This is a genomic window from Bacillus sp. JS (assembly GCF_000259365.1).
GTDB lineage: Bacteria > Bacillota > Bacilli > Bacillales > Bacillaceae > Bacillus > Bacillus stercoris.
Map to the genome: position 1 here is coordinate 660,001 of NC_017743.1, position 57,671 is coordinate 717,671.

Sequence of the window (57,671 nt, forward strand, 5' to 3'; positions counted from 1 at the left end):
CCCCCGCAACCAAATTATTTTGAATGAAAAAAGGAGTGCCCAAAGGGTGCAACCGAAATAATACACTATATAAATATGGTCCGGTAGTTCAGTTGGTTAGAATGCCTGCCTGTCACGCAGGAGGTCGCGGGTTCGAGTCCCGTCCGGACCGCCATTAATGTAAACGAAACGATCATGTTTTCGTTTTTTTTGTGTTTTCTTTTACTGTATCTTCTGCTTGGTGTCTTAGCCAAGCTTTCTTTATATCGGCAACTTCTTGGATATTCTAGCAAAATTCGATAAACTAGGGAGAGCACATATAGGCTTAACTAGGGTTGAAAGGAGGTTTTGCTTCATGGATGAATTTGATTTGATACATAGCATTACTCCACGGACCATTCACCATTCTTCCGTTGATGTAGGAATTGGTGATGATGCAGCGCTCTACACTGCGAAACACGGCGTTCAGGAAATTGTTTGTGTTGATACTATGGTAGAAGACGTGCACTTCAAATTACACTATTCCTCACCTGAAGATATCGGGTATAAGGCGTTAGCCGTTAATATAAGTGATATTGCCGCGATGGGCGGCATTCCTAAATATTATTTGGTATCAATTGCGGTACCTTCAAAATGGACTAAAGCTGAAATCAAGGCGATGTATGAAGGAATGAATGAACTGGGGAAACTATATCATATGGATCTGATTGGCGGTGATACAGTCTCTATCTCTGACAAATTAGTCGTAACTGTCACTGTGATCGGTGAAGTAGAAAAGGGAAGGGCCTGTTTACGCAGCTTGGCTAGACCGAATGATATAGTGTTTGTAACGGGTGAAATCGGTTCTTCTGCAGCAGGACTTTCTTTATTGCTGGAAGAGATTAATCTTCAAAACTCATCTGTGGAAGTGGAAACGGATTACTTTATCCACAGGCATAAACGGCCTCAGCCAAGAGTAAGTGTCGGCAGATTGTGCTCAAGTATGAATCGGGCGGCTTTAAATGATATTAGTGACGGATTGGCTAGTGAACTGAACGAGATTGCAGAAGCCAGCTGTGTTTCAATTGAAATTGATGAAAGCATGCTTCCAATTCATTCTGATCTGCCTAAGCTTCATCGTAATTGGAAAGAATGGGCTTTGTTTGGCGGTGAGGATTTTGAGCTGACAGGGACGGTTTCAAATGACGAGTGGGAAGTGTTGAAGCAAAAGTGTGAAACGCATCAACTGCCCATTACAAAGATTGGCCATGTCAGAGAAAAAACAGAATCCAACGTGATCCTAAAAACTGATAACGGATTAAGGATCTTAGAGAAAAAAGGATATAATCATTTTAAATAAGACAGGTGACTCGTGTGAAGCAATTAAAGTGGAGAACCGTAAATCCTGAAGAAACAAAAGCAATTGCCAAGCTGGCTGCATCGTTTGCTAAACCGGGAGACGTCCTGACATTAGAGGGCGATTTAGGTGCAGGTAAAACGACTTTTACGAAAGGTTTTGCGGAAGGGCTGGGAATTACACGTGTTGTAAACAGTCCGACTTTTACAATTATAAAAGAATATAACGATGGCTCGCTTCCTCTTTATCATATGGATGTATATAGAATGGAGGATGAAAGTGAAGATTTGGGACTCGATGAATATTTTCACGGACAAGGTGTCTGTCTCGTTGAATGGGCTCATTTAATTGAAGAACAGCTGCCGCAGGAGCGTCTGCAAATTGTCATCAAAAGAGCTGGTGATAGTGAGCGGGAAATCACCTTTACTGCTGTCGGGAATCGGTACGAAATGCTTTGTGAGGAGATAAGTAGACATGACAATATTAGCAATTGATACATCAAATTATACATTGGGCATTGCGCTGCTTCGAGGAGACACCGTTATAGCAGAATACATTACATACTTGAAAAAGAACCATTCTGTAAGAGCGATGCCTGCAGTTCATTCATTGCTGAATGATTGTGATATGGCACCGCAGGACCTTTCTAAAATTGTCGTTGCAAAAGGCCCTGGTTCATACACAGGAGTAAGAATAGGTGTGACGCTGGCCAAAACACTTGCCTGGTCTTTAGACATTCCAATTGCTGCTGTATCAAGTCTTGAGACACTTGCGGCAAATGGCCGGCATTTTGAGGGTCTGATCTGCCCAATCTTTGATGCTAGACGGGGACAGGTGTACACAGGTCTGTATGAGTACAAAAATGGGCTTTTAGAGCAAGTTGCTCCAGATCAAAATGTGATGCTGGCAGATTGGCTGAAGATGCTAAAAGAAAAGGACCGCCCAGTTTTGTTTTTAGGTCATGATACTTCTATTCACAAGCAGATGATCGAGGAAGTGCTTGGAACAAAAGGGTTCATTGGAACTGCCGCCCAGCATAACCCGCGTCCTTCAGAATTGGCATTTCTCGGGAAGGAAAAGGAAGCAGCTGATGTTCATAGGCTTGTCCCTGATTACTTGCGGCTGGCAGAAGCTGAAGCGAAATGGATTGAAAGTCAAAAGTAGGGTGATAGGATGAAAACAAAAGCAGCGGTCAGAAATATGCGGCTTGAGGATATAGATCACGTATACGAAATCGAAGCATCCTCCTTTACGTCTCCTTGGACGAAGGATTCGTTTTATCATGAGCTGCTGGAAAACCCGTATGCTCATTATCTCGTGATTGAAAAGGACGGCTATCTAGCTGGGTATTGCGGGATTTGGATTGTGATGGACGATGCCCAAATTACAAATATAGCGATAAAACCAGAGTATCGAGGCCAGTCTTTAGGAGAAACGCTTTTTCGCTCAGCTGTTGAACTGTGTAAAGAAAAAGATGCAAGGCGGCTTTCGCTTGAAGTGAGGGTTTCGAATCATCCTGCTCAAGGCTTATATAAGAAATTCGGGATGCAGCCCGGCGGAATAAGAAAGAACTATTATACTGATAACGGGGAAGATGCGTTAATTATGTGGGTGACGATAAATGAGTGAGCAAAAAGACATGTACGTATTAGGAATTGAAACAAGCTGTGACGAGACTGCGGCAGCTATTGTGAAAAATGGAAAAGAGATCATTTCAAACGTAGTAGCCTCACAAATTGAAAGCCATAAGCGCTTTGGAGGCGTCGTTCCGGAAATAGCTTCAAGACATCATGTTGAACAAATCACTTTGGTTATAGAAGAGGCATTTCGCAAAGCTGGCATGACGTATAGGGATATTGATGCGATTGCAGTCACGGAAGGTCCGGGACTGGTGGGAGCGCTTCTTATTGGAGTGAATGCCGCTAAAGCATTGAGCTTTGCACATAACATTCCGTTAGTAGGCGTTCATCATATAGCCGGTCATATATACGCGAACCGTCTTGTAGAAGACATCGTGTTCCCGGCACTGGCATTGGTCGTTTCTGGAGGCCATACAGAACTGGTTTATATGAAGGAACATGGATCATTTGAAGTCATTGGGGAAACCCTTGATGATGCGGCAGGAGAAGCTTACGATAAAGTGGCGCGGACGATGGGTCTGCCATATCCAGGTGGACCGCAAATTGACAAGCTAGCTGAAAAAGGGAATGACAATATTCCGCTTCCTCGCGCATGGCTTGAAGAAGGCTCTTATAACTTCAGCTTTAGCGGATTGAAGTCTGCAGTGATCAATACGCTTCATAATGCGTCTCAAAAAGGGCAAGAGATTGCTCCAGAAGATTTGTCTGCCAGCTTCCAAAATAGTGTGATCGATGTCTTGGTGACCAAAACGGCACGCGCAGCAAAGGAATATGGTGTCAAACAGGTTCTTTTAGCTGGTGGAGTAGCTGCAAATAGAGGTCTCAGAGCTGCATTAGAAAAGGAATTTGCCCAGCACGAAGGGGTTTCGCTTGTCATTCCTCCGTTAGCGTTATGCACAGATAATGCGGCGATGATTGCTGCCGCTGGCACAATTGCTTTTGAAAAGGGTATTCGCGGTGCATACGATATGAATGGGCAGCCTGGCCTTGAATTGACTTCTTATCAAAGTCTCACGAGATAATAGCGTGAGACTTTTTATTTGTTATTAACAGATAATTCACAATTTATCCACATATCTGTGAGCAATTATAGAGATATAGATGGATAAAGGGCTGAAGTTACTGTTAATCAAGTGGATAAATTCAGAATATTTTGTGGATAATGTGTATAAAGCGCTTACTTCTCTTGTTTATAAGGTTATTTTCTGTGGATAAAAAGCACCTCTAAAAAGAGGTGCTTGACTTTTTTAATCTTCTTCTGTGGATAGTTCTTCCCATTCGGACAAAAGAGATTCCAGCTCCTGATTGAGTTTCTCATTGTCTGCATGGATAGCTTGTACTTTTTCATGATCCTGATAGACTTCAGGATCACATAGCAATTCATCATTGCGGCTGATGTTTTCTTCAATGCTCTGAACAGTGGCTTCAATTTCTTCAATTCGACGAAGTCGTTGGCGCTCTTTCTTTTTCCATTCTTTTTCTTCCTCGTAGGAACGTTTGGAGTCAGACTTCACTGCAGCTGGCGTTGTTTCAGTTTCCTCTTGCTGATTCATTTTCTCCAATTCAAGCTGCTCTGTTTTCTTCTCTGTATAATAATCGTAATCTCCCAGATACTCCTCTATATGGCTTGAAGAAAGCTCCAGCACTCTTGTGGCGATTCTGTTAATAAAATATCTGTCATGTGAGACAAATAACAGTGTGCCTGGATAATCAATCAGCGCGTTTTCGAGAACTTCTTTGCTGTCTAAGTCCAGATGGTTTGTCGGTTCATCAAGGATGAGAAAGTTGGCTTTTTGAAGCATCAGCTTAGCTAGAGCCAATCTTGCTTTTTCGCCCCCGCTCAGTGAATGGACGGGTTTCAGCACGTCATCTCCGGAGAATAAGAAATTTCCGAGACACGTTCTGATTTCTTTTTCTGGGAGCCCGGGGTACTCGTCCCACAGCTCATCAAGGACACGTTTAGAGGAAGTCAGTTCAGCCTGTTCCTGATCATAATAGCCGACACTGACATTTGAGCCATATGAGATCGTTCCTTGATCTGGTTTTAGGGTGTCTATTAATGTTTTCAGCAATGTTGATTTACCAATTCCGTTAGGGCCGACAAGCGCGGCGCTTTCTCCTCTTGTCAGCATGAATGACACTTCTGTTAAAAGCGGCGGCTGGTTTTCATAGCTGATTGTGAGATCCTGAACACGGAGGACTTCATTTCCGCTCTGTTTTGTAATATCAAAATGAAAGTTTGCGGATTTTTCATCACCAAGCGGTTTTGACATGACTTCCATTCGATCAAGCTGCTTTCTGCGGCTTTGCGCCCTTTTGGTGGTAGAGGCTCTCGCCAGATTTCTGTCTACGAAGTCTTGCAGCTTTGCGATTTCGTCCTGCTGCTTTTCGTACAGTTTAAGATCCTTTTCATACTGCGCGGCTTTTTGGTCGAGATAAGCGCTGTAGTTACCGTGATACTTTTTGCTTTCGGCTCTTGATACCTCGTATACCTGGTTTACCACTTTGTCCAAAAAGTAGCGGTCATGCGAAACGATGAGAATGGCGCCTGAATAGCCTTGTAAATAATGCTCAAGCCAGGTAAGCGTATCAATATCCAGATGGTTTGTCGGCTCATCGAGAATGAGTAAATCAGGCTGTGTTAACAGAAGCTTACCTAAAGCCAGTCTTGTTTTTTGGCCTCCGCTGAGGCTTTGAACCTGTGTAGAATCGTCAAAATGGCTGAAGCCGAGGCCATGCAGCACAGATCTGACATCCGCTTCATATTGATAGCCGCCTTTATCTTTGAATTCCTGCTGAAGGCGGTCGTACGTTTTCATGATGCTTTCTAATTCACCCGGATCAGCTGCCGCCATTTTTTCTTCTATAGCCCGCATTTCCTTTTCCATTGCTTTTAAGTGGTCAAAAACAGTCAGCAGCTCTTCTTTTATGGTAAGCTTAGAATCCAAGCCAGTATGCTGGGCGAGATATCCCATTGTAATATCTTTCGGTTTAATAATTTCGCCCTTTTCATACGAAAGCTGGCCTGCGATAATTTTAAGGAGCGTGGATTTTCCGGCGCCATTTCTTCCTACAATGGCGATGCGATCACGATTTCTGACTTCCAGCTTTATATTGTTTAAAATAGTATCAGCACCAAACGATTTGGACAGCTGATTAACTTGTAAGATCATCATATTATTTCACCTCTGTTATAATAAGTTAAGTGTAGCTTATGAACCAGAAGTCAGCAAACAATACATTGGCCATATAAGACATAGAGAAGAAAATAGTGTATGATCTGTTTAAGGAGCGTTTTAATATGAATGGATTTTCTCATTTTAATGAACAGGGCAGAGCCCAGATGGTGGATATCAGCGAAAAATCTTCGACTGTCCGTACTGCGGCGGCTGTTTCAAGCGTACACATGAAGAATGAGGTGTACGAGAAAATACAGAGTCACGATATCGGCAAAGGAGATGTACTGGCTGTCGCACAGGTGGCAGGCATTATGGCCGCAAAGCAAACGTCGAATATCATTCCAATGTGCCATCCGCTTTCATTGAGCGGGGTAGATATATCGTTTGACTGGAAAATAAAAGAAGCAGAAGTTATACTTCATATAAAAGCACAGGTCAAAACGAAAGGGAGTACAGGTGTGGAAATGGAAGCGCTCACTTCTGCATCGGTGTGCGCTCTTACCGTTTACGATATGTGCAAGGCCCTTGATAAGGGAATGGTCATCGGCCCTACTTTCTTGCTTGAGAAGACAGGCGGGAAAAACGGTGACTTTAAAAGAGAACTATCCGAGTATAATTTGGAGGACCAAAAATGAATAAGGATCAATCAAAAATTCCGCAGGCGACGGCGAAACGGCTGCCGCTTTACTATCGCTTTTTAAAGAATCTGCATGCGTCAGGAAAACAGCGTGTATCATCCGCTGAACTCAGTGATGCCGTAAAGGTTGATTCTGCCACGATTCGGAGGGATTTTTCCTATTTTGGAGCTCTTGGCAAAAAAGGATACGGATATAATGTGGATTATTTGCTGTCTTTTTTCCGAAAAACGCTTGATCAGGATGAGATGACTGATGTCATTTTGATTGGTGTCGGGAACTTGGGAACGGCATTTCTTCACTATAATTTCACAAAAAATAATAACACAAAAATTTCTATGGCTTTTGATATAAATGAGAGTAAAATAGGAACTGAGGTAGGCGGCGTGCCCGTCTATAACCTTGATGACCTTGAACAACACGTAAAAGATGAATCAGTTGCCATTCTTACAGTGCCAGCAGTTGCCGCTCAATCCATTACAGACAGATTGGTTGCGTTAGGAATCAAGGGAATCCTTAATTTTACGCCGGCCCGTTTGAATGTGCCGGAACACATTCGAATTCATCATATAGATTTAGCAGTTGAGCTTCAGTCACTGGTTTATTTCTTGAAGCATTATTCAGTTTTAGAGGAAATCGAATAGAGGGAAAGGAGGAGCCCAAATATGCCGATCGGTCCTGGAAGCCTTGCTGTTATCGCAATCGTTGCTCTGATTATCTTCGGTCCCAAAAAGCTGCCTGAATTGGGCAAAGCAGCCGGAGACACACTTCGTGAATTCAAAAACGCTACTAAAGGATTAACAAGTGATGAAGAGGAAAAAAAGAAAGAAGATCAGTAAGTTAGGATGACACGAATGAAAGTGAATCAAATGTCGCTGCTGGAGCATATTGCTGAGCTTCGAAAACGGTTGCTGATTGTAGCGCTGGCGTTTGTCGTTTTCTTTATTGCTGGATTTTTTTTAGCGAAGCCGATTATTGTGTATCTGCAAGAAACAGATGAAGCGAAGCAGCTTACGCTTAACGCGTTTAACCTGACAGACCCGCTTTATGTGTTTATGCAGTTTGCGTTTATCATCGGCATCGTCCTGACTTCGCCGGTTATTCTTTATCAGCTTTGGGCTTTTGTGAGCCCGGGCCTCTATGAGAAAGAGCGCAAAGTAACGCTCAGCTACATTCCGATCTCTATTTTGCTGTTTTTAGCGGGCTTATCTTTTTCATATTATATTTTATTTCCTTTTGTTGTTGATTTTATGAAGCGGATCTCTCAGGACTTGAATGTCAATCAGGTGATCGGAATTAATGAATATTTTCATTTTCTTCTGCAGCTGACGATTCCGTTTGGACTGCTGTTTCAAATGCCGGTCATCCTCATGTTTTTGACCAGGCTCGGAATTGTGACACCGATGTTTTTAGCGAAAATCAGAAAGTATGCGTATTTTACGCTCTTGGTGATCGCTGCCCTGATTACACCGCCTGAGTTACTGTCCCATATGATGGTGACGGTCCCGCTTTTGATTTTATATGAAATCAGTATTCTGATATCGAAGACCGCTTATCGGAAAGCGCAGAAAAGCAGTGCTGCCGATCAGGACGTGTCTTCCGGGCAATAATAAAAAATCCATTTCTCGGAGAAGAGAAATGGATTTTCTTTATTTCTGGTTCTTTTTGATTTTAAATGAAAAGGCGAACATCTTAAAAGAAATGCTGATGTTGTAAGCGGCGAACACCATCAGCAGGATGGAGTAAAATGACCACATGCTGCCTGGCGAGCTTGCGGCAAGATAAGTAAAGATGCACCCTACGGCAAAGTAGATCATTCCCCAAACTACCGGGTTTCTCATAAAAATAATCCTCCAATAATCAGTTGCATTTGTGTACTCTGCTGTTCAAGGTATTTCTGAACAGGCTCAAGCTGCATGATGACAACGAATGTATTCATCATTAAATGGGCGAAAATCGGCACCCATATCCGTTTTGTTCTCGCATATAAAAAGGCAAAGGTAAAGCCCATTGCTGTATATAGAAGAAGATGCTTCAAATCAGCGTGAACAATACCGAAAATAACCGAGCTAATCAGTCCGGCAAAGAAGAAATTCGTTTTTTCGTACAGCGCCCCGAAAATGATTTTTCTGAAGATGATTTCTTCCAATATAGGCCCGATGATTGAAGAAACGATAATCATGAGTGGGACTGCCTGAATGACATCCAGAATCGCTTGTGTATTTTCTGATTCTCTTCCGATGCCAAATACATAGTATTCAATAGAGCCTGCAATTCCTTGAGAGAAAAGGGCAATGAAAAAACCGGCTATCGCCCAAAGGATAGAAAGTCCGATTGAGTCCTTCTGTCCGTTTCGCAGCGTTTCTTTCGGAACGGTTCTCAAAATGAGAAGAACAATAACGAGACAGGCGATAAAGCTGATGACGGACCATAATCCTTGTGCATGCAGCATATTTTCATCTGTAGGCTGTCCTCCGGCATAACCGAATTTAAATAACAAGGGAATCGCGATTAATGCGGAAAACTGCATGATGATATATGTCAAAATAATAAACCAATACTGTTTTCTCAAATGGTATGTACTCCTTTGTTAAGTGGGTTTCGTTCATCTACAGCTATTGTAACATAATCGGAACGGGGGTGAAAAAGCTAACGGAAAAGCGAGCGGAAAAGAATGATGTAAGCGTGAAAAATTTTTTATCTTATCACTTGAAATTGGAAGGGAGATTCTTTATTATAAGAATTGTGTTAGCACTCTTTAGTGCTGAGTGCTAAAATTACATATTCATACTATTGAGGAGGTTATTACATTGTTAAAGCCATTAGGTGATCGCGTTGTCATTGAACTCGTAGAATCTGAAGAAAAAACTGCCAGCGGAATTGTGTTGCCGGATTCTGCAAAAGAAAAACCGCAAGAAGGCAAAATCGTGGCAGCTGGTTCAGGTCGCGTGTTAGAAAGCGGAGAGCGCGTTGCTTTAGAAGTAAAAGAGGGCGACCGCATTATCTTCTCAAAATACGCAGGTACTGAAGTGAAATACGAAGGTACTGAATACTTAATCTTACGTGAAAGCGACATTTTAGCTGTTATTGGCTAATTCTTAAATAAAAACATTTAAAAATTCGAGGAGGTACTGTAAAATGGCAAAAGATATTAAGTTTAGTGAAGAAGCCCGCCGCGCAATGCTTCGCGGTGTCGATGCACTTGCTGATGCTGTAAAAGTAACTTTAGGACCAAAAGGACGCAACGTGGTTCTAGAGAAAAAATTCGGTTCTCCGTTAATCACAAATGACGGTGTAACAATCGCTAAAGAAATCGAGCTTGAAGACGCGTTTGAAAACATGGGTGCGAAGCTTGTTGCTGAAGTAGCCAGTAAAACAAACGACGTTGCCGGTGACGGTACAACAACTGCGACAGTTCTTGCGCAAGCAATGATCCGTGAAGGCCTTAAAAACGTAACAGCAGGCGCTAACCCTGTAGGCGTGCGTAAAGGTATGGAACAAGCTGTAGCGGTTGCGATCGAGAACTTAAAAGAAATTTCTAAGCCGATCGAAGGCAAAGAGTCTATCGCTCAGGTTGCTGCGATCTCTGCTGCTGATGAAGAAGTCGGAAGCCTTATCGCTGAAGCAATGGAGCGCGTAGGAAACGACGGCGTTATCACAATCGAAGAGTCTAAAGGCTTCACAACTGAGCTTGAAGTTGTTGAAGGTATGCAATTCGACCGCGGATATGCGTCTCCTTACATGGTAACTGACTCTGATAAGATGGAAGCGGTTCTTGACAATCCTTACATCTTAATCACAGACAAAAAAATCACAAACATTCAAGAAATCCTTCCTGTGCTTGAGCAGGTTGTTCAGCAAGGCAAACCATTGCTTCTGATCGCAGAAGACGTTGAAGGCGAAGCACTTGCAACACTTGTTGTGAACAAACTTCGCGGCACATTCAACGCAGTTGCTGTTAAAGCCCCTGGCTTCGGTGACCGCCGTAAAGCAATGCTTGAAGACATCGCTGTCCTTACTGGCGGAGAAGTCATCACAGAAGATCTTGGCCTTGACCTGAAATCTACTCAAATCGCTCAATTGGGACGCGCTTCTAAAGTTGTCGTTACTAAAGAAAACACAACAATCGTTGAAGGCGCTGGCGAAACAGACAAAATTTCTGCCCGCGTGACTCAAATCCGCGCTCAAGTGGAAGAAACAACTTCTGAATTCGACAGAGAAAAATTACAAGAGCGTCTTGCGAAACTTGCTGGCGGCGTAGCTGTCATCAAAGTCGGCGCTGCGACTGAAACTGAGCTGAAAGAGCGTAAACTTCGCATCGAAGACGCCCTGAACTCAACTCGCGCAGCTGTTGAAGAAGGCATCGTATCCGGTGGTGGTACAGCACTTGTAAACGTATATAACAAAGTCGCTGCAGTTGAAGCTGAAGGCGATGCTCAAACAGGTATCAACATCGTGCTTCGCGCGCTTGAAGAGCCAATCCGTCAAATCGCACACAACGCTGGTCTTGAAGGATCTGTCATCGTTGAACGCCTCAAAAACGAAGAAATCGGCGTAGGCTTCAACGCTGCAACTGGCGAATGGGTAAACATGATCGACAAAGGTATCGTTGACCCAACAAAAGTGACACGTTCTGCACTGCAAAACGCTGCGTCTGTAGCGGCTATGTTGTTAACAACTGAAGCCGTTGTCGCTGACAAGCCAGAAGAAAACGCTGGTGGCGGAATGCCTGATATGGGCGGCATGGGCGGTATGGGCGGCATGATGTAATTTAGCCTATAAAATCCTTGTATTTCAAGGGTTCATAAAGAGAAACATCATTTAAGGTGCCGAAGAGGTGCCCGAACCTTTCAGAAAAAAAATTAGAGGCTTCTCATTAGTTAAGCAAACTTTTGGGAAGCTTCTTTTTCTGTATTTTGTAATGTGTTAAATAAACTGTATATGTCCTAGTCGATCCATAATTTGAAGTAGGTCTATATCAGCTTCAGCTAATAATGAAGTGTGAGTCTGACGTAATGAATGTGGTGTAAGTTTTGTTTATAGATGGTGTTTTCCTACTTTGCATTCGACTCTCTATAGTCTTAATAAAATGCAGATACCCGAAATAAGACATTTAATCTTCCAAAAATCAAATCCCTATCATAATACTCTTTACGACTTGTAATTTAATTTTTTTGTTTTAATGTATGTTTTTTAATGCGCTGATAACTTTATCTTTCATATCGACTTTACGAATGAATCCCTTAGTTTTAGGAGGAAGCAACTTATAGTTCTTTGTTTGTTAGTAAGATTATAGTAAGTCTTAGTTATATTTATAGTTTCTTTTCAAACTCAATATCCTTCCACTTTTAAGTCTAACACCCTCACTGCATTAAGACCTGTCTAAGCTAAAGTGAATAAGATAACATAGTCATCAATTTCATCCTGAGTTTTGTCTGTTTTTAAGAATGACTTTAGCCCATTCTTCTCTAGATACTTATCTTCCACTTTCTCATTTTCATTATTCTCACCTGTTTTTTATCCTTTGGAATGAAGGTATATTCTGTTAGATCAGCATTGATGGCCCTATTAAATATCATCCTTGCTGGTCCGTATACCAGAATGGTATATTAGGAGAATTTTTCTTTTTCTTTAAATCATTTAATGCGTTATATACATTCTTATTTTTAAAACGCATAGCATATAAAGGTGAAGAAGCAATAGGAAAGGCTCACTCTTTATCCAAGAAGTAAAAGAATATATCGCAAATGATCTTTCATTACCTTCACATAGGGAGAAAGGAGTTCACAAAACATTGCTAAATCGTGGAATATACAGACTATTAAAGAATTGGATTAATAAAGATATACACAGAAGTTGATTTTAGTTTGGCAAGTCATAATAATATGTTGAAATCAGGATTTCAGACCAATTTCTCAGGAATCCCAGAAATAAAAACAGAACCAAAAATACCTAATATAAGGGATTTTTGGTTCTGTTGTTTTTATTGGATTTTAGTGTAAACAGTGAAAAGAGGCCCCTTTTTTAACCCTGTAAAGTTGCTAGATAATTAGGAAACATTTATTTTCATTTTTATCGCCTCCATAAAATTCAAAATATAGTTAACTATAATCCGAATTTTAATATAAATTTCTTCAAAAGTCTAGAGTATTTTGACTTTTTCAATTTTTTAATTTTTTCTGGTGTAGAAATGGATAAAAAAAGATTATTATGTTATTATTTTCTTACTATCCAATTTTAGGGATAACCCTTGTAATTAAAGAAATTTGAGGATTGAACAAAAAAGAGCCCCCTGGTATAACACAAGGAGTTCAAAGTTGACCAAAGATGGGCGAAACTCTGTACCAAACCTCCAAAAGGCATATATACAGAACTAAGATCGGAGATTGGGAAGGGAAATCAGCTCTTTATACCTTAATACTTCTCCATTCCCCTCGCTAATTAAGAAATTGGACACCTAGGAAAGTCCTCATAAAAAAAGCCATTTATGCAAAGAGGAGTATGAATCAAACGAGCAAGAAAGTTGGTGAAAACAGTAAATAAGAGTATAGGCATTCAAATTGAAATCAAGTTTGCCAAGTATGATATAGGTTGCCAACTTGAGCAATATGCTTTATAAAGAGCAATCGGAGCATGAATTGGAAGCACTGTAGAAACCATACCAGGACCTAAGGAAGTGGCAGCTATTAAAGGTTTATGAATAACAACAGTTGCTTTATTTTTTGCTGAGGTGAGTAACATCACGAAGTACAGTCATCTACAGCAAATCGTAAACTTAACAGAGCTTTTTTTACGTGAACACATTTCAGGGAAATTAAAATAGTAAACAAGGGTATCAAGCGGTATCAAAGCGAGGACGAAGCGGGTTACGAATGGCCTTATATTTAGCGATTAGTCCATTTCTTGCGCACAATCTAATCTTTAAAGCCTTGCATCATTATTATACTAAACGTCCTGATCACCCTTTAAAGAAACAACAGCTACTCATTTCCTTGTATTGTAAGTTATTACGTCCCTGTTTTGTCATTGGTCAAAAACAATGTGATTTTGATGGTTCTATAACCGATAAAGGCTTCTTAACAACGTAAAGTTACAAAATTATGATTACTTATTTCGCTCTTAAAACGAACACTGATAGTGCAGAGTCGGAGCTTATTTATTTCATTCGGGCAAAAGACCAAGTAATGAGTGACCGAGAGTCGGGCGGAGATCCAATACACAATTGTACCCTTTAACGAGTTTATCTAACAAAGGTGTAGGATGGATCCTGTATGAATATTCAGTGTGTATCTATTATAAGCTGTGATCGCTATTAGGTGCTAATCAAGTATCAATGAATAATTGAGAATAAGTGAGTATTCAAAAGATAAGTTAACTTTATTGAAGGAGAGTTTTGCAATGATTAATCCAAAATTAAGAGTGGGCCAAGACTGCAGGTATATGAATTATTCAGCTATTTTTGAATATTTAAATAAATCCGAATTAGCCGCGGCCTATACATACTTTGACACAGTCTATGAATTTGAAACTTTTACAACTTTTAATGATGATAAGGATCCAAAAGAACACATTTCAAAAGATAATGATCTTTTGATTACTGGAGAAATTAAATCTGGCTATCGTTCACTATTACATGATCTTTGTAATCAAAAAGTAGAGGCATCCAATTGTTTTAAAGTTAAATACATTAATATATCAACAACTACATTAGAAAAACTACAAGAAAATTATTTAAGTAAGAAGAAACCAGTGATTATTCCTGTTGATCACTATTATCTAATGGAGGATTATAGAAAAGAAAATGTAATAAGTCCATCTTACCATAGTAGTTTTCACGCTGCTGTATTATTAAATGTGGATTTCAAAAATAATGAATGTCTTTTATTAGATAAATTTTTTAAATTTTATGGGAAAGTGAGTTTAGAAAATTTCTTAAGAGCCATGAATTCTGAATATTTATTTGTTAAGGGAGAAGTTTCGTATATAGATACTTTTGATGACAATTTCAAAGTAAAAGTTAATTATAGTATTTTAGAGCAAGTAGTTCAAACTGGCTTAAAAATCACAGTTGGGGTGAAGGGTACAGAAAAAATGTTTGATGATTTCGCAAGAATTATTGAAAGTATGTACGAGCAAAAAGGTGTCTATGCTCCACTATATACCACAAATCTTATGCAACCAATAAGATTACAAAAAGAGTCAGTTGCAAATCACCTTGAATCTCTATGTAACAAAGCAGAATTAATAATTCCAGAGTGCTTAATCGCTCAGATCCATGAAGTGGCAAATGAATGGAATAAATTAGATATTTTGTGTGATAAAGCTTATTTAAGTAACACTCATATGAAAAAAATGTTAGATGTTTTTAATAATGTTTTAGATAGAATAGTTTACTTAGAAAATAAGGTATACGAAGAACTTCAAGACCTCTTATTAATATAACAAAAAGGGGATAACTAGTTATAAAATGATTCTACTACCCAGTTCCACTACAGACCAAATGTTTTAATCCGAGGTTTATTCAGTAGTATAAATAAACGGCGGTTAACAGCCTGGTATATGTGGGTTCCCGTATTTCAATCCATCCGTTACGGAGATGCCTTAGACTAGGGGCGTAAGATTGATTACTTACCAATATCTAGTTCATAAGTAATCAATTGATTTATTAACAGAGAGTAATTTACAAATGAGTATACTTATTAGCTGGTCGAGGAGACAATATTACTGAACTAGACGAGTGGACTTTTTTGTTACTAAACAACTACTCGGACCCAGTAATAAGTTCAAGTAAATGTGAAATAAAAAATATAGTGATATTTATTACTAAGGACAGAAAGGATTAAATACATTGAGCATAACTACCATTTCATCTATTTATAGTAACATGATTTTGCCCTATAACAAATTTCATTTACCATACCATCCAGGTCGATTATTATTACTTGAAACAACCAAAACCCTTCAAGTTAATTGGGAGCAAAAATCGAAATGGGTTTCTAGTGGGATTATATTAGGTCAAGAATTTGAATTGATTAATTTTAGTTCAATCAGTGTAAAAGTAAATGGGATCATTATAAATTCCCCATTTTCCTATAAGGCTCCCAATAATATCTTCTTTCCACGAAGACAACAAATTGAATTAATTTTAAAGCTTTTTAACTTAACTGAAATATCTCAATCGAGTATTAACCAAGCGGAAGAACAACTTTATAAGTTATGTAGATATTTGTTAGAAAAACCAAAGTGTTCGGGAGTCATAGATACTAATTCTTCTCATAAAAGACTTCATGGGAAAATTGATAACCGTCTTATTATGATTCACCGATATATTCGGCAAAATTACAGTCATCCTCTCACCTTGAAAATTTTAGCAGATATTATTGGGTGTAATCCAACTTACTTAAGTAATTCATTTACTAAGGTATTTAAAATTTCCCCAATGAGCTACCTAAAAACGATAAGAATGAAAAAGGCAAGCGAACTATTAAAGGATACAAAAATGAGTATTAAAGAAATTGCGATAAGCTTAGGGTATATATCAAATTCACAGTTTTCAAGTACTTTTAAACAGTATTATTCTTGCACTCCAGTTAAATATCGACAAAAATCTTTAATAGAGCAGGCTGAAAGTGAGGTTGCTATTTAATGAAATTAGAAATAATTGAAGAAGAAATCAACAAAATTGTAAGTAAAATACTTGAATATTCATACATTTATATTGAAAAGCATAAAGATCTAAATATATATGGTTTAGATTCTAAGAGGATTATTATGTTAATAGTTCAATTGGAAGAACATTTTAACATAATTTTCGATGAAGAAGAACTAGTATTCGAAAATTTTACCAGAATTCAATCTATTTCAGCCCTCTTAAAAGAAATTTTAACTAATAGAAATCGAAAAAATATTTCTAATAAAAAAAATCAGTTAACTACTGACCGATATACAAAAAAGAATAAACAAGACAGTGATACATCAAATATATACAGTTAATATATCTATCCACTTTCGGAAAAAAACTTTAAGGACTGTCTTTCTGTTTTTGGTAAAAAAAAGCAGGATTCGAATTATTATTTGTAGTCCGAAAAGACGCAGAAAGGGAAGTCTTAGGAGAACTGTTGCCCCTTTATTTATAGAAGGAATATAATATTCCTCTAAGAAAAATTAGCTTGAGATCGATTTATATTATAAACCTTATTCATTGTTCCGGAGAGGTTGTGCAAAGTTAACGGCAACAATTTGGTTAAATTAGCAAGGTAGATAATCATACCGGACAGTTTATATATTCCTTTCAAGAACTTTAACGCTATAAATTTTTAGAAATTCTCAATAATCATTTTATAATAAAAAATATATTAACATTAGGTTAAGAAAGTTTATCCTTTTAGATACCTAGTGCACTTTTTTTGTATACACAGTTGAACCTCTATTAAAAACCACGTCATATACTCACTGGTTTATGGTATTTATATTATGAGAGAGGGAATCCAATTTTCATCCCTTGCGTAACTAGGATGATTTGTTTTACTGATACCCTTTCGAAGACCTTTTTATATTTTAAATTCAACAAAGATAAATATTTTATTTTTTACAACTTTTCTGTTTGGATAGTAAGATATTTTATCCAATATTAAACCATATAACCAAAATACACAGATTTTAAAAGGTACAGATGTTATCTAATTTTACAGATTAGATTGTTTAGAAGAATCTAACGTGATATTTTATATTATGAATATTCATATAAATAGAATAATCTGAAGAAATATAATATTAAAAACATCAAGTGCGAATAGTAAACAATTTTAAATTATTTTGTAAAAGCTCTATTTGATGGAAAAGCCGAAAGATTGTAACCAAATATCACTTATAGGAATCTAGAGTAGAACCAACAGGAGATTCTTCTAGAAAGAGCCCTTACTACTATCTACTAATATACAAGGGGGACTTTAAATGGCAAAAAACGAAGTAACTATATGTAAGACCTTTAGTTTTGATAGTGCGCATCAGTTGGTTAACCATAAAGGAAAATGTGCAAACTTACACGGTCACACATACAAACTAGAAGTAAAATTAAAAATGCAACCAAATATGGAGAGAAATTCAACTGATGAGGGATTTGTTATCGATTTTTCTGATTTGAAGAAAATAATAAAAGACGAAATTATAGATAAATTTGATCATGCTTTTATCGCACAGGGAAATGAACCAGCATATGAAGCAGTTCGGTCTTCAGGTACTAAGATTTGTGTTCTTGGTTTTCGTACAACGGTCGAAAATTTGGCATTATACATTTGTTGGCGTTTAATAGAGGTTAATTTACCAGTATATTCAATTAGGTTATGGGAAACTCCAACAGGATGGGCAGAAGTTTTATCCGAAGACGTACCAAAAAACGGTCCATATTTCTTAGCATGAATGGAGTGACACATAAATGAGTAATATTTTATCGAAATCTACCGTGCCTATTTCAGAAATTTTTGGTCCAACTATACAGGGTGAAGGTATGGTCATCGGTAGGAAAACTATGTTTGTACGGACCGCTGGTTGTGAATATTCTTGTTCTTGGTGCGATTCCGCTTTTACTTGGAATGGAACAGAGAAAGCAACATTGATGAGTCCAGAAAAAGTTATTGAAAAACTTGATAGTTTTGGAGCAGGAAATTATAGTCATGTAACTATTACTGGTGGTAACCCCGCACTGATTGGTAGAGGTTTAAATGAGGTTATTGACCTTCTTCATAAAAAAGGTGTTTCAGTAGGTGTAGAAACTCAAGGAAGTAAGTATCAGGATTGGTTTCTAAAAGTTGACGACATGGTTATATCTCCAAAACCCCCGAGTTCAGGAATGGTCACAGATTACAATAAATTAGATTTTATCATTAATCGCATTAGTAAAAGAAGTCAAAATTTAAGTTTAAAAGTCGTTGTTTTTAATGATGAAGATTATCAGTTTGCCAAAGATGTGCATTTAAGGTATCCACACATTTTATTTTATTTATCTGTTGGTAATACCGATCCATACGACGAAAATATAGGAGCGGATCAAATTTTAGATGACTTAAAACGGCTGTGTAGTAAAGTCATTGAGGACGCAGATTTGAAGGATGTTAGAGTCTTACCACAGCTTCATACATTAATTTGGGGAAATGAAAGAAAAGTTTAAACATTGCATAATAAAGAATGGATTGTGAGAAAAAAGATGAAAAAGATGGAATTTGTAAAAAGAGGAACTATAATTCTAGGTGTAAATGGTTGGAGAGAGTATGGCCATGATGCCTCAGCTACTTTAATTGAGGTTACTCCACATTCATGTAAATTATTAGGAGCACTTGAGGAGGAAAAAGTATCAAGGAATAAATGTGCTTACGATACATTACCGGTAGAGTCTATTAAATATTTATTAAATATGTTCCAATTAAATGTAAATGATATTGACCATATTGCATTTGGGTGGAACTATCCACAATTATATGAGCAAATAGGGAAGGAATTTTTATATCAAGATAATATTAAACTTTTGAAAGAGTTATTCCCTAATGCTCACATTCAACGAGAAATTCCTATATCATTTATCGATCATCATTTGGCTCACGCTGCATGTTCATATCGAACATCAAGCTTTAGAGAATCTTTAATTTTTGTATTTGATGGTCAAGGGGAGAAAGAATCATCTAGTATCTGGATTGGTCAAAGTGATCAAATAAAATTACTTGAAAAAATCGGGGTTAAAGAGTCTTTAGGTTATTTATATGAAGCAGTTAATAAGATATTAAACTTTCAGAATCATGAATCGGGTAAAACAATGGGGCTTGCCTCATATGGTAAACCAAGGTATTTCGAGGACTTTAAAAGATGTTTTAATTTTAAAGACGGTAAAATTAGTCTCAATAAAAATATGAATCATATTTATGAGATTGTTAATCGTTTTTCAAAGAAAGACACTATAAATCATCACGCTACTATAATTGCCATGTGGGAATATTTTATAACGGAAAATTTAGGGATAAAGCTCCTGAGTAAAAAATCTACTTCTTTTTATGATATTGATGATATCTACAAAGATCTAGCGGCATCTGTGCAAGCACTTCTCGAAAGCATAGCTATAAAGATAGTTAATTGGTTTGTGAAAAAGAAAGGTATTAGTGAGATATGTATGAGTGGGGGAGTAGCACTCAATTGCATAATGAATGGGGAAATATTACAACAAGAAAAAATAAGAGATATATTTATTAATCCAGCTGCAAATGATGCAGGTGTATCACTAGGGGCAGCACTAGAACTTGCTTATGAGTTAGGTTTTAAATCCAGACTAGAAGAAAGTCATTTTGATCCCTTCATTGGAATTGAGTTTACGAATGAAGAAATTATTCAAGCGATAGATGTAAAAGGTTTGAAGTATACAGTTGTTGATAGTGCTGAGAAGCAAATTTCAGAACTAATTGCCAATGGAAAAGTGGTAGCCGTATTTCAAGGAAGAAATGAATGGGGTCCTCGTGCCTTAGGGAATAGGAGTATTTTATCTTCGGCTAGAGAAAAGGATCGTCTTGACTATATAAATAGTGTCATTAAGGAGCGGGAGTTAGGTAGACCACTTGGTCCAAGCCTTCTTATTCAAGATAGTAACGAGCTATTACTAGAAGAAAAGTCATTGGGTAATTATATGAATGTTGCATATCGTGCGAAAAAAAATTTAAATTTATATCCCGCGGTTATACATGTTGATCATACGTTTCGACCTGAGTTTGTTATTAAAAGACTAAATGAAAATTATTATAAGCAGCTCTGGGCTATTAAAAATAAAACAGGGAGTTCACTTGTAATTAATACTTCTTTTAATTTAAAAACACCTATTATTTTTCATATTGAAGATGCGATTGAATACTTCATTAGAAGTGCAATTGATGCTTTAGTATTTAACAATCAAATAGTTTTAATTAAATGAATTTTATTATTGAAAAATTATAATTTTTTAATGGGGAGTAAGATTAAATGGAACATCTTTTTAAAGGGCTTATTGAAGGGATTGGGGAAGACTTTACAAGAGAAGGCTTAATTAAAACACCAGCACGTGCGACAAAAGCGTTATATTTTTTAACAAGTGGTTATAAAGAGAATTTAGATGAAATTTTTAATGGAGCTATTTTTAATGAGAATTCTAACGATATGGTCATTATAAAAAACATTGAGTTTTATAGTTTATGTGAACATCATATGCTACCGTTCTGGGGTACTTGCCATGTAGGATATATTCCAAATGGGAAGATAGTCGGATTAAGTAAAGTGGCAAGGCTCGTTAATCATTTTTCAAGAAGATTACAAGTTCAAGAAAGACTAACAAAACAAATTGCAGTTACGTTAAAAGAATATTTAGATGCCGAGGGAGTGGCAGTAATCATCCAAGCCAAGCATTTATGTATGATGATGAGGGGGATTGAAAAACAACAAAGTGAAACGCTAACCAAATCTATGGTAGGATGTTTCCTTGAATCGGATAGAAAAAATAACGAGTTTATGCGCTTATTAGGGCTAGAATAATATAATGTTTACTGGGAGGATTTTAGAATGGAAGACAGTTTGAGTAAAGCTGTTCTTGACATCATTTCATCTTTTGACGGGGTAAATATAGGATCTGAACAAGTTGATTTTGATAAACAACTAATCAATTATGGTGTAGATTCGATCACATTTATTAAGATAATTGTAAAAATCGAAAATGAATTTAAAATCGAAATTGATGATAGTGTCCTAAATCGAAATAGTTTGTTAACTATACGAAATATTGTCAAATATCTAAAAAATAAAGTACATGAGGGAAGAATATGAGGTACCTTAGTGAAACCGATTGTAAATCTATTCCTGTAAATTGGGATAGTACTATTTCGGTCATAGAAAAAGCCGTTAAGTGTATGTATAAAGGAGACTACTCTCAACCAATAAAGCCCTACTTAAAGTATAGGAATCCGGTTAATCGCATAATTGCAATGCCTGCCTTTATTGGAGGAACCGATGATATTGCGGGTATAAAGTGGATCGCTAGTTTTCCAAGTAATCATGAGGTTGATTTACCTCGGGCACATAGCACCATAATTTTAAATGATTCATACACCGGTCAGCCAGTAAGTATTCTTAACGGTGCTTATTTAAGCATAATTAGAACTGCTTCAGTCAGTGGCTTATTTATTAAAAAATATTTAGAGGCAAGAAAAGGGCTTACGAATATTAAACTTGGAATCGTTGGATTTGGACCAATAGGACATTACCATTTAAAGATGTGTTCACATATTTTGGGGAGTAAATTAGAGAAGGTCTATTTATACGATAAGAAAAAAATCAGTGTTCATTCTCTTAAAAAACTCTCAGAGCAATGTGAAGTTATTGTAACTGATAATTGGGAAAAAGTTTATCAAAACGCTGACATATTTATTACATGTACAGTTGCTAAGGAAAGATACATAAATAAACGACCACAACAAGGTTCTTTGTTATTGAATGTTTCCTTAAGAGATTATTGTATCGATTCAATTTTATTAGAAGAAGACATAATTATAGTTGATGATTGGAACGAAGTAGCAAGAGCCGATACTGATATCCAACGGATGAAGGATATGAAGGGATTAACGCAAGAAGACTGTTCTTTACTAAAAGATGTTATATGTGAGGAATCATTAAAAGATATCCCCCCTAAAAGTACTGTAATGTTTAACCCAATGGGAATGAGTATATTCGATGTAGCAATTGGAAATTATTATTATAGGGAGTCAATTAAAAAAGGTATTGGTCTATTACTAGATTAAAGTTTTTTTAGAATGGGGAATTATATGGACTTATTAAATAAAGTAGGAAAAACGCCACTAATTAGATTAACTATGGATGGTTTTAATCTAACGGATATTTTTGTGAAACTTGAGTATTATAACCCAACAGGAAGTGTAAAAGACAGAGCGGCATCGTATATTCTACCAAAATTACTTAACGATAATCTAATAAACCAGGATACGACAATTATTGAATCGTCATCAGGAAATTTTGGAATTTCTCTTTCTACTTACTGTAGGTTTCTAAATTTAAATTTTTTATGTGTAATCGATCCAAACATAACAACAGTAAATGAAGTACTAATTAAGAACTTAAGCAGCGAAGTTATAAAAGTTATGGTTCCTGATAAGCATGGGGGCTATCTACTAAGCCGTATTAACAAAGTAAAAGAATTATTGAAAACACGAGAAAATTCCTATTGGATTAATCAATACGCTAGCTATTATAACGCCGAGGCTTATTATGAATCACTTGGTAGTGAAATCTGTGAAGAGTTGGATCATATAGACTATTTATTTATGGGTGTCAGTTCAGGCGGAACAATAACAGGTGTCTCACAAAGAGTTAAAGAAAAGTTTCCCTCTTGTAAGGTGATAGCTGTAGATACGGAAGGTTCTGTAATCTTTGGTGGACAGGCTAAAAAAAGATATATTCCCGGAGTCGGATCAAGTATGGTTCCTAACATTCTAACTCAATCCAGAATTGATGATGTAGTTATTATTGAGGAATATAAAGCAGTTCAAATGTGTCATCGATTATTACGGGAAAATTCTATGCTTGTAGGGGGATCATCTGGATTAGTACTGAGTGCTATAGAGAAGTATTTTAGGGGTAAAAACTTATCAATAAGACCTAAAATTTTAACGATTTTTCCAGATCGAGGAGAAAGATACATGGATACTATTTATAATGCAGACTGGTGTAATCGATTTCTGTCAATTTCTACAACAGTTAACTAGACAAATAAAAAAGAGGGTGGGAAAGTGAGCATATTAGTGCATGAGTTATTGAGCGATAACTTAACTCGAACAAGTGAAAATACACTCCTAAAAGAGAAAAATATGTGTATCACACATGGCGAACTTGAAAATCGATCAAATCAGTTTAGTAACTATTTGTTTGAACTTGGAGTTAATAAAGGGGATCGAATAGCATTGTTAATGGACGCATCAATTGATGCAGTTATAGCTATTGTTGGTATCATGAAAATTGGTGCCATATATGTTCCTATCAATGTTTCTTGTAGTAAAGAAAAAATTGATTATATACTGAACGAAACAGAGTCAAAAATCTTTATCGCCGAAAGTAAATACCTTAATGGTTTATTAACGAATAGTAGTTTAAATAAAATTAAAACTATTATTCGTGGTAATGAAGAGAAGGGTTTTGAGTTGTATAGGTTTTCAGACTACCTAACGTTTAGTAGGGAGCATCTGAAACGAAATAAGATTATTAGCAAAGATATCGTTAATATAATATTTACATCTGGAACAACAGGAACACCAAAAGGTGTAATGGTGAGACACGAAAATATTACACCTTTTATGAACTATGTTACTAAACGATTTAATCATAATGAGCTTACAAGGACACTAGGAAAAACACCATTATCTTTCGATCCATTTCTTACAGAAATTGTCCCTAGTTTTATTAGTGGTGGATCCGTGTACTTATATAACAATTTAATTTCTATAAATCATTTTCTTAAGGTATTACAAGAGGAAAAAATAACCAATTTCGGTTGTGGACCTTCATTATTATTACTTTTAGTTGAAAATAAAGAACTACTAAGAAAGTATGATCTGTCAAATATGAAACAAATCTATTTCGGTTACGAAAATTGTCCTATAAATATAATTAGAACGTTGCAGACGTACTTACCGCAGGTTACGTTTATTAATGGGTACGGAACAACAGAAACATATGCTAGTAGTACCTTTCATGAAATTAATTATCCAATACCTGAAGATATGGAAAGTTTACCTATTGGAGAGCCAATTGAAGGTACAGAACTACTTATTTTGAATGAGGAATTTTCTTTAACTAAACCTGATGAAATAGGTGAAATGGTGATAAGAGGTAATTCAGTTATGAGTGGTTATTGGAAAAATCAGAAAACAACGGATGAAGTTCTAAAAGTAAACCCTTTATTCCCTGAAAGTATGGAAAAGGTATACTTTACTGGTGATTTGGTAAAGAGAAATTCAAACGGAGATATTCTCTTTATTGGAAGAAAAGATACACAAATTAAAATACAAGGATATCGTGTGGAACTTTTAGAAGTACAAGGTTTCATTGAGTCTCATCCGTTAGTCAAAGAATGCTGTGTCATTGCAATTGAGCAAAAGGGCACAAAAAAAATGGTATGCTATCTTGTTACTAAGGAGAATATGTTAACTGAGCTAGATGAAATCAAATCTAATTTAATCTCCAATCTAGAGCCATATAAATTCCCGCATGAATGGAAACTTATTTCCCATATTCCAAGGAACGCAAATAGTAAAGTTGATAGGAAAATACTAGAGAACATGTATCGAAAGGAGATTCATAGTGAACACAATATCATTTGATGAACTAACGAATAAGTACGATTCCCATATTCACATTTTTATGGTAAGCGGTGATAAAGAGAAGGATCGACTTTCCATAAAAAATATGTTAGATACTAAAATCCAAGCACAATACATTATACCATTGATGATCGTACCAAATAAAGATGATGGATATCATGATTACTTAAAACAATTAGCTGAAGAATTTGGACTTCTGGATTATGAAATCTATTATATTGAGGAAATCCAGACGTTGTACCCAGAACTTAAAAACCTAAGTATTTTTTCTAATTGGGATTATATATATTCAAAACCTAATTATTTCCTTACAATTCTTTCTTTATCTATAGCAAGAACTGAAGCCATAGGTAGTGAAAACCTGTGGGTACCTTGGACATATTATGATCTTCAGAATATAACTACGGATGTTTATGAATATATTAACGCGATTAAAGAACTAGCAACTATAGGAACTTTAGAGGAGCATGTTATTAACATCAAGTTCCCCATTCTTCAAACTGATAAAAGGTTGAACATTCACCAACCTAAAACTATTAATACAAAGGACGATAGCGCATTAATCATGTTTTCTGGAGGACTTGACTGTACAGTCGCAGCGTATATTATGGATAAATTAGGTAAAAATATATCTCTATATAACGTACAGTATGGTCAATCAAACCGTTATCAAGAACAGTGTAGTATAAAAAAAATCGTAGCGGATTTAAACAGGGAAAAACGTGTACCGTTTGAACAAATTTCATTAAGTTGTATTCCATCCATAGGAGGTTCAGCATTATTAAGTGATGACACAACATTACAGAGCAATAATTCTAAATTAGAATACGTTCCTTTTCGTAATACCAACTTACTAAATTTTGGACTCATTTATGCAATAAAACAAAATATAAAGTATGTTGTAACTGGCGGACACCATGATGATACCTTATCACCAGATAATAGATTGCCTTATTTTGAGACCTTTCAAAGAGTGTTAAATCTCCAGAATTGTTCGAAAGAAATTAAGCTATATCCAGTTCTCTTATATCTAGGGGGGAAAAGTGAGTTAATTTATGTTGGGAATCATTTAAATGTTAATTTCAAAAACTGCTGGTCTTGTCTGAATTACATAGGTCATTCAGAAGTTGGTGAGAACTGTAGAGCTTGCGGCACTTGTGGGAATTGCTCTACTAGATATCATGCTTTTAGAAGAGTTGGATTACATGATCCTGTTGAATACTTGACTATCCCTCATATGAGAGAGGAATGGTATGGATGGGCAGATGGGAGCGATAAATTGCTTGAACAAATAGGAATCACGAATCTGACTTACTATAAGGAATGAGGATAAGGTAAAAAACATGAATATGACCAGGTTTTTCCTTAACCCAAATGATAAATTTGATGCTGAAACGTATACCAATTATATGAAAAGTGAGGAAGTGCTAAAATTCCATAGAAAGATTCATGGATACAAGCCAAGTCCTCTTCTTAAGCTTTCTAATATCGGAAGTTTATTAGATATGAGTCATTTATATGTAAAAGATGAATCCGGTCGTTATGGAATACAATCATTCAAAGGATTAGGTGCTAGTTATTCTATTTATTGTATAATCAAAAAAATGTGGAAAGAAAAATTTAATACTTCATTTAAGATAAGAGATTTATGGAGTCCTTCCCTTAATTTACTGGGGCCAATAACCTTAACTGCTGCCACGGATGGGAACCATGGTAAGGCGGTCTCTTGGTTTACACGATTAATTAAACAGCAAGCTATCATATATATGCCCAAAGAAAGTGCAACTTCTAGAATTAAAAGCATTGAAGAAGAGGGTGCTAAAGTAGTACTTGTAAATGGAACTTATGATCAGTGTGTACGGCAGTGTAAAAAAGATGCTGAACTTAACGGACGGCAAGTAGTTTCCGATACCGCCTACCACGGTAACATGGAACAGCCGTTTGATATAATATTGGGCTACACCACTTTGTTTAAAGAGTTGGATGAACAGTGTCAAGAATTATTTGACTATGTTATAGTTCCTGCTGGGGTTGGAGGAATTGCTGCGGCTGCGGCTCTTTATTTTAATTACTATAAAAAAAGTTCCACAAAAATTATCGTAATTGAACCGCTGAGTTCCGCTTGTATAATGGAATCTCTGATTGCAGGTACGCCTTCGTATAGCAAAGGTAGGCAGGAATCAATTATGGCAGGACTCAATTGCGGGTTTCCATCCCTACTTTCTTGGGAGTTGTTGAAAAATACTGTTTATTTGAGTGTAGCAATTCCCGATGAATACGTAATTCAAGCAATAAAATATTATTACGATGAAGGAATAATTTCAGGTGAGAGCGGTGCAAGTGCACTAGCCGGTTTATTAGCCATTATAGATCATCAGGATATCGCTAGGAACTTAAATATTATTAACTCTTCGGTACTCCTTCTAAATACAGAAGGAAATACTAATCCAGCGATTTATTCATCTATTATTCGTTAATACGAAAAAAGTCTCTGGGGGGAAAATATGGATCTAACCGTTTTGATTGCAGTAGCAACTGATGTAAGAATTAAACAATGTATATTATCTATTGATGAGGATTGTGAAATACTTGTAGTTGCCAATGGCCCGTCTCTAGAAATTATTCAGTTATTACAAGGAATGAAGGACATAAATAGCAAAATAAAAATCATAACAATCAATGAAAGAAACTTGAGTAAAGCTAGAGATATTGGAATGCATGCAGCAACGTATAGCAAAGTCATTTTAATGGATTCCGATTGTGTCTTTGCAAGAGGATCTATTCGACAGTTCTATAATAAAATGGAAAAAGAACAGATTGTAAATGGTAAAATTAATTTCATTAGTAATAATTGGCAAAGTAGCATTGTAAAGCAAGTACGTGAATATCTTAATGATCCAGCAAACACTGGCTTTGCATTTGCTCCTGGATTAGGACTTCGCAAAGAAGTTATACATCTAATTAATGGGTATTACTTTGACCACCAAATTAAATGGGTTGAAGATGCCGAACTAAATATAAGGATACGTAATGCGGGAATTAAAGTGTGCCCGTTACCCTCCGCAGAAATAAACCATGTACCATTAAAAATATTGCAAGATTTACGTGCAGCTTTTAATTATGGCACAGGAAAAAGAATTGGCGTTAAAAAAGGAATTATGCAAGGAATTGGGGCGTTTTGGGGAGAAATCCCAGATATAATAAGAAAAAAAGGAATACAACCTGCATTATTTATGATTGTGTGGAATCTATTTTATATCTCAGGATATATTTTACAACCTTATTTAAAAGAGGCGTAGTTTTAGTAAAGGGTGACTCGGTTTGTTAAAAAAATGTTTTTTATTATTTAAATGGTGGATATTTTTATATGTTTTACTAGGGTTTCTGGTTCAATTTTCGAATACTTATGGAATCAAAATTTTCCAAGAATTATTGGATGAAGTTGTTATATCTAATAGTTTCAACGAACTAACCAAACCTCTCGTTCTTTACGGCATCTTACTAGTAGGTTCAACTATATTAAATTATATTATAGAGTATCCTCAGGTTTATCTTTCAAACAGTATGTTAGAGAAATTAAAAATAATGGCGTTAACCAAGGTTTCAAAAATTGATTATCGTTCATATCAAAATATAGGCACAGGGGAAATGATAAAGATTATAGAAAATGGTGCCACAGCTGGAACTAGTATTATTTATTCTTTTTATTTAAGAATATTTCATGAATTATTGCCAACAATTATTTTCAGTTTGCTTTTTATTGGTTTTTACAGTATTAAGATAATGCTAATAATAGCCCTTGGTTACATTTTAATTTTCTTTTTAACAAATTTATTACTCAAATTTTTGTATAGTGTAAAATCGTCTTTACTTACAAGTCAAGAGAACATGTCCAAATACTCTATTAGAGGATTTATGGAGCTAGTAGTTTTTCGAATAAACAGAAGATATGAAAATGAAATTAAGCGGTTAAATAATACTGCAAATGACATTATACAAAAAAGTGCGCAAATAAGAATGATACATGAATCTTTTTTTGCGATTTTCTCTTTGCTAGTTAATATAATAAAAGTAATTGTATTAATTTTTGGAGTGAAAAATATTCTATCGGGTGATGCATCAATTGGGGTAATCGTTGCCCTATTAATGTTTATTGATAAAGTATACACACCAGTTGCTATATTCAACGTTCTTTATGTTGATTACAAATTAAATCAAGTAACCTATAAAAGATTCGAAGATTTCTTAAATGCCCCAGAAGATAAAAATTTAGTATTAGGAAAGGAGATAAAAAGTGTTAATGGAAATGTTGAATTTAAAAACGTAGTATTTAATTATAGTGATACTGTTGTCTTGGATAATGTTTCATTTTCTATTCAACAAGGAACGTCAGTCGCAATTGTAGGATTAAGTGGAAGTGGAAAATCAACAATTATCAAATTATTGTTAGGGCTGTTAAAGAAGAAATCAGGTAATATCTATATAGATGGAACTGATATTGATGATATTAAACTAAACAGTTTATATGAGTATGTATCATATATTTCTCAAGATGCCCCGATTTTTGACACAACAATTCGAAGTAATATTATTTTTGATGACAAAATACCGGATGAAGAGATATTTAATATATTGGATAAAGTTCATCTAAAAGAAAAGATACTTAGTTTTCCTGAAAAATTAGATACAATGGTCGGTGAAAGAGGAATGAAATTATCTGGAGGGGAAAGGCAACGTTTAGCATTCGGGAGAATTATTGCACAAAAAAGAAATCTTGTTATACTTGATGAGCCTGTTTCAGCCCTTGATAATATTACTGAAAAAAGTATTATGGATAATATTTTGAGTCTTTTTAGAGGGAAAACTGTTATTATCATTGCTCATAGACTTAATTTCATAAAAAACGTAAATAAAATTTTGTTGGTTAGAGATGGGAAAATAATTGATGAAGGTAACTTTGAATATCTAATTGAAAATAATACATATTTTCAAGAGTTATGGAATAAGGAAACAAAGGATAAATGTGAACTATCTTCTTTATAATAGAATAAAAATTGAATCATATAAGTCTGTAAATGTATGCTTTAATGGATGGGGTGCTTTTCTCTAATACCGGATGAAATTGTATTGGGAATATGTTGTTCTTTCTTGAGATTTTAAATAAGCATAATTCTTCTAATAAAACACCCTCGTGACAAAAGGTGCCAAAAGAGTGCTTAACTCATTTTATTGTAGCTATTGGATGGAATACTTTAACTGAGAACATTTCAAAACATTGATATAAGGGGGATAGTTGAATATTTTAATGTGAAACTTCACAATGAATGACCGTTGATTTTATCTGAAATGCTCATAGCGTTCTATCAGAAAGGTCTTATCAGTTACTCAACTGATAAGACCTAAAAAAGAGAAGTTGTGTGAGCGTTTGTTCTAAGATTGACCTCATACCTTCATAACTACAATGTGATTTCACCATTTCCTTCAACCACTCTTCCCAGTTCTTCAACCTCTCCCCGAATCCCAATCGCAGGCTCCCACGAATCAATCAAACGAATCGCTCTCTGATTAGCTTCCATCGCTTTCGTTTTCTCTCCTTTACGGTTCAACAGCTGCGCCATCCCGTAAAAATAATAGATCAACTCAACCTGATTCGCGTTTTGTTTGTCATAGAGCATTTGCTCAAAGGCTTCTTCCGCTTTTTCAAATTGACCACATTTCACGTAAGCGACACCCAGATTGAAATAGGCTTCTATCGTTTTTTCGCCGCCGTACGTGGAGCTGATTTCATTTGCGGCTTCGTATAATTGAATGGCTTCTTCCTCATGACCTCTCGCAAAGCTTAGGTCTCCGCGAACCAGCAGAACCCTATGTTGAATTGTAGGGGAAATTGGTTGATCTTCAATTTCGCTTAAAATGGTCTCTGCTTTTTTCTGTTGCCCGGCTTTTAAAAACAGCCTTGCTTTGAGTGCGTGTCCCCAAACCTTTAAATCATGGGCATCGTGAGCGTCTGATTGTTCCAGAGTCTTCAGTCCGGCCTCTATTTGCTGTAAGGCCCCGTCTAAATCATTGACTTCCATCAGTGCCCAGCCTGCTGTGTCGATTCGGAAGAACGCTTCTCGCGTGTGTTGGCCTAATTGATGGGCGACGTCGGCGGCTTTGCGCCCGTATTCGATTCGCAAGGGCAGGTTGATTCTGCTTAGAAAATGGCTGAAGCGGGTGATGAGTTCGATTAGGATTTCTTTTTGATCGGTTTCGCTTGCCCATTTGATGACCTTTAAGATGTTTGGCCATTCTTGTTTCATATGATCTAAGTTCCGTCCCAGCAGGTAGCTCCAATAGATAGAGTTGGGCTGTTCACGCTTTAAATGGGTTTCGGCATAATCAATATAATAGTGCGCCCAGCGATTGCGGGCTTCTTTTTCATATTCGTGCTGTTCGGACAAATGCTGTTCTCCGTAGGCGACAACGGTTTGGTGCGCTAAGTATTGCGTCCTGCCTTGGCGTCGTTCCGGCTGAATCAGCGCATATGACCGCATTTGTTCCATAGCGTAATGAAAACGGCGGGCGTCTAATCCGGCTGCTGCTGCCAGGCTTTTTTCATCAGGCGGCTTGCTGAAAAAGCAAAGCGTCTGCCATAGCTTTCGCGTATCTTCATTGCATCTGTCCCAGGTGCGGCCGAAGAGGAACTCAAACAATTCCAGCAGTGAGTAGCCTGCTTTTCCAAGTTCATGAATCAGCTGCTGAGCGGGTATGTCATCATCTGACATATAGGCGATGCTGAGTGCCATGGCTTTCGGGTTTCCGGCAGTCGCTGAAATGAATTCGTTTTTCAGGTTAGATGATAGATGTAACAGCTGCTCCAGCTTTTCCCGTTTAAGTGGGAGGTTGCATGTTTGTAAGCAGCGGTGCACTTCTTGCTGGAAAAATTCGTGGGCATCTGTTTGTTCAAGGCCGCTCAGCTGAATAGCTGTCATTTCTCCGAAGCTTTCCCGATAGGTTTGTTTTACGTTTTCCCGTGCAGTGAGGAGAACTTTTACGCCTTGTGGAAGGCTTGTGATAAATTCGTGAATGTCACGTTCTGCGGTATCGATGCTGTCAACGATCAGCAGGATCGGTTTTTCTCTAGTGTAATTGGCTAACGCATTGCGGACGACGAATCGTTTTTCATTGATTGATTTATCGATTTGTTCTGTGCGCCCGAGCTGATAGGCGATCGTATTTAAAAAATCGCTAAAGTTCAATTCTTTCCAATCAGCGCTGACCCAAATGATGCTGTTGAATGAGGGCCAATCTGAAGTATCGTCGACACAGGAATAGGCGGCTTCAAGAACGACTGTGGTTTTACCCATACCGGCCCAGCCGGTGATTAAACAGACTGGTGACGGAGAAAGCATCCATTGCCGTATTGCTTCCATATCAAAGCTGCGTCCGATAAAGTGTCCGGACCAGCGTGACGGTAGGTTATGCGTGATAGGCTGATCTGTAAGCGCATTCGTTTCTTGGTTAGGTCTGTCATGAAAAAGCCGCTTTACTGCTTTTTCTATATCGTCATCATAGGGAGCTCCGAATGACCCGTCCTTTCGCAGCGTTTTCGCTTTTTTCAAACAAGACGCTGCCCATACAGGCAATGCGGGTTTGATGACTGGGATGGTGGTGGTTTCCAACAGGTTGGTCAACCACTCGATATCGAAGTCGGTCTTTTCGAGAATGATCCAGATCATCCCGAACAGTTTTCCGTCCTCAATTCTCCCGGGAATGTAGTTTACCCCCATCTGTCCGATCCAGCTTTTGATCGTGTTTGAGGAGACTCCCAGCTGGAGTGCGATTTTATCTATGTAAGACTGTCCTGTTTTTTCGTTCTTTTTCCTTCTGACTTTATAATCAGGATGAAGTTTTAGCGTTTTGACGCCAGGTGCCAGCAGTTGTGCAAATTGTTTTCGGTTTTCAAGTTCAGCCATAAGCCTGCACCTCCTATTAGTACTATTTTATCAATTCAGCGTTTTTTGTATATGAAAAAATAAAAGTACAGTGCCGCTGTCCTTTTATACAGCAGGAAAGGCTGTTGAACGTCTTGAAAAGCAGATAAAATGGGGGCAGTAACAGAGAAAACAAAAATGTATGCACTTACATTTTATTTTCTAAAGAAAGGAATTTGCCAAATGACTCACACAGTACCTCAGAACATGAAAGCGGCTATTATGCACAGCACAAGAGAAATCAAAATCGAAACAGTGCCTGTGCCTGACATCAATCATGATGAAGTGTTGATTAAGGTGATGGCTGTCGGAATTTGCGGATCAGATCTGCATTACTATACAAATGGCCGAATAGGCAACTATGTAGTGGAAAAACCATTTATCCTAGGCCATGAATGTGCAGGTGAAATTGCCGCTGTCGGATCATCTGTCGATCAATTCAAGGTGGGAGACCGTGTGGCTGTAGAGCCGGGTGTTACGTGCGGACGCTGTGAGGCGTGCAAAGAAGGGCGCTATAATCTTTGCCCGGATGTACAGTTTTTGGCTACACCGCCGGTAGACGGCGCGTTTGTTCAATATATCAAAATGCGGCAGGACTTTGTTTTCTCTATCCCAGACTCACTTTCTTATGAAGATGCTGCCTTGATCGAGCCGTTTTCTGTCGGCATTCATGCGGCGGCAAGAACGAAGCTTCAGCCCGGATCAACAATTGCGATTATGGGGATGGGCCCTGTTGGGTTAATGGCCGTTGCCGCAGCTAAAGCATTTGGGGCAGGCAGAATTATCGTCACTGACTTAGAGCCGCTGCGGTTAGAGGCTGCGAAAAAAATGGGAGCGACTCATGTCATTAATATCCGTGAACAGGATGCGCTTGAAGAGATTAAGACGATCACGAATGAAAAAGGCGTTGATGTTGCTTGGGAAACAGCGGGGAATCCAGCGGCACTGCAAACTGCACTGGCTTCTGTGCGCCGAGGCGGGAAACTGGCGATTGTCGGTTTGCCTTCACAGAACGAGATTCCGCTCAATGTGCCGTTTATTGCGGATAACGAGATTGATATATACGGAATCTTCCGTTATTCGAATACGTATCCGAAGGGAATTGAATTTCTCGCTTCCGGCATTGTGGACACGAAGCATCTTATAACGGACCAATATTCACTGGAGCAGACACAAGAGGCGATGGAACGGGCGCTTCAATTTAAGAATGAATGTTTAAAAGTGATGGTGTATCCAAATCGCTGAGTGAACAGGGAGGATCTTTGTATTCTCCCTCTTGTGTACTGAAAATGAAAACGGATTCTTGGGGTGGGAAATGATGATTGAAACAGAAAAAGTAACGGCAATGAAAGTGAAGCATCAGTCAAAATCCAGCACCGGACTGTCCTGGTTTGAACGAATCGGCTATGGATTCGGCGATATGTCGTATAATATTATCTTTCAGTTTGTAAACGCATACTTATTATTTTATTATACAGACGTCGGCGGCATTCAGCCTGCGGTGATCGCAACTTTGTTTCTTGTTGTGCGTGTGCTGGATGCTATTTTTGACCCGATCATGGGAGTGATTTTAGATAAAACGAATACAAGGTGGGGAAAAGCAAGGCCATATTTGCTGTGGGTGGCATTTCCTTTTGCGCTATTCACATTCTTATGTTTCACGACGCCTCATTTCGGTGAGACCGGGAATATGGTATATGCGTACGTCACCTATATTCTGCTTGGGATGTCCTTTAGTATGCAAACAATCCCGGTGAACAGCCTAACGGGGCGGATGACGAATTCTGTGGAGGAACGGACGGTTCTAACCACAACCCGGATGATTTTGGTGTATATCGGAATTCTTTTATCCATTTCCTGTGCGACACCGCTTGCAACTGCTATCGGAGGAGAGGATCAGGCGTTTGGATTTCAAATGACTGCGCTCATCTACGCGGCGGTCAGCATTGTTTTGAATCTATTCAGTTTCTTTACTGTACGGGAGCGGATTCAGCCTAAAAAGAGAAAAAAACAAGGGATCAAAAAGACATTATCCGTTTTATTCCGAAATAAACCTTTGCTTATGTTAATTTCATCATTTTTGGCTTTTGCGATCGGGTTTAATATTAAGCTCAGCACGATGGTGTATTATTTTACGTATAACGTAAACCATAAAGAATTTGTGTTTATGGGAACCGTTTTATTTTTCGGAGCAGCGCTGATCAGCAATTTGTTTATTCCTTTCTTTTCTGAGAAGTGGGGCAGAAAACAAGTCATGATCATCACGGCGGCTCTATCGCTTATTTCTTATGCCGGCCTGCATTTTACGCCGTATTCTTCGATAACACTCATTTTCATTTGGCTTTTTGCATCGGGATTTTTCACAACGCCTTTAAATACGCTTGCTTGGGGAATGGTTGCGGATTGTGTCGATTATGCGGAATGGAAAACCGGAATTCGCGCGGATGGTGTGGTGATTTCGAGCATGAGCTTTATTAATAAGCTGGGTGTGGCGTTAGCCGGATCATTTTCGGCCATTTATTTAGGAATCGCGGGGTATGTGGCGAATGCAGACCAGACAGTTGCGTCATTGAATGCGATTAAAAACATGAATGCTTTGATTCCGGGATTTTTCATTTTGCTTTCTATTATTCTCATCGCCTTCTATCCTTTAACGGAAAAAAGATATAAGCATATCATCTCTGAGCTGGAGCAAAGGTCTGCGAAATAAATATATGTAAAATTTTCAATATTCAATGTTGTATTTATAGCAGAAAGTAATATACTGAGACTATAATCTAGACTTTATAAATGAGTGTGATAATATGCGTAGTCAATCTGTTGTTTGTATTGGAGAATTGTTAATTGATTTCTTTTGTACCGATGTTGACGTTGATTTAATGGACGGGCGCCAATTCTTGAAAAGTGCCGGCGGTGCACCGGCGAATGTGTCAGCAGCGATTGCCAAGCTGGGCGGAGACGCCGCTTTCAGCGGAAAAGTAGGCAAGGATCCATTTGGGTATTTTCTGAAGCGCACATTGGACGCTGTACATGTCGATACCTCTATGCTGGTGATGGATGAGAAAGCGCCTACAACGCTTGCTTTTGTTTCATTAAAACAAAATGGAGAACGTGACTTTGTTTTTAATAGAGGTGCGGACGCTTTGTTTACGCTGGAGGATATTGACCAGGAAAAAGTAAACGAAGCGAAAATCCTTCATTTCGGCTCTGCAACGGCGCTGTTATCAGATCCATTTTGCTCAGCTTATTTACGGCTGATGTCGATTGCGAAGGATAATGGACAGTTTATCTCGTTTGACCCTAACTATCGTGAAGATTTATGGAAGGGAAGAGTCTCAGAGTTTGTAAGTGTCGCGAAAAAAGCGATCGCTGTAAGTGATTTTGTGAAAGTCAGTGACGAGGAGCTTGAGATTATCAGCGGTGTGAAGGATCAGGAAAAGGGAGTTGCGATCCTTCATGAGATCGGAGCCAAGATTGTCGCTGTGACCCTTGGGAAAAGCGGTACGCTTCTTTCCAATGGAAAAGACCGTGAAATCATTCCAAGCATTCCGGTGACATCAATCGACTCAACAGGAGCGGGAGATGCTTTTGTCGGTGCGGCTTTATATCAATTGGCAAACACGGGCCATATTCAATCTGTAGAAGCAGATTTTGCGAAGCTGCGTGAGATTGTGGCGTTTGCCAATAAGGTCGGAGCTCTTGTGTGCACTAAAATTGGAGCGATTGATGCACTGCCAAGCATGGATGAGATTGAAGTTTCTTTGTAAATCATTGAAGGTGTTTCTTAAGAGTCTTTGGACTTTTGGGGGCACCTTTTTTTATTGCTTACATTTTTGTTCAGGTAAAAAGTTGTATATTTTCCGTTTGAAATGTCATTTTTTATTAAAAAAGTGAAACTTTTAACGATAATAAATAGTATATGTAACAAGGGTTACCGAATAGCTTTAGGAGGAGCGATATCATGAGTATAATTGGAAGATTTAAAGATATTATGTCTGCGAATATCAATGCTTTATTGGACAAGGCTGAAAATCCGGAGAAAATGGTAGATCAATATTTAAGAAACATGAATAGCGATTTGGCTAAGGTTAAGGCAGAAACAGCAGCTGTTATGGCTGAGGAGCAGAGAGCAAAAAGAGAATATCACGAGTGCCAGGCGGATATGGAAAAGATGGAAAGCTATGCAATGAAGGCACTGCAAGCCGGGAATGAGGGCGATGCGAGAAAGTTCCTTGAAAGAAAAACATCTTTGGAATCAAAGCTTTCTGAGCTGCAGACGGCGAATCAAATTGCTGCAACCAATGCCGCGCAGATGAGAAAGATGCATGACAAACTGGTATCTGACATTGGAGAGCTGGAAGCACGCAAAAATATGATCAAGGCGAAGTGGGCAGTAGCGAAAACGCAAGAAAGAATGAACAAACTGGGCGCTTCTGTTTCGAGTACAAGCCAATCAATGTCTGCATTCGGCCGAATGGAGGACAAAGTAAATAAGGCGCTTGATCAGGCCAATGCAATGGCTGAACTGAACAGCGCTCCGCAGGATGATATGGCTGATCTGACTGCAAAGTATGACACTGGCGGTTCAAGCCAGGTTGATGATGAACTTGCGGCGTTAAAAGCGAAAATGATGCTCGATAAGTAATACATAGGAGGCCGCAGCTTTCGGCTGCGGCGCTATTTTATCATAAGATGTGAGAGGGAACGGTAATGATAATATCTTATAAGTGTCCGAACTGCGGCAGTGATATGGCATTTGACAGTGAAACCGGCTCGTTATCCTGCGGCAGCTGCGGAAGACAGGACAATATTGAAAGCCTTCCGAAAGAAAACATTGCGGCGCGGTTTTCTGAAGACGAGGCAAAAGAATATCAATGTGAAAACTGCGGCGCCGTTTTGATCACGGAAGCTGAAACGACAGCAACGACGTGCAGCTTCTGCGGGGGTGCTGCAATACTTGCCGATCGTTTATCAGGACATTTGGCACCGGCGAAAGTCATCCCATTTACAATCAGCAAGCAAGAAGCCGAACAGGCATTTCGAAAGTGGTGCAAAAAAGGCCTTCTGACACCAAGAGGTTTCATGTCGGCTGATCGAATTAAAAGCATCACCGGCATGTATATTCCGTTTTGGATGTTTGATTTAAATAGTGAAGTACAAGTAAGAGCAAACTGTACCAGAGTCCACCAGTATGAAGAAGGGGATTATATATGCACAGAAACAGAGCATTTTGAAGCGTTTCGTGATATCAATCTCGATTATTTGAAAATTCCTGTTGATGCCTCAGAAAAAATGAATGATGAGTTAATGGATAAGTTGGAGCCTTATTCATACGATCAGCTGAAGGACTTTCAAACGGCATATTTGGCCGGCTATATTGCGGAAAAGTACAATTATACCGATGAGGAGCTTTTTCCAAGGGCAAAAGAGAAAATAAGCAGTTATATAGATTCATACATCCATTCTACTTTTTCCGGATATACGTCAGTCAATGTGAGGGACAAACATATTCACACGAAAAATGTGAACAGCTTTTACGTTTTGCTTCCCGTTTGGATGGTCAGTTACGATTATGAAAGAGCGGAGCATATTTTTGCGATGAACGGGCAAACAGGTAAGGTCGTCGGAAAGCCGCCGATCAGTTCAGGAAAAGTAGCGGCATGGTTTAGCGGAATAGCAGGCGGGACATTTCTTGCATTGAAGCTCGTCTCATTGATGATGGGAGGCGGATTTTGATGCGGGGATTTTTCGGGAAAGCGATCTTTGTTGTGCTGGCGGTTTTCATCATGATGCCTTTACTGGGGATCGAAGCGGCAAGAGCTTCTGAATCACAGCAGCATGTGTATGACCATGCCCATCTATTATCAAAAACAGAAATCGAAAAACTTGAATCTCTCTCGGCAGAGCTAGGTGCAAAGAGAGACACTGATTTCATTATTATTACGACTAAAAGCACAAATGGTGAAGATATTGCCGATTATGCCGGCGATTTTTATGATCGTTACGGAAAAGGCAGTACAGCTATTTTAACGATTGATATGGCGGATAGAGAAGTATTCATCTCGGGCTACAAAAAAGCTGAAAAGTATTTGGACAACAGCAGGCTAAACAGCATCAGAAATACGATTTCATCTGATTTATCCAATGAAAATTATTTCAAAGCTTTTGAGACATATATTCAGCTTTCCTATAAAGATATGGGCATAAAACCGGGAATCAATCCCGACAACATATTCTTCACATGGTGGTTTCAGCTGATTGCTGCCATCGCAGTCGGGGGAATTGCGGTTTCAATTATGCTTTATCAGGCGGGCGGCAAAGTAACGGTTAATGGGAATACATATATGGATCAGCGTACGTCTGATGTGATTGATCAATATGACACTTATATCAGAACGACTGTAACAAGAGAAAGAAAACCATCAAATGATAAAGACAGCGGCAGCGATGGCGGTGTGACGAAAGGCGGCACGTCATACAGTGGAAGCCGGGGCAGTTTCTAGTAGTAGAAAATAGAGAAAGGAAGAGGTAACATGTCGTTTTTCAGAAACCAATTAGCAAATGTAATAGAGTGGGAAGAATTTAGAGATGATATGATTTTTTATAAATGGAACAATCGTGAAATTAAAAAAGGGAGCCGTTTAATCATTCGTCCCGGACAGGATGCTGTCTTTTTGAACAATGGGCGGGTTGAAGGGGTTTTTCAAGATGATGGCGATTATGATATTGAATCAGAAATTATTCCATTCCTTTCAACGTTAAAGGGCTTTAAGTTTGGTTTTAACAGCGGCATGCGTGCCGAGGTGCTGTTTGTCAATACGAAGGAATTTACCGTAAGATGGGGAACAAAACAGGCGATAAATATTCCGGCAGCGGGAATGCCAGGCGGGATGCCGATTCGTGCAAACGGTACATTTAATTTCAAGGTGCAGGACTATATGAGCCTGATTGATAAAATCGCTGGCGTGAAGGATCAATATTATGTAGAGGATATTAAAACCCGTATCACTTCTATTCTGGACCAGCTTCTCATGAAGTGGATCACAAGAGAAGGGAAAGATATGTTTAATCTTCAAGCGAACGCTTTTGATATTGCGAAGGGAATTCAAGAGGACTTAGATATGCAATTAATAAGTGACGGGATGACGGTCACTGGTTTTCAAATCATGAGCTTTAATTATCCTCAAGAGGTTCAGGATATGATAACAAAGAACGCTTCCTACGGTATGGTTGGGGATGTGAACAGATACCAGCAAATATCGATGGCGGATGGAATGGCATCCGGAAAGATGAGCGGAGGCGGAGTGGCTTCGGATATGGCAGGAATGATGATGGGAATGAATATGGCCAATCAGATGATGAATCAAATGAATCAGAGTCATCAGGCACAGTCATCAGGCCCACAGTCAACTGGCAGCGGAAGTAAACCGAATTTCTGTCCAAACTGCGGAACAAAAACGGGCGAAGCCAATTTTTGTCCGAATTGCGGCCAGAAGCTTGTATAAGAATCATACAGTGAAAAGTCCCGAGTGATCAGCACTCGGGACTTTTTTATTTAGGAGAATATGCGTTATCTATTGCTTGCTCCTGAACAGGCCATTTTCGAGCACCCGCTTGGACAATTCCCAGCAGCAATTGACGACGTTCCTTTATTGAATTGACGGCAATTTGAAATGTTTGCTTAGATAAAGCCGGTATGCCTGATTGGTGAAGCTTTGAGATGTCTGGTTCCGGCGGCGCTTGTTCTGCAGGATGGATATAGGCAGTATGAACGGTGTCCAGGTAGTTTTTGATACTCGAGCGCGCTTCTTTAATATGAAGCTGATTCGGCTGATATTGTTCAGGAATACCGTATTTGAAAATGGTTAGAGCCTCATCCAATACAGCAACAGCTATAATGGAGGATTCCTGATGCTGCGTGCTGTGGTAAAAATGAAGGATGGGGAAGGCGTTATGCTGAGCGGTCAGCTTTCCCAGCTCTGATGAGACGGCGACAAGAAGAAAATCAATGTCGTGAAAGTCTTTGCCATTCCATGCATTATGGACGATTTCTGTTCCGTCATGCCCTAGACTTAATACACTTTGGGCAAAGGAACGCTTTTGATTCACCGCACTCAAGACGGAAATCAAATACGTGACGGAAAAAGTGATGGTAAGCAGTCCTTGAGCTGTTTCAATAACCGTGACAAGCTTCCATAGGCCTCCGTTTGGTGCGAGATCGCCATTTCCTAAAGTAAACATGACATAGCCGGAAAAATAAATTCGGTCTGACCAGGAAGCCGGTTCTTTCGATTGAACTTCCACAAGTGAGTGAGGGTCGCTCGAGAAAATCAGCACCCATCCGCTCCAAAACAGACTGATCCATATCACTAACGTCAGGCATAACAGCAGTGGACCTGCCGTACTCAGAACCTTTGCGTGGTCTCCGCTGATTTTGCGGCAGCCTTTCCACAGCCAAGCAGACAGGCATCTTGTGATCGGGCCTGCGCCGCTCTCTAACCATAACGTGGTCCATAAAAAATCAATCATCCCCGCTGTCAATAATAAAAGGCCTGCAATGATATAACCCTCATTCATTTTGGTTGCCTCCCTTAAGCCAGCCTTCTTTTATTTTCTTTTCTATTTCCTTTTATCTTGAGTCTGAAACAATTGACCGAATGTTTGATTTTAGATGAAGTTAACCAACACTTACTCATTTATCGATATGAACAGAAAATCACAGATATTTTGACTTAATTCACACATTTTCCGTTCGTTTTCCCCTTGAATTAGTGATTTTCCTTTTGTTGAATAAAAAATTTTCAGAAATTTATATTGACTGAAAACGTTTTTGTAATTATGATAATATCAGATGTAACAAAAATGTCACTATCATATTACTACAATAGGACTATGAAGTGACTATAAGATAACAAAATAGCAAGGTTATGCTCAAAGAAATACTCATTGTTTTTTTAGCTAGAAATGAAATCGCTTCCAAGGAGGCTGGAATGCTAATAAGAAGGGAAGGTTATAAGGTTATTGGATAAAAACATAAAGAACTTTTTTCTGAAGCCTGATGACGAAATGTGAGGAAGGCAGCAGCCCTGGAATAAGTTTTTTGAAATACGCATTGATCGATTTTGAAAAAGACTGGGGGAAACAGTATGAATAAACAAGGCAATCAAATGTCATTTTTACGCACGATTATTTTAGTCTCTACTTTCGGCGGGCTTCTTTTTGGCTATGATACCGGTGTGCTCAATGGAGCTTTGCCGTATATGGGAGAGCCGGATCAGCTTAATCTCAATGCCTTCACAGAGGGCCTTGTCACCAGTTCACTTCTTTTTGGAGCCGCGCTGGGTGCTGTGTTTGGCGGCAGGATGTCTGATTTTAACGGCCGCCGCAAAAATATTTTATTCCTCGCTGTTATATTTTTTATTTCGACGATCGGGTGTACGTTTGCTCCGAATGTTACGGTCATGATCATTTCCCGTTTTGTGCTTGGTATTGCGGTAGGGGGTGCATCAGTAACAGTGCCTGCCTATTTAGCAGAGATGTCTCCTGTGGAAAGCAGGGGACGGATGGTGACGCAGAACGAATTGATGATTGTATCAGGACAGCTTTTGGCCTTTGTTTTTAATGCAATCCTTGGAACAACAATGGGAGACAACTCCCATGTGTGGAGGTTCATGCTGGTCATTGCGTCGCTTCCAGCCGTGTTCCTGTTTTTCGGGATGATCAGAATGCCCGAGAGTCCCCGCTGGCTTGTATCGAAAGGGAGAAAAGAAGATGCTTTGCGTGTATTGAAAAAAATCAGGGATGAAAAGCGGGCAGCAGCTGAGCTGCAAGAAATTGAATTCGCTTTCAAAAAAGAAGATCAGCTTGAAAAAGCAACGTTTAAAGATCTTTCAGTCCCATGGGTGCGCCGTATTGTGTTTATTGGATTAGGGATTGCGATTGTACAGCAAATTACAGGTGTTAATTCGATTATGTATTATGGGACTGAAATTCTAAGAAACTCTGGTTTCCAAACGGAAGCCGCTTTAATCGGAAACATTGCGAATGGCGTGATTTCAGTATTGGCAACATTCGTCGGAATCTGGCTGTTGGGAAGAGTGGGGCGCCGGCCGATGCTGATGACGGGCTTGATCGGTACGACAACAGCATTATTGCTGATCGGGATATTTTCACTTGTACTTCAAGGATCACCGGCACTTCCGTATGTGGTTCTGTCACTAACAGTTACATTCCTTGCTTTTCAGCAGGGGGCCATTTCACCAGTGACGTGGCTGATGCTTTCTGAGATTTTCCCGCTTCGCCTTCGCGGACTGGGAATGGGTGTCACGGTATTCTGTCTGTGGATGGTGAATTTTGCAGTCAGCTTCACTTTCCCGATATTGCTGGCCGCCATTGGGCTATCCACAACGTTCTTTATCTTCGTTGGATTAGGCATTTGCTCTGTCCTGTTTGTGAAGAAGTTTTTACCGGAAACGAAAGGACTTTCGCTTGAGCAGCTGGAGGAAAACTTCCGTGCTTATGATCACGGCGGGGCCAAGACAGATTCTGGCGCTGAAGTGATTGGATAAAATAAAAAAAGAATCCGCATACGAGCGCGGATTCTTTTTTATGCTGATTAGTTAGGTCTGACAAGGATTTTGACTTGGCTTTTCTCTTTAATAAGAGCCCCGAAGCCTTCCTCAATCAAATCATCTAGCACGATTTTTTTCGTTACAAGTTTGTCGGCTGAGAAATAGCCTTCTTTCATTAATGACAATACAGCCGGGAAGATGTCGCGGTATCCGATAATTCCTTTTACTGTACGTTCCTTGATGACGATATCGTTCGGATGGATTTCAGCACCTTTTTCCCAAATGCTGACGATGACTGTTTCACCGGCAATTGTAGTGGACTGGATGGCTTGTCGCAACACCACCGGAACACCAGTGACTTCAAATGCTACGTCAACTCCGCCTCCTGTACGTTCTGCAATCTCAGCGACTACATCGTCTGTTTTAGATGGATCAACGATGATCGCGCCAAGCTCCTCAGCTTTTTGCTGGCGTTCAGGTGAAAGCTCAACAGCATAAATATCAGTAGCACCGGCAGCCTTCAGCGCTTCAATCACCAGAAGTCCGATCGGGCCGCAGCCGAATACAGCCGCTTTGTCGCCGGCTTTGAGTTTGCTTGAGCGGACAGCATATAGAGCGACTGCTGAAGGTTCAACAAGCGCACCTTGTTCGTATGATAATTCCTCAGGGAGTTTGAACAAAAGCTCTTCATCTACAGAGACGTATTCAGAGAAACCGCCGCCTCCGCCGGCTAAGCCGAGGAATCCCATTTGTTCATCAAGGTTGTAAGCGCCCTGGTGGCCGTGTGTAGCAAAAATCGGTTCAACTACGACGCGGTCTCCAACTTTATAATTTTCAACGCCTTCTCCGACTTCGACAACTTCACCGGAGAATTCATGCCCCATTGTGACAGGTGCTGTTTCATTTGTTAATGGGTGCGGTTTGTCAACCGGAATAAAGATCGGTCCGCCGAGATATTCGTGTAAATCACTCCCGCAGATGCCGCACCATTTGACTTTGATCTTTACTTTTCCCGGCTCCGTTTTTGGCTCTTCAATATTTTCAATACGGATATCCTTTTGGTTATGCCATCTTGCTGCCTTCATGGATTACCACTCCTATAACTTTTGATGTGAGTAATTCCGCACCGGTCAATATGAACTGTTCACAAAATCGCCATTTTTAAAACCAAAAAAGAAATGAAATTTTTATATAATATAATCTACGTTTTTTGAAAAAAGAAACTTTGAAGAAAAAAGAGTCTCGCACACTCTTTTTTCTTTATATGAGAGCATCAATCGTTTACATAGCTATGAATTTGGTTTGAACAATACGGTAATGGTTCGTTCATATTGAATGCGACAACTACTCTATTAATAATTATAACGCTAATATCGCTATTATAATAGGATAATCTTCCATGGTTTATTTTAGCAGAGGTAACTTTTTTGACTTTGTAACATTACTGTAAGGATATTGAAATAAAAAATAGCTGGTTGATCGTGTATAATCTTCCTAGATGTTAACAAACAGGGGGACGAAATGTTGAAGAAAGTCATTTTAGCCGCTTTTATCTTAGTAGGAAGTACTTTGGGAGCTTTGAGTTTTTCATCAGATGCCAGTGCGAAACATGTGAACGGAAATATTACTTGGTATAATGGAGTCGGGAAAAAAGGCTCTTCAGGTAAGAAACTTGGACATTGGGATTGTGCGACCAAGATCGGATTTGATGTTCCTAGAAACGGAACAAAAATCAGAGCTTATGCAAAAGCGAAGCCTAAAAAGGTGATTACGGTTTATAAAAATGATGTTGGCAGAATGCCTAATGCGGTGCTTGATGTAAGTCCTAAAGCGTTTAAAGCGCTTGGATATCCATTAAGCAAAGGTAAGGTAGCGGGGCATTACAGCTATTAATTTACATATATAATCTGTAAAGCAAGAAGTCACATTCTTGCTTTTTCTATTGGTGGAGATAAAAGATGAAAAAAAGAATCATATTATTGTTAGCAGTGATAATAGCGGCAGCTGCGACGGGGGTTGCGTTTTATGTTGCAAAGGATAAAGGCCATCAGAAGGCTGCTGATGTGACAGTCAATACCGAAAGCGGTGATGAGCTGCTGGTTTCCATTACAGATACGGATCTGCTGACAAAGTATTATGAAAATGACAAGGTGATCCATGAGGAAAAGCTGACCAGCTATCCGGCATTTGCCTTGGATCAAAAACAGCAGGTGCTCTATTATACGGGCAATAATGATCAGAATGAAATGAGGCTTTTTAGGCTGGATCTAAAGTCTAATAAAAAGACGATGCTTTATAAAGGCGCGGAGAGTGCGGACAGTTTGTTTTTATCAAAGGACCGTTCAACCATCTATTTCCGTTTAGGAAAAGCGGACGAAAGCAATTTCCGGATCGCCGCTTTTGATCTGAAAGCGAAGAAGTACAAAAACATTTATCCTGACGCTAATGATCAGGATGACACCGTCAGCAGCTTCTTTTATAACCCAAAAAACGATTCATTTGCATTGCTTCATTATTCTGTAGAAGAAGACTACAAGAAAACAGATGAAGCAAATGAAAAGGGCATGGACCCTGAACCAACAACGATTCATTTTGCGGAAGGCCGTCAAAATAAATTTAATGAGCTTAAAAGCTTAAACCAATTTATCAGCGATATTGCTGTTTCTGATGATGATAAACGTATTTTATTTACATCATATACGCAGAAAGGGACGGAGCAAACCGCTGCTATTCAGATGCTCAATGCGGATACGAAAAAGTATGAAAGCATCATCACAAATCAAAAATCATTTAAGCTGTTAATTGACGCACAGCCTCAGTTCTCTAAGGATGGAAAGAATATTTATTTTCTTGCCGAAGCCAAGGGGGCTAAAAAGCTGAAGGACGAAACAGGGCGTGAAGCTAAGGTGCGGACGATTTATTCCTATAACCTTGAAAATAAGACCTTCAAAAAAGTATGGGAAAATCCGAACGGCATCATTAACAGCTTTTCTGTGATCAACTAATGAAAACCACTCGGCTTAGGCTGAGTGGTTTTTTAATGGACGAGGTGCAGGGCTAATGATCCGAGCCATTTTAAAAAATGGATTAGAGGTATCGACAAAAACAGAAGTTCAACATAAGAGTTCATTGCAAGGTTCAGCTTTTTGATGGCAGCTCTTTTTTGCAGGTCTTTTTGCTGCTGGTTTGAGATCACGTTATCACTCCTTTTGTATCCATATTATACCATCAAGGTAAACAAAAAAGCCCTAAACGTTTACAGTTTTGGGCTTCTTTCCTTTTGGCCTCTTGCCATGAGAGGCTTTATTCTGAAATATAGAATTTTGTCTCCGTTCGAGGTTTGTTTGCTTGCAGGAGACTGCGTTTGTTATAGGGAAGAACTAGCTTGTTTTTGTTTGGCTGTTGTTTTGGAGATTCACTAATGAACGGATGCCGTCGACCATTTTACTTCCGCACAAAGGGCACAATGGCGTATCACTGCTGGCGAAGTTCTTTCTGGTCCAGCCGTTACAGTCTTCTTTTGTGCATTCCCAAGTACTCACATCTTCTTTTGGCAGCGGTTCTTGATTACGTTTGTTATAGTAAGACATAAAGTCACTTCTTCCCTCATGTATTTTACTGCACATTTCTTATTGTCTCATACTTTTCCCTAATCTCCTAATTCCTTTTTCTTTATGACTTTCCAGTCAGCCCATCTAAAAAGGAGAGGAGTGTGCTGTTAAAAGCGCCGGGCTCTTCTAAAAACGGGCAATGGCTGCTTTTAGAAAAGGTGACGAGTGTCGAGTTTGGAATGTGGCTGTGCAAGTGTTCCCCAGCTGCGGTAGAGAAAAATTTCCGGTCTTCCCCGAAGCACAGCAATGTCGGCACACTAATGTTTTGAAGAGTGCCGCGGTAATCAGCAGCCGTTTGGTTAAATAAAATCGTGCTTGAAATGGCGGCAGGCTGTTTGAGGATTTCTGCCAGCATCCATTCTGTTTCTGTTTCGGCAGGCGGCTCTGCGAACATATTCTGGATGAAGCTTTCGTAGAATGGCAGCGGGTCAGCCTGAATGGCGTACATCGCTGTTTTTAAACCGTCAAAATCAAACGGGCCGTGTTCCCAGCCCTCCCATTGATAGTCGGAAGCAGATTGATCAATGATGACAGCAGCTTGTATGTTATCATTCCCAAATTGATGAAGATAATCCCATACGACAAAGGCCCCCATTGACCAGCCGGCAAGAACGACATGATCAAGCTCCATTGCGTTTAGAAATTCCCTTACGTCACGGGCGTATTGGGAAATGGTGTGTCCATGAAGCACTTTGTCAGATTCGCCGTGTCCTCTAAGATCAAGACGAATACATTGATAATTGGCAGAAAGCGCCGAAAATTGTTTGTGGAAAAATTGTCCGCTCATCAGCACCCCATGTATAAACAGGATCGGTGTCCCGCTCCCATGTGTTTCATAGTAAAGGCGTGTCTGATCTTCTAATGTGATGTATGGCATATTTCTCCTCCCTTAGTTTCCGTCATGAGTATGACTGGCTGCACCATTAAATTGTATACATCAATGAAAGTATGACATGTTTGTTTTGCCTCATGCTGAAAATGAATGGCCAGAATAGAAGCAATAGTAAAGCAGTGGTGTGAATTGAGTGTTGTGAAGCTGCCGATGTTTGATTTAATATCGCTGCTCAAATCATAAAAGCGCTGAAAATCAAACTCTCTTTTATTCACAATATATGCAGAGGAAATGAGTATTAATATCTGATCGTGTGAAACTTTTCATTTTCATTTTGATTTTCATTCTGCATAAATGGAAATGTTTTGTGTAGATGGTGTTCAGAAAAAAAGCAGCTCCTTTTGCAGTTTTTACGTAATACGATAAATTGAGGCAAAGGTTTCATAAAGAAAAAACTTGCCTGCTAGAGGCAAGTTTGTCGGGTTATTTGTTGGGATCAGTTATATCCATCGGTCTCATCATGTCGTAGTCCTCATGCTCAAGAATATGGCAGTGCCATACGTATCGTCCGCTGTACGGCCCGAATGTCGCCGCGATTCTCAGGACTTCACCCGCATGCGCTTGAATGGTGTCTTTCCATCCCTTTTCACTTGGCGGCGGCGGGATAGCCGGACCCGTATAGGACAATTCCCCGCTTTCTTGATAACGGGCGATATCAAACGGACGCCGGTCTAATACACGGAAGGAGACCAGATGCAGGTGAATCGGATGTGTTCCGCGTGTCGGGTTGATAATGGACCATATTTCAGTTGTGCCGGCTTTTGGTGCTTCTGTGACAGGATCGTGCCAGCGTTTGTTATTAAGCAGAAGGACAGGTCTGCCGTATTCGTCCTGGGTTCCTGCCAGTTTTAGTGTTCTGATGTTTTGTATTCTTTCATGCTGTACGGAAGGGTATGAGGCGAGGTACTTCGGCTTTCTGCTTTCGTCTTGTTGCGCTAATGGTTTTGTGACTCTGAATTGCATGATATTCGCATCTGTTTCAGGATTGACGTCACCGCCGCAGCCCGCGCTGTTTGCCAAAATGATCGATTCTCCTTCATACGCTGTGAAGTCAATGATGATATCGTAACGTTCAGCAGGCGCAAGACTGAAAGAATTCAATTTAACAGATCGCGGCAGGAGCCCTCCATCTGAACCGACCTGAATAAACTCTCCGCCATTATCGAGTGACAGATTATAGGTTCTTGTGTTGGAGGCGTTGATGACACGGAATCGGTATTTCCTCGGCTCGACTTCCAAGTATGGCCATACCTTCCCGTTGACGAGTATGGTTTCTCCGCAAAAAGCCGGAACGATTGAAGGATTAGGCAGTGACGGAGAAGGGTTTTCCGGTGCGCTCGGATAAAACAAAGAACCGTCCTCATTGATCGTGCGGTCTGTGATAAGAAGCGGCACATCGTATTCGCCTGAAGGCAGTTTTAAGCGTTTTTCCTTTGGATCATGAATGATATAAGCGCCGACAAGTCCGGCATAGACATTTAGCCTGGTGAGCGCCATGGCGTGATCGTGATACCACAATATAGCCCCGCGCTGCTGATTAGGATAATGATAAACCTCTCTTTTGAAATAAGGTCCTGTTTGTTCAAAGTCTTTGGAAAACCAAGCCTCCGGATACCCGTCGCTGTCATCTGGCGTGACGCCGCCATGTAAATGAACAACAGTCTTTACTTCGGGTTCTTCATGCTGGCTGTCACTGTGATGAATGGTGTGATCAACCGGAAGGAAATGCGTGGAAGGAAGATTATTCATCCATTTCACATATACATTTTCATTTCTTTTAACCTCAATGGTAGGGCCCGGAAATAAGCCGTTGTAGCCCCACAGGCGGGTCGGAGGGAGATCGCGGTGAATCTGATGAGTGCATTCCTCCATGGTGACTTCGTAGTATGTTTTTTCTTTTGATTGCTGCACTGGCTTTAGTGTATCTGGGATTGGGAGAGCATCCACAAATTTTTCAAGTGTCATTTTCATCTGTCCTTATCTAAATTTTCCAAATTGGTATTATAGTTAATGACAATAAGAACGTGATGGTTACAAAAAATCTTCGTGCTGAAGACTGCCTAATGAAGAAAATAACAAAATCCTAAACGGCAGGCCGTTTAGGATTTGATCAGCGTTAAGGCAGGATATCGGGCTGCTGCTGTGTGACTGGCTTTGCAGCTACTTTCTCGCCCACCTTGCGTTTTCTGAACACAAGGTAAGAAATCAGAACGATTCCCGTGATGACACCTGTCAGCAGAAGCTCATCTCGCATGGAATCAATAAATGCCATAGACACTAAAATCCCGCAGATGGCGATGATGGTCAAGTAAGTGAGGAAAGGGAAAAGCCACATTTTGATTTTCAAAGCTTCCGGGTTTGTTTTTTCGAGTTTTTTCCGCATTCTCAGCTGGGAAACAGCGATGACAAGGTAGACGAGCAAAGCTATTGCGCCTGATGAGTTGACTAAAAATAGAAAGACAGTATCCGGTGAGAAATAGTTCATTACGACCGCGATATAAGAGAAAAATGTTCCGGCTACAATAGCTTGTACGGGAACGCCTTTTTTGCTCAATTTCATAAAACGGCGCGGCGCCTCGTTTCTTTCTGCAAGTGAATATAGCATTCTGGATGTGGTGTACAAACCTGAATTCAGGCAAGAGAGTACGGCTGTGAGGACGATAAAGTTCATGATCTGTGCGGCTGCCGGCACTCCTATATGCTCAAGTACAGCGACGAAAGGGCTTTCTAAAATATTTGCTGAATTCCATGGCAAGAGCGCCACAACAACGGCGATTGAGCCCACGTAAAAGACGATGATGCGCCATACAACGGATCTGGTTGCTTTTGTCACAGATTCGATCGGGTTGGATGTTTCTCCTGCTGCAATGGCAACGATTTCAGTTCCCATAAAAGAGAAGATGACAACGACAATGCCGAGCAATACAGTGCTGATGCCTTCCGGGAAAAACCCGCCCTTGCCTGTAATATTCGAAAAACCGACTGGCTCACTGCCCGGTGCAAAGCCAAAAATAAAGGCAAAACCAACGATTAGAAAAGCAATGATGGTCACAACTTTAATGAGGGAGAACCAATACTCAAACTCACCGAAAGACTTAACGGAGTAGACGTTTGTCAGGGTGAGCACAATCGTCAAAATCAAACTTGTCAGCCAGAGCGGAATATCATGGAACCAGTATTGAATAATGCCAGCACCGGCAATGGCTTCGATCGCGATAACGATCACCCAGAAAAACCAGTACAGCCAGCCGATTGTAAATCCTGCCCACGGTCCGATGGCGTCGTGAGCGTATTGAGAAAACGATCCGCTCGTCGGGTTTACGGCAGACATCTCACCGAGCATTCTCATAATAAAAATCACCAATAATCCGGCCAACGCGTAAGAAACAATCGCACCGGGACCGGTCGAGTGAATCACTGAACCGCTGCCTACAAATAGCCCGGCACCGATGACGCCGGCGATCGAAATCATTGTCATATGGCGCGTCTTTAATTCTTTTTTTAATCCTGGTTGAGACTGGTTCATAAGTTACCTCCTTTAAGAATGAAATCATTACTGAATATTATGATAATTGAAACTCTATCATAAATATACAGTTTGTCGAAAATTCATGTGAGAAAATATAACGTTTTATTTCAAATTTGTAGTGATTTGTTTGCGCTTTCATAAAATATAGGAATGAATATTTCGTTTATAATTCACTTTTGCAATTTTGTTTGATATTTCCAATTCTAAGGATCGCTAATGTGTAGATTTTCATTAGGTTTAAAGGGCTTTTTAGAGTCACAATAAATTGGATTAGAGAAAAAGTGTTCCATCATCACTATTTTTCTGTGGCAGGTGAATCATGTTTCTGTAGACCCACTGCGGTTCAGCTTTGTATGATAATCATAGGAAAACGTGAGCGGACAGGAGGTTTTTGTATGGAGAGGTATGATGAATTGAAAAAAGGCGAATCCGGGGCGCTGGTCAGTATTACCGCGTATCTTGTCCTTTCCGCGATTAAACTGATCATCGGTTATTTTTTTCACTCGGAAGCACTTACGGCAGACGGGTTAAATAACACAACTGACATTATTGCTTCTGTTGCTGTTCTGATCGGCCTGCGCATCTCTCAAAAACCTCCTGACGAAGATCATCCATACGGCCACTTTCGGGCGGAAACGATTGCATCGCTTATCGCATCCTTTATTATGATGGTTGTCGGTTTGCAAGTGCTGTTCAATGCCGGAGAATCTATTTTTTCTGCTAAGCAAGAGACGCCGGATATGATCGCGGCTTGGACGGCAGCAGGCGGGGCAGCACTGATGCTGATCGTTTACCAGTACAATAAAAGGCTGGCCAAGAAGGTAAAGAGCCAGGCGCTCCTTGCTGCGGCGGCTGATAATAAATCAGATGCGTTCGTCAGTATCGGCACGTTTATCGGCATTGTGGCTGCTCAATTCCATCTGGCTTGGATTGATACGGTCACTGCGTTTGTGATCGGCCTTCTCATTTGCAAGACCGCATGGGATATTTTTAAAGAGTCATCTCACTCTTTGACAGATGGATTCGATACAAAGGACATTTCAGCTTATAAACAGACGATTGAAAAAATCTCCGGTGTGAGCCGTTTAAAAGACATAAAAGCAAGATACTTGGGCAGTACGGTTCATGTTGATGTAGTGGTTGAGGTATCGGCAGATTTAAATATTACGGAAAGCCACGATATAGCCAATGAAATTGAGCGGAGGATGAAGGAGGAGCATGCAATTGACTATTCACATGTTCATATGGAGCCTTTGGAACAAAAATAATGGAGCTTCCTGTCACAGGAAGCTTTTTTGCGTGATTTCTCCTGCTTGGTTGGAAACAATTTGCTAGAATCGTTTTTTTATACAAATCTCTTTTTGTGGTAAAGTTAGGTTACGATATGATGAATTTTGTAGATAAATAGGAGGAAAAGAATGGCATATCAAGAAGACCTGCATCCTTTGCTGGGGAAAGCAGTTGAACATATTAATAGAGTAATGGTTGGAAAACGAGACATCGCCATACTCAGCTTGGCAGCCCTTCTTGCCAAAGGGCATGTGCTGCTTGAGGATGTACCCGGAGTCGGAAAAACGATGATGGTCCGCGCGCTGGCGAAGTCAATCAGCGCTGATTTCAAAAGAATCCAATTCACTCCGGATTTGCTGCCATCTGATGTAACAGGGGTATCTATCTATAATGCGAAAACGATGGAATTTGAATATCGTCCCGGCCCAATTATGGGAAATATCGTGCTGGCCGATGAAATCAACCGTACCTCTCCGAAGACACAGTCGGCTTTGCTTGAAGCGATGGAAGAGGGAAGCGTCACGGTAGATGGCCATACGATGCAGCTTGCCGCTCCTTTTTTTGTGATGGCAACGCAAAACCCGGTCGAATATGAAGGGACCTATCCTTTGCCGGAAGCTCAGCTTGACCGTTTTTTATTCAAACTTCGGATGGGTTATCCGTCCTTTAATGAAGAGCTTGACGTCTTATCTCTTCAGGAAAAAAGCCATCCGATTGAGACGCTTGAGCCGGTTATTGCAAAAGAAGACTTCATCTTTTTACAGAGGGAAGTGCAAAATGTCCGTGCTGATGACAGCATTAAGGAATATATCGTTGAAATTGTGCAGAAAACGAGACAGCATCCTTCTGTTCAATTAGGCGTCAGTCCGCGCGGCTCAATCGCCCTCATGAAAGCGGCACAGGCATACGCGCTGCTGCATCATCGCGACTATGTCATCCCGGATGATATTCAATATTTAGCTCCTTTCACGCTGCCGCACCGGATGATGCTTCATCCTGAGGCGAAATTTGAAGGGATTCAGGCAGAAGCGATCGTAGGGGAGATCATGTCAGCTGTGAAGGTGCCGGTTCAAAGGTCGTCGGTCCGCTGATGAATAAGAATTGGCAATGGCTTGTATATGGTTGGAAGCTGATAATATTAACTTTATTGACGGCTGCTGTTTTTTCTTATGCGATGTTTCAGGGCGGCTTTGTCAGCTGGTTTTTGTTTTACGCGTTTCTCCCTTTTGTCTTGTATGCCGGGCTGCTGGCATTGTATCCGCTCCGCTCATTTCAGGCTTCACGGCAGATGGATAAAACACAATTGCATGCGGGGGACAGGCTGGGCGTGACGATTACGCTGAGACGGAAGCTGCCGTTTCCCCTGATGTATATGGTGATTGAAGATTGCCTGCCAGAAGGAATTGAGTCCTTGAAGCGAGACGAAGCCGCGGCCAAACGGCTTGTTTTTCCTTGGTTTAAACGGAGTATGACGATGTCGTATGAATTAGCTCGGGTACCGCGCGGAGAGCATCACTTTCATGCTGTCAGGGTGCGAACCGGAGATGTTCTTGGATTGATTGAAAAAACAGCATTTTTTGAGCTGGGAGATATCCTGTTTGTTTATCCATCCTTTCAGCGTTTTTCCTATCAGGTGAATGAGAGGCATCAGGAAGACGGTGTAAGCGGTTCTTCTCCTATTCATCAGCACCATTCCTCAGTCGCAGCAAGTGTGCGGAATTATCAGCCGGGAGACCGGTTTGCTGCATTAGATTGGAAGACTTCTGCACGGCGGAGCCAGCTGATGACGAAGGAATTTGAACCTTCCCGAAGCAAAAATCTGTTTCTTCTGATGGACCGTTTTCCCTCTGAAGCATTCGAAGAGGTCGTTTCAGCGACTGCTTCGATCCTTTATTCTGTTTTAAAAAACGGAGCGGGCGCAGGATTGGCTTCCGTCGGAAAGGAAAAAAACATTTTCCCTATTCAGGAAGGGGATCAGCATTTTAAGCACATGCTTCGGCATTTAGCAGTGGTTCATTGTGATGCGGCTGACCCGATAAGCCGATATGTACGGGAGGAGCTGGGAAAGTCATCTGTTCGCCAAGCCGATCAAGTGGTCGTCACGGGACAGGTAACGGAAAATCTGCTGCACCTCGCAGAAATCGGAGGCGGCCGGGTTACGGTGATACTGGCAAAAGAGAAAGATGCTGAGCTTTCTCAAGCTGAAAATATCGTGATTGAACGCTTGATGAAACGCCAAATCAGAGTTCAGGTCATGAGGGGCGGACGAGTTTCGCGTGTTGTTTAGAAAGAGAGGTGACGGGTTCACATGCCGCACGATGATCAGAAGGGAAGCCGTTTGAGCTTGCTGTTATTTTATTTTCTGGCTTTTTTATTGCTGTGGGAGTGGCTCAGGCCGCTCAACAGTTTTACTGAAACGAAACATACGGGCTTTTTTATTGTCTTTATCGGCTTGACGTTTCTGCTGACTTTTTTCCGGATGAGGTGGTTTGTCACCGTTCCTTTTTGTATCTTATTTACATTGCTCTCGATACACATCCTGTTTTATCAAGGATCTATATTCGACTTGAGCTGGGTCAGCTCTTTTTTGCAGGATGTCTATTTGAATATCACGCTGATTCAATCAGGGCAATGGAATGACATGATTCCTTCTTTTCGGACCCTGCTGTTTTTTGTGCTGCTGTGGCTGCTGGTCTATCTTCTACATTATTGGGTGATTTACCAGAGAAGAATTTTGTTTTTCTTTATGATGACAGTAGCGTATATTACGATTCTTGATACCTTTACGCCATATGATGCCACTTTTGCCGTCATCCGTATCGTGCTGATCGGCTTCTTTATGCTGGGCCTTTTATACTTAGAACGCATTAAGCTAATGGAAAGAATCACACTGCCAAAAACATCTGTCCTGAAATGGTTTCTTCCTTTATCTGTATTGGTTTTGGCTGCAGTGGGATTCGGACTCGCCGCTCCAAAATCAGATCCAGCCTGGCCTGATCCGGTGCCTTTTCTTAAAAAAATCACTCATCAAGACCGCGTGTCTGCAGGAGAAAGCAAAATCGGATACGGGAATCATGATGAATCACTCGGCGGACCGTTCCAGCAGGATGCTACACCTGTTTTTACATGGCAGGGAAAAGAGCGGACGTATTTCCGTGTGGAAACAAAGGATACGTATACCGGGAAAGGCTGGGTTGAAACAGACACAGGCATGTCATATCAGCTTAGCGGAGGAAAAGTGGAAAATCTGTGGTTTGACCATAAAGTGGCAACAGAGCGCCGCACAGTCCGTGTAAAGGTTGATAAGCACTATGGGTACAACCATTTGATGTATCCGATTGGTGCGGTCACCATTCAGCCAAAGCAGGCTGTCTCACTTGAAATGAACGGCAACACGGAGCAAATTTCTCCGATCAGTGAACAAGCCGGTGAAATCAGAAATATGGGGAATTATAAAGTAGCGTACAATTCCCCGGTCTATAAGCTGGATGAACTGAGAAAGGTAAAAGTGAGAAAAAACAGTGAGGAGTACACATTCAGCGATCGCTACATGCAGCTTCCAGATTCACTGCCAGAGCGAGTGAGAACCCTTGCGATCAAACTGACTCAGGATCACGACAATATGTTTGATAAAGTGAAAGCGGTTGAGGACTATTTAGGGTCAAATGCGTTCACATATGAAACAGAAAAAGTGACCATTCCTAAGAATGATGAGGATTATGTCGATCAATTTCTGTTTGAAACGAAAATGGGTTATTGTGATAACTTTTCTTCCGCCATGGTGGTGCTCTTGCGCTCGGCCGGCATTCCGGCCCGATGGGTAAAGGGCTATACGTCCGGCGAATACAAAGAAGCAGGAAACAAAAATGGCAGCATCTACGAAGTGACAAATAACAATGCCCATTCCTGGGTAGAGGTGTATTTCCCGGAACAGGGCTGGGTTACATTTGAGCCGACTAAAGGGTTTACAAATCCGGCCCAATTTACTTCTTCTGAAACAAAGGACTCCGGCAGCGATAACAGCAGCTCGCTGAAGAAAACAAAAGAGAAACAGAAAGAAGAGAAAAAACAGCCGCAAAAAGAGGTAAACCAAAAGGAAAAGCGGGAGCCAGCTGTTTCTAAAAAGCCGCCCGCTTCGCATACAAATGCCGGTGCAGGCTGGTATGCAGCGCTTATGGTTCTTGCAGTCCTCCTGGTGGCAGCGGTATTGCTGTATGCTTTCCGTTCGTTATGGATTCCTGTTTTCGCTGTGAGGAGATTGAAGCGGCGCAGCGATCAGCACGCGTTTTTTGAGGCATATGGCGCACTGCTGAAACAACTGAAGAGAAAAGGACTGCCGAAACGAGACAGTGAAACGCTGCGTGATTATGCGAAACGAATCGATGAAAAATACGACATAGAAGACATGTCAAAGCTGACATTAAGCTATGAAAGGGCGCTTTACAGAAATGAAGATTCTTCGGCGCTATGGAATGATTCGAGAGAGTTATGGGAAAATTTAATTAAAAGAAGATGGTCTTGACCACTTATCGACGTGTTGTTAGAATTAGTGAATATTATCGGAGTCTGGGAGCGAGTTGGCCTGACTCCGGCAAACGGCCTTGCCAAAGAGGGCGGAGCGAGCTTCATATCTGTCCTCGTTTT

General features: G+C 39.8%; 51 protein-coding genes, 2 tRNA genes and 2 pseudogenes (1 of these 55 running past the window's edge). 43 read left to right on the forward strand and 12 right to left on the reverse strand.

The window, feature by feature from the left end; genetic code table 11:
• From MY9_RS03435 to tsaD, 7 genes are all read left to right on the forward strand, one after another.
• Positions 1 to 12 (forward strand) — tRNA-Met (locus MY9_RS03435) (it extends 65 nt beyond the left edge of the window).
• A 65-nt stretch (positions 13 to 77) separates the two neighbouring features.
• A tRNA-Asp gene (locus MY9_RS03440) sits at positions 78 to 154 on the forward strand.
• Positions 155 to 334: 180 nt separating this feature from the next.
• Positions 335 to 1,318 carry a thiamine-phosphate kinase gene (thiL, locus tag MY9_RS03445; RefSeq protein WP_014663004.1) on the forward strand — a complete coding sequence of 328 codons (984 nt, stop codon included), beginning with the start codon at positions 335 to 337 and terminating at the stop codon, positions 1,316 to 1,318.
• 14 nt (positions 1,319 to 1,332) lie between these two features.
• Entirely contained in the window at positions 1,333 to 1,809 is a 477-nt protein-coding gene (gene tsaE, locus MY9_RS03450) for a tRNA (adenosine(37)-N6)-threonylcarbamoyltransferase complex ATPase subunit type 1 TsaE (protein WP_014663005.1), read from the forward strand.
• Positions 1,790 to 2,479 carry a tRNA (adenosine(37)-N6)-threonylcarbamoyltransferase complex dimerization subunit type 1 TsaB gene (gene tsaB / locus MY9_RS03455; protein WP_014663006.1) on the forward strand — a complete coding sequence of 230 codons (690 nt, stop codon included), beginning with the start codon at positions 1,790 to 1,792 and terminating at the stop codon, positions 2,477 to 2,479. Before tsaE ends, tsaB begins: the two co-directional genes overlap by 20 nt.
• 9 nt (positions 2,480 to 2,488) lie before the next feature.
• Positions 2,489 to 2,944 carry a ribosomal protein S18-alanine N-acetyltransferase gene (gene rimI / locus MY9_RS03460; protein ID WP_014479024.1) on the forward strand — a complete coding sequence of 152 codons (456 nt, stop codon included), beginning with the start codon at positions 2,489 to 2,491 and terminating at the stop codon, positions 2,942 to 2,944.
• Positions 2,937 to 3,977, forward strand: coding sequence for a tRNA (adenosine(37)-N6)-threonylcarbamoyltransferase complex transferase subunit TsaD (gene tsaD, locus MY9_RS03465; protein WP_014663007.1), 1,041 nt, complete (start codon positions 2,937 to 2,939; stop codon positions 3,975 to 3,977). The genes rimI and tsaD overlap by 8 nt, the downstream gene beginning before the upstream one ends.
• A gap of 225 nt (positions 3,978 to 4,202) precedes the next feature.
• Here tsaD and MY9_RS03470 read toward each other — a convergent pair whose 3' ends face one another.
• Positions 4,203 to 6,131: an ABC-F family ATP-binding cassette domain-containing protein gene (locus MY9_RS03470; RefSeq protein ID WP_014663009.1), complete on the reverse strand. Its 1,929-nt coding sequence runs from the start codon at positions 6,129 to 6,131 to the stop codon at positions 4,203 to 4,205.
• A gap of 125 nt (positions 6,132 to 6,256) precedes the next feature.
• Here MY9_RS03470 and moaC point away from each other — a divergent pair, with 125 nt between their 5' ends.
• The 4 genes from moaC to tatC are packed head-to-tail and all read left to right on the forward strand — an operon-like array spanning position 6,257 to position 8,379.
• On the forward strand, positions 6,257 to 6,769 hold the full coding sequence (moaC, locus tag MY9_RS03475) for a cyclic pyranopterin monophosphate synthase MoaC (RefSeq protein WP_003243499.1): 513 nt from the start codon (positions 6,257 to 6,259) through the stop codon (positions 6,767 to 6,769).
• On the forward strand, positions 6,766 to 7,413 hold the full coding sequence (locus tag MY9_RS03480) for a redox-sensing transcriptional repressor Rex (RefSeq protein ID WP_003234073.1): 648 nt from the start codon (positions 6,766 to 6,768) through the stop codon (positions 7,411 to 7,413). Before moaC ends, MY9_RS03480 begins: the two co-directional genes overlap by 4 nt.
• 21 nt (positions 7,414 to 7,434) lie before the next feature.
• Positions 7,435 to 7,608 (forward strand): sec-independent protein translocase protein TatAY, encoded by a 174-nt coding sequence (tatAY, locus tag MY9_RS03485; protein WP_003234072.1) that lies wholly within the window; start codon positions 7,435 to 7,437, stop codon positions 7,606 to 7,608.
• Positions 7,609 to 7,614: 6 nt separating this feature from the next.
• The gene (gene tatC / locus MY9_RS03490; protein ID WP_080478173.1) at positions 7,615 to 8,379 is read left to right on the forward strand and encodes a twin-arginine translocase subunit TatC; all 765 of its coding nucleotides are present in this window, start codon (positions 7,615 to 7,617) and stop codon (positions 8,377 to 8,379) included.
• 39 nt (positions 8,380 to 8,418) lie between these two features.
• Here the strand turns inward: tatC and MY9_RS03495 are convergent, their stop codons facing one another.
• Together MY9_RS03495 and MY9_RS03500 are read right to left on the reverse strand one after the other, a co-directional pair.
• Complete coding sequence (locus tag MY9_RS03495) at positions 8,419 to 8,610, reverse strand: YdiK family protein (RefSeq protein WP_003225680.1); 192 nt, start codon at positions 8,608 to 8,610, stop codon at positions 8,419 to 8,421.
• On the reverse strand, positions 8,607 to 9,341 hold the full coding sequence (locus MY9_RS03500; RefSeq protein ID WP_014663011.1) for a CPBP family intramembrane glutamic endopeptidase: 735 nt from the start codon (positions 9,339 to 9,341) through the stop codon (positions 8,607 to 8,609). Before MY9_RS03500 ends, MY9_RS03495 begins: the two co-directional genes overlap by 4 nt.
• A 238-nt stretch (positions 9,342 to 9,579) precedes the next feature.
• Between MY9_RS03500 and groES the strand changes: the two genes are divergently transcribed.
• The 18 genes and pseudogenes from groES (at position 9,580) to MY9_RS03585 (ending at position 30,201) form a co-directional block, all read left to right on the forward strand.
• Positions 9,580 to 9,864: a co-chaperone GroES gene (gene groES, locus MY9_RS03505; protein ID WP_003155970.1), complete on the forward strand. Its 285-nt coding sequence runs from the start codon at positions 9,580 to 9,582 to the stop codon at positions 9,862 to 9,864.
• A gap of 43 nt (positions 9,865 to 9,907) precedes the next feature.
• On the forward strand, positions 9,908 to 11,539 hold the full coding sequence (gene groL, locus MY9_RS03510) for a chaperonin GroEL (protein WP_014663012.1): 1,632 nt from the start codon (positions 9,908 to 9,910) through the stop codon (positions 11,537 to 11,539).
• Between the two features lie 1,611 nt (positions 11,540 to 13,150).
• Positions 13,151 to 13,857, forward strand: a pseudogene (locus tag MY9_RS22085) (transposase); the annotation flags it as partial.
• Positions 13,858 to 14,167: 310 nt separating this feature from the next.
• A complete protein-coding gene (locus tag MY9_RS03515; protein ID WP_014663014.1) occupies positions 14,168 to 15,211 on the forward strand; it encodes a hypothetical protein in 1,044 nt (347 codons plus the stop codon).
• Between the two features lie 406 nt (positions 15,212 to 15,617).
• Entirely contained in the window at positions 15,618 to 16,415 is a 798-nt protein-coding gene (locus tag MY9_RS20935) for a helix-turn-helix transcriptional regulator (protein ID WP_014663015.1), read from the forward strand.
• The gene (locus MY9_RS03525; RefSeq protein WP_014663016.1) at positions 16,415 to 16,762 is read left to right on the forward strand and encodes an acyl carrier protein; all 348 of its coding nucleotides are present in this window, start codon (positions 16,415 to 16,417) and stop codon (positions 16,760 to 16,762) included. Before MY9_RS20935 ends, MY9_RS03525 begins: the two co-directional genes overlap by 1 nt.
• A gap of 960 nt (positions 16,763 to 17,722) precedes the next feature.
• Positions 17,723 to 18,187, forward strand: coding sequence for a 6-carboxytetrahydropterin synthase QueD (gene queD, locus MY9_RS03530; protein WP_014663017.1), 465 nt, complete (start codon positions 17,723 to 17,725; stop codon positions 18,185 to 18,187).
• A 16-nt stretch (positions 18,188 to 18,203) separates the two neighbouring features.
• On the forward strand, positions 18,204 to 18,935 hold the full coding sequence (gene queE, locus MY9_RS03535) for a 7-carboxy-7-deazaguanine synthase QueE (protein ID WP_014663018.1): 732 nt from the start codon (positions 18,204 to 18,206) through the stop codon (positions 18,933 to 18,935).
• A 36-nt stretch (positions 18,936 to 18,971) separates the two neighbouring features.
• Positions 18,972 to 20,714 carry a carbamoyltransferase C-terminal domain-containing protein gene (locus MY9_RS03540; protein WP_014663019.1) on the forward strand — a complete coding sequence of 581 codons (1,743 nt, stop codon included), beginning with the start codon at positions 18,972 to 18,974 and terminating at the stop codon, positions 20,712 to 20,714.
• A gap of 47 nt (positions 20,715 to 20,761) precedes the next feature.
• Positions 20,762 to 21,307, forward strand: a complete 546-nt coding sequence (gene folE, locus MY9_RS03545) for a GTP cyclohydrolase I FolE (protein ID WP_014663020.1) — start codon at positions 20,762 to 20,764, stop codon at positions 21,305 to 21,307.
• A gap of 27 nt (positions 21,308 to 21,334) precedes the next feature.
• Positions 21,335 to 21,595 carry an acyl carrier protein gene (locus tag MY9_RS03550; RefSeq protein ID WP_014663021.1) on the forward strand — a complete coding sequence of 87 codons (261 nt, stop codon included), beginning with the start codon at positions 21,335 to 21,337 and terminating at the stop codon, positions 21,593 to 21,595.
• Positions 21,592 to 22,566 carry an ornithine cyclodeaminase gene (locus tag MY9_RS03555; RefSeq protein WP_014663022.1) on the forward strand — a complete coding sequence of 325 codons (975 nt, stop codon included), beginning with the start codon at positions 21,592 to 21,594 and terminating at the stop codon, positions 22,564 to 22,566. The genes MY9_RS03550 and MY9_RS03555 overlap by 4 nt, the downstream gene beginning before the upstream one ends.
• A 24-nt stretch (positions 22,567 to 22,590) precedes the next feature.
• The gene (gene sbnA, locus MY9_RS03560; protein ID WP_014663023.1) at positions 22,591 to 23,547 is read left to right on the forward strand and encodes a 2,3-diaminopropionate biosynthesis protein SbnA; all 957 of its coding nucleotides are present in this window, start codon (positions 22,591 to 22,593) and stop codon (positions 23,545 to 23,547) included.
• A gap of 24 nt (positions 23,548 to 23,571) precedes the next feature.
• Complete coding sequence (locus tag MY9_RS03565) at positions 23,572 to 25,158, forward strand: amino acid adenylation domain-containing protein (protein ID WP_014663024.1); 1,587 nt, start codon at positions 23,572 to 23,574, stop codon at positions 25,156 to 25,158.
• Entirely contained in the window at positions 25,139 to 26,485 is a 1,347-nt protein-coding gene (locus tag MY9_RS03570; RefSeq protein ID WP_014663025.1) for a 7-cyano-7-deazaguanine synthase, read from the forward strand. The genes MY9_RS03565 and MY9_RS03570 overlap by 20 nt, the downstream gene beginning before the upstream one ends.
• Positions 26,486 to 26,501: 16 nt before the next feature.
• Entirely contained in the window at positions 26,502 to 27,635 is a 1,134-nt protein-coding gene (locus MY9_RS03575) for a diaminopropionate ammonia-lyase (RefSeq protein WP_014663026.1), read from the forward strand.
• 27 nt (positions 27,636 to 27,662) lie between these two features.
• Positions 27,663 to 28,457, forward strand: a complete 795-nt coding sequence (locus tag MY9_RS03580; protein WP_014663027.1) for a glycosyltransferase family 2 protein — start codon at positions 27,663 to 27,665, stop codon at positions 28,455 to 28,457.
• A gap of 22 nt (positions 28,458 to 28,479) precedes the next feature.
• Positions 28,480 to 30,201 carry an ABC transporter ATP-binding protein gene (locus MY9_RS03585; protein ID WP_014663028.1) on the forward strand — a complete coding sequence of 574 codons (1,722 nt, stop codon included), beginning with the start codon at positions 28,480 to 28,482 and terminating at the stop codon, positions 30,199 to 30,201.
• Between the two features lie 413 nt (positions 30,202 to 30,614).
• On the opposite strand, the gene MY9_RS03590 is transcribed toward MY9_RS03585, so the two are convergent.
• The gene (locus tag MY9_RS03590; protein WP_014663029.1) at positions 30,615 to 33,116 is read right to left on the reverse strand and encodes a tetratricopeptide repeat protein; all 2,502 of its coding nucleotides are present in this window, start codon (positions 33,114 to 33,116) and stop codon (positions 30,615 to 30,617) included.
• 201 nt (positions 33,117 to 33,317) lie between these two features.
• On the opposite strand from MY9_RS03590, the gene gutB reads away from it, so the two are divergent.
• The 7 genes from gutB to MY9_RS03625 all read left to right on the forward strand — a co-directional run bounded on the left by gutB (position 33,318) and on the right by MY9_RS03625 (position 40,639).
• Positions 33,318 to 34,379: a sorbitol dehydrogenase gene (gutB, locus tag MY9_RS03595; RefSeq protein WP_041521484.1), complete on the forward strand. Its 1,062-nt coding sequence runs from the start codon at positions 33,318 to 33,320 to the stop codon at positions 34,377 to 34,379.
• Positions 34,380 to 34,452: 73 nt separating this feature from the next.
• Positions 34,453 to 35,844 carry an MFS transporter gene (locus MY9_RS03600; protein WP_014663031.1) on the forward strand — a complete coding sequence of 464 codons (1,392 nt, stop codon included), beginning with the start codon at positions 34,453 to 34,455 and terminating at the stop codon, positions 35,842 to 35,844.
• Between the two features lie 94 nt (positions 35,845 to 35,938).
• A complete protein-coding gene (locus MY9_RS03605; protein WP_014663032.1) occupies positions 35,939 to 36,901 on the forward strand; it encodes a carbohydrate kinase family protein in 963 nt (320 codons plus the stop codon).
• Between the two features lie 194 nt (positions 36,902 to 37,095).
• Positions 37,096 to 37,779: a PspA/IM30 family protein gene (locus MY9_RS03610; RefSeq protein WP_014663033.1), complete on the forward strand. Its 684-nt coding sequence runs from the start codon at positions 37,096 to 37,098 to the stop codon at positions 37,777 to 37,779.
• Between the two features lie 65 nt (positions 37,780 to 37,844).
• On the forward strand, positions 37,845 to 38,870 hold the full coding sequence (locus MY9_RS03615) for a TFIIB-type zinc ribbon-containing protein (protein WP_014663034.1): 1,026 nt from the start codon (positions 37,845 to 37,847) through the stop codon (positions 38,868 to 38,870).
• Positions 38,870 to 39,637 carry a TPM domain-containing protein gene (locus tag MY9_RS03620; protein ID WP_014663035.1) on the forward strand — a complete coding sequence of 256 codons (768 nt, stop codon included), beginning with the start codon at positions 38,870 to 38,872 and terminating at the stop codon, positions 39,635 to 39,637. Before MY9_RS03615 ends, MY9_RS03620 begins: the two co-directional genes overlap by 1 nt.
• 30 nt (positions 39,638 to 39,667) lie before the next feature.
• Positions 39,668 to 40,639 (forward strand): SPFH domain-containing protein, encoded by a 972-nt coding sequence (locus MY9_RS03625; protein WP_014663036.1) that lies wholly within the window; start codon positions 39,668 to 39,670, stop codon positions 40,637 to 40,639.
• 46 nt (positions 40,640 to 40,685) lie between these two features.
• Here MY9_RS03625 and MY9_RS03630 read toward each other — a convergent pair whose 3' ends face one another.
• Positions 40,686 to 41,711 (reverse strand): potassium channel family protein, encoded by a 1,026-nt coding sequence (locus MY9_RS03630; protein ID WP_014663037.1) that lies wholly within the window; start codon positions 41,709 to 41,711, stop codon positions 40,686 to 40,688.
• Between the two features lie 569 nt (positions 41,712 to 42,280).
• Between MY9_RS03630 and iolT the strand changes: the two genes are divergently transcribed.
• Entirely contained in the window at positions 42,281 to 43,702 is a 1,422-nt protein-coding gene (gene iolT, locus MY9_RS03635; protein ID WP_014663039.1) for a myo-inositol transporter IolT, read from the forward strand.
• A gap of 47 nt (positions 43,703 to 43,749) precedes the next feature.
• Here iolT and bdhA read toward each other — a convergent pair whose 3' ends face one another.
• Positions 43,750 to 44,790: a (R,R)-butanediol dehydrogenase gene (gene bdhA, locus MY9_RS03640; RefSeq protein WP_014663040.1), complete on the reverse strand. Its 1,041-nt coding sequence runs from the start codon at positions 44,788 to 44,790 to the stop codon at positions 43,750 to 43,752.
• A 436-nt stretch (positions 44,791 to 45,226) separates the two neighbouring features.
• Between bdhA and walM the strand changes: the two genes are divergently transcribed.
• On the forward strand, positions 45,227 to 45,598 hold the full coding sequence (gene walM / locus MY9_RS03645) for a cell wall metabolism protein WalM (RefSeq protein ID WP_004397746.1): 372 nt from the start codon (positions 45,227 to 45,229) through the stop codon (positions 45,596 to 45,598).
• A gap of 65 nt (positions 45,599 to 45,663) precedes the next feature.
• Positions 45,664 to 46,710, forward strand: coding sequence for a PD40 domain-containing protein (locus tag MY9_RS03650; protein WP_014663041.1), 1,047 nt, complete (start codon positions 45,664 to 45,666; stop codon positions 46,708 to 46,710).
• Positions 46,711 to 46,742: 32 nt separating this feature from the next.
• Here the strand turns inward: MY9_RS03650 and MY9_RS03655 are convergent, their stop codons facing one another.
• The 6 genes and pseudogenes from MY9_RS03655 to gabP all read right to left on the reverse strand — a co-directional run bounded on the left by MY9_RS03655 (position 46,743) and on the right by gabP (position 51,734).
• Positions 46,743 to 46,901, reverse strand: a complete 159-nt coding sequence (locus tag MY9_RS03655; protein ID WP_014663042.1) for a hypothetical protein — start codon at positions 46,899 to 46,901, stop codon at positions 46,743 to 46,745.
• 184 nt (positions 46,902 to 47,085) lie between these two features.
• On the reverse strand, positions 47,086 to 47,295 hold the full coding sequence (locus MY9_RS03660; protein WP_003234008.1) for a cold-shock protein: 210 nt from the start codon (positions 47,293 to 47,295) through the stop codon (positions 47,086 to 47,088).
• An 82-nt stretch (positions 47,296 to 47,377) separates the two neighbouring features.
• Positions 47,378 to 48,193 (reverse strand): alpha/beta fold hydrolase, encoded by an 816-nt coding sequence (locus tag MY9_RS03665; RefSeq protein WP_014663043.1) that lies wholly within the window; start codon positions 48,191 to 48,193, stop codon positions 47,378 to 47,380.
• Positions 48,194 to 48,231: 38 nt separating this feature from the next.
• Positions 48,232 to 48,471, reverse strand: a pseudogene (locus tag MY9_RS21040) (DUF4003 family protein); the annotation flags it as partial.
• A gap of 160 nt (positions 48,472 to 48,631) precedes the next feature.
• Positions 48,632 to 50,173, reverse strand: coding sequence for an outer spore coat copper-dependent laccase CotA (cotA, locus tag MY9_RS03670; protein ID WP_014663045.1), 1,542 nt, complete (start codon positions 50,171 to 50,173; stop codon positions 48,632 to 48,634).
• A gap of 151 nt (positions 50,174 to 50,324) precedes the next feature.
• Complete coding sequence (gene gabP, locus MY9_RS03675) at positions 50,325 to 51,734, reverse strand: GABA permease (RefSeq protein ID WP_014663046.1); 1,410 nt, start codon at positions 51,732 to 51,734, stop codon at positions 50,325 to 50,327.
• Positions 51,735 to 52,132: 398 nt separating this feature from the next.
• Here gabP and mneS point away from each other — a divergent pair, with 398 nt between their 5' ends.
• The 4 genes from mneS to MY9_RS03700 all read left to right on the forward strand — a co-directional run bounded on the left by mneS (position 52,133) and on the right by MY9_RS03700 (position 57,549).
• The gene (gene mneS, locus MY9_RS03685) at positions 52,133 to 53,005 is read left to right on the forward strand and encodes a manganese transporter MneS (RefSeq protein WP_014663047.1); all 873 of its coding nucleotides are present in this window, start codon (positions 52,133 to 52,135) and stop codon (positions 53,003 to 53,005) included.
• Between the two features lie 150 nt (positions 53,006 to 53,155).
• The gene (locus tag MY9_RS03690; protein ID WP_014663048.1) at positions 53,156 to 54,118 is read left to right on the forward strand and encodes an AAA family ATPase; all 963 of its coding nucleotides are present in this window, start codon (positions 53,156 to 53,158) and stop codon (positions 54,116 to 54,118) included.
• A complete protein-coding gene (locus tag MY9_RS03695) occupies positions 54,118 to 55,314 on the forward strand; it encodes a DUF58 domain-containing protein (RefSeq protein ID WP_014663049.1) in 1,197 nt (398 codons plus the stop codon). Before MY9_RS03690 ends, MY9_RS03695 begins: the two co-directional genes overlap by 1 nt.
• Before the next feature lie 21 nt (positions 55,315 to 55,335).
• Positions 55,336 to 57,549 carry a transglutaminase TgpA family protein gene (locus MY9_RS03700; RefSeq protein WP_014663050.1) on the forward strand — a complete coding sequence of 738 codons (2,214 nt, stop codon included), beginning with the start codon at positions 55,336 to 55,338 and terminating at the stop codon, positions 57,547 to 57,549.
• The last annotated feature ends 122 nt before the right edge of the window (positions 57,550 to 57,671 follow it).

Excerpts from the sequence above, each read along its gene's own strand:
- MY9_RS03665 (WP_014663043.1), bottom strand. The coding sequence starts at position 48,193 with ATGCCATACATCACATTAGAAGATCAGACACGCCTTTACTATGAAACA.
- MY9_RS03630 (WP_014663037.1), bottom strand. The coding sequence starts at position 41,711 with ATGAATGAGGGTTATATCATTGCAGGCCTTTTATTATTGACAGCGGGG.
- MY9_RS03605 (WP_014663032.1), top strand. The coding sequence starts at position 35,939 with ATGCGTAGTCAATCTGTTGTTTGTATTGGAGAATTGTTAATTGATTTC.
- rimI (WP_014479024.1), top strand. The coding sequence starts at position 2,489 with ATGAAAACAAAAGCAGCGGTCAGAAATATGCGGCTTGAGGATATAGAT.
- MY9_RS03600 (WP_014663031.1), top strand. The coding sequence starts at position 34,453 with ATGATTGAAACAGAAAAAGTAACGGCAATGAAAGTGAAGCATCAGTCA.
- MY9_RS03550 (WP_014663021.1), top strand. The coding sequence starts at position 21,335 with ATGGAAGACAGTTTGAGTAAAGCTGTTCTTGACATCATTTCATCTTTT.
- MY9_RS03660 (WP_003234008.1), bottom strand. The coding sequence starts at position 47,295 with ATGTCTTACTATAACAAACGTAATCAAGAACCGCTGCCAAAAGAAGAT.
- MY9_RS03470 (WP_014663009.1), bottom strand. The coding sequence starts at position 6,131 with ATGATGATCTTACAAGTTAATCAGCTGTCCAAATCGTTTGGTGCTGAT.
- MY9_RS03515 (WP_014663014.1), top strand. The coding sequence starts at position 14,168 with ATGATTAATCCAAAATTAAGAGTGGGCCAAGACTGCAGGTATATGAAT.
- folE (WP_014663020.1), top strand. The coding sequence starts at position 20,762 with ATGGAACATCTTTTTAAAGGGCTTATTGAAGGGATTGGGGAAGACTTT.
- MY9_RS03620 (WP_014663035.1), top strand. The coding sequence starts at position 38,870 with ATGCGGGGATTTTTCGGGAAAGCGATCTTTGTTGTGCTGGCGGTTTTC.
- tatAY (WP_003234072.1), top strand. The coding sequence starts at position 7,435 with ATGCCGATCGGTCCTGGAAGCCTTGCTGTTATCGCAATCGTTGCTCTG.
- MY9_RS03650 (WP_014663041.1), top strand. The coding sequence starts at position 45,664 with ATGAAAAAAAGAATCATATTATTGTTAGCAGTGATAATAGCGGCAGCT.
- queE (WP_014663018.1), top strand. The coding sequence starts at position 18,204 with ATGAGTAATATTTTATCGAAATCTACCGTGCCTATTTCAGAAATTTTT.
- MY9_RS03700 (WP_014663050.1), top strand. The coding sequence starts at position 55,336 with ATGCCGCACGATGATCAGAAGGGAAGCCGTTTGAGCTTGCTGTTATTT.
- MY9_RS03580 (WP_014663027.1), top strand. The coding sequence starts at position 27,663 with ATGGATCTAACCGTTTTGATTGCAGTAGCAACTGATGTAAGAATTAAA.
- MY9_RS03690 (WP_014663048.1), top strand. The coding sequence starts at position 53,156 with ATGGCATATCAAGAAGACCTGCATCCTTTGCTGGGGAAAGCAGTTGAA.
- groL (WP_014663012.1), top strand. The coding sequence starts at position 9,908 with ATGGCAAAAGATATTAAGTTTAGTGAAGAAGCCCGCCGCGCAATGCTT.
- bdhA (WP_014663040.1), bottom strand. The coding sequence starts at position 44,790 with ATGAAGGCAGCAAGATGGCATAACCAAAAGGATATCCGTATTGAAAAT.
- tsaB (WP_014663006.1), top strand. The coding sequence starts at position 1,790 with ATGACAATATTAGCAATTGATACATCAAATTATACATTGGGCATTGCG.
- walM (WP_004397746.1), top strand. The coding sequence starts at position 45,227 with ATGTTGAAGAAAGTCATTTTAGCCGCTTTTATCTTAGTAGGAAGTACT.
- MY9_RS03555 (WP_014663022.1), top strand. The coding sequence starts at position 21,592 with ATGAGGTACCTTAGTGAAACCGATTGTAAATCTATTCCTGTAAATTGG.
- MY9_RS03625 (WP_014663036.1), top strand. The coding sequence starts at position 39,668 with ATGTCGTTTTTCAGAAACCAATTAGCAAATGTAATAGAGTGGGAAGAA.
- gutB (WP_041521484.1), top strand. The coding sequence starts at position 33,318 with ATGACTCACACAGTACCTCAGAACATGAAAGCGGCTATTATGCACAGC.
- MY9_RS03590 (WP_014663029.1), bottom strand. The coding sequence starts at position 33,116 with ATGGCTGAACTTGAAAACCGAAAACAATTTGCACAACTGCTGGCACCT.
- MY9_RS03525 (WP_014663016.1), top strand. The coding sequence starts at position 16,415 with ATGAAATTAGAAATAATTGAAGAAGAAATCAACAAAATTGTAAGTAAA.
- MY9_RS03540 (WP_014663019.1), top strand. The coding sequence starts at position 18,972 with ATGAAAAAGATGGAATTTGTAAAAAGAGGAACTATAATTCTAGGTGTA.
- MY9_RS03495 (WP_003225680.1), bottom strand. The coding sequence starts at position 8,610 with ATGAGAAACCCGGTAGTTTGGGGAATGATCTACTTTGCCGTAGGGTGC.
- iolT (WP_014663039.1), top strand. The coding sequence starts at position 42,281 with ATGAATAAACAAGGCAATCAAATGTCATTTTTACGCACGATTATTTTA.
- thiL (WP_014663004.1), top strand. The coding sequence starts at position 335 with ATGGATGAATTTGATTTGATACATAGCATTACTCCACGGACCATTCAC.
- MY9_RS03695 (WP_014663049.1), top strand. The coding sequence starts at position 54,118 with ATGAATAAGAATTGGCAATGGCTTGTATATGGTTGGAAGCTGATAATA.
- MY9_RS03480 (WP_003234073.1), top strand. The coding sequence starts at position 6,766 with ATGAATAAGGATCAATCAAAAATTCCGCAGGCGACGGCGAAACGGCTG.
- queD (WP_014663017.1), top strand. The coding sequence starts at position 17,723 with ATGGCAAAAAACGAAGTAACTATATGTAAGACCTTTAGTTTTGATAGT.
- MY9_RS03610 (WP_014663033.1), top strand. The coding sequence starts at position 37,096 with ATGAGTATAATTGGAAGATTTAAAGATATTATGTCTGCGAATATCAAT.
- MY9_RS03615 (WP_014663034.1), top strand. The coding sequence starts at position 37,845 with ATGATAATATCTTATAAGTGTCCGAACTGCGGCAGTGATATGGCATTT.
- tatC (WP_080478173.1), top strand. The coding sequence starts at position 7,615 with ATGACACGAATGAAAGTGAATCAAATGTCGCTGCTGGAGCATATTGCT.
- gabP (WP_014663046.1), bottom strand. The coding sequence starts at position 51,734 with ATGAACCAGTCTCAACCAGGATTAAAAAAAGAATTAAAGACGCGCCAT.
- cotA (WP_014663045.1), bottom strand. The coding sequence starts at position 50,173 with ATGACACTTGAAAAATTTGTGGATGCTCTCCCAATCCCAGATACACTA.
- moaC (WP_003243499.1), top strand. The coding sequence starts at position 6,257 with ATGAATGGATTTTCTCATTTTAATGAACAGGGCAGAGCCCAGATGGTG.
- sbnA (WP_014663023.1), top strand. The coding sequence starts at position 22,591 with ATGGACTTATTAAATAAAGTAGGAAAAACGCCACTAATTAGATTAACT.
- tsaD (WP_014663007.1), top strand. The coding sequence starts at position 2,937 with ATGAGTGAGCAAAAAGACATGTACGTATTAGGAATTGAAACAAGCTGT.
- mneS (WP_014663047.1), top strand. The coding sequence starts at position 52,133 with ATGGAGAGGTATGATGAATTGAAAAAAGGCGAATCCGGGGCGCTGGTC.
- MY9_RS03575 (WP_014663026.1), top strand. The coding sequence starts at position 26,502 with ATGAATATGACCAGGTTTTTCCTTAACCCAAATGATAAATTTGATGCT.